The organism is Pseudocolwellia agarivorans, from assembly GCF_002000085.1.
In the GTDB taxonomy this organism is placed as follows: Bacteria; Pseudomonadota; Gammaproteobacteria; order Enterobacterales; family Alteromonadaceae; genus Pseudocolwellia; species Pseudocolwellia agarivorans.
Genome location: NZ_MUZU01000006.1, coordinates 57672 through 115342 on the forward strand (window position 1 = coordinate 57672; position 57671 = coordinate 115342).

Here is a 57671-nt window from a genome sequence, read left to right on the forward strand (position 1 = left end):
AAACTCGATACAAAATCTAATCCAAATCACCGCTACTGATTAAATGCTAATGTCCGCAATGTGGCAATAGTTAACATCATATGATGATAAATCAACAGCCGCTATAAGCTTATTACTACTATTAAGGAATACTTATTTAGAGGGTTTATCCATAATGTTGTGGCCAAATTAACTCAGCCACAACAAACCCTATAACCTCACCTAACTCCCCATCAACGCTTGCACTTTTCCTTTCACCTCTCCGTATTTCAGCGTTTCACACATTGCAAAGCCTGATAGCTTTTTCACTTTTTGTTTCGTAAACATAGGGACGGTTAACCCCACTAAAAATTGGCAATAAATGCTGATAGGTAAATCGACTATGCCAGCAGCTTTTAAGTGCTCAGTTAACTGTACACAAGCATCGTTTATGGTTTTGTCGTCTGGCCACTGTGGTGTTGATGAATATGCTAATTTTGCGACTTTGCCTATACACACAGAGCAATGATTACAGTTTTCAGGGCTTTGTTTGTCGTCAAAATACAGCGATAAATTTTTACTTAAACAACGGTCTAATTCAAAAAATCGAATGAGTGCGGCTATGCGATTAATTTCGCTTTGTTCTTTTTCAGTAAAGTACACAAAAACTTGTTGCGCTAAGTCAGGTGAATTAAGTTGCTGTGGAACTACTTGATACACTTCTGTCATCTTTTTAGTTTGTAGTTCGATTAATTTTTTCTCATGTAAATAATCTAAAGCGGTTACTACGCGAGATCGCTCACATTGATATTGCTGTTGTAGCGAGAGAAAGTCAGGCTCGCCCCATATTTTTTTAAACTGTGTATTAGCAAAAACCGCTTGTAAAAAGGTTTTTCGTTCTCCTTCAAACATGGCTACAATGTCATTTTCTTTCGCTAAAAATTTATATTTAAATTCAGCAAAGTAAGCGTGTTTAGGCGTTATTATTCCCATTAGCTCTAATTGTACAAGTAAGGTTTTTAACGGTAGTTGACGAATATTAGTGTCGTTAGAAAGACCTGTTATTTGCACTTCCCATTGGTTGTGCTGACTTTCTTTTTTAATATTCTCGAGCAGTATCTCAATACTATTTAGCGTTGGTGTGTCGCCATAAACAAAATTTTCAAGAGTATGTAAGCTGTCTAAATTAGCTAGGGTAATACAATTTGATTGTTGTCCGTCTCGCCCTGCTCTTCCTATTTCTTGGCTATAGTTTTCGATAGATTTAGGTAAGTCGTAATGCACTACAAAACGAATATCTGATTTATCAATCCCCATACCAAAAGCAATAGTGGCGACCATTACGGGAATATTACCACTCATAAAACGTTGTTGAATATCTTGTTTTTTATCGTCAGCAAAACCCGCATGATACGCTTGAGCATTAATACCTTGCTGTTGCAGGTATTGCGCAACAACTTCAGTAGTTTGCTGCAAGGTAACATACACAATACCGCAACCACTTTGCTGATTAATGGTATTAAGCAGTTCTTGGTTTTTATGTTGCTGAGCAACCGGTACAACCGATAAATTTAAGTTGGCTCGGTAAAAACCTGTTTGCACTATGTGTTGTGATTGAATGTCAAACTTAGCCGCCATGTCTTTTTTTACTTTTGCGGTGGCGGTTGCCGTAAGTAACAATACTTGCGGTATGTTTAATTCGTTTTTATAAGCAGGTAATTTGAGGTAATCGGGGCGAAAGTTATGACCCCATTCTGAAATACAATGAGCTTCATCAACCACTAGCTGTGAAATAGCTACCGATGAGATAAAACGCCTAAATCTTTCGTTTTTAAAACGCTCTACCGACACCATTAATATTTTAATGTTACCTGCTTTTACGTTTTGAATAACTTGTTGATGCTGTTCAGCACTTAGAGATGAGTCAATGCTAGCAGCAGGAATACCTTTAGCTTCTAAAAAGGTGAGTTGATCTTTAATTAACGCTAATAACGGCGATACCACTAAGGTTAAATGAGGCAAGTGCAAGGCGCTTAGTTGATAACAAAGCGACTTGCCTGAACCTGTAGGAAATATAGCAAGAGACGATTGCCCATCAATTAATTGCCTAATGGTTTGCTCTTGCCCTTCTCGAAAGCCATCAAAACCAAAAACCTGTTTTAAATTAGAAAGTAACTGCAAAAATATGCCTTATTTATAAATAGCGAAAAACACATATTAACGAATAAAGTGACTATTTATTTAGTTGAATAATAGTGACTTTGAATACGTGCGCAATAACCCACTAAGTTATCATATTTTTTAGCTAATAAATTAAAGTCACTTGAATAGTCGACTAATAAAAATTGGCAAAGAATTGAATAAGCCGTTACATCAAAACTTGCTATAGACTCACCAAAGAAATAATCCTTATCACCTAATAGGTTAGATAACGCGGCTAAAGATTGATCTGTGATAGATAACACTTCTGTACGACTGTGGCGTGCAATACCTTGAGAGTCTAATTTTTTAATGGTTTTTTTACGAATAACGCCAGCAGCAATATTGTTGATTGGAAAAGGAATACCCGCAAAAAAAGTCTCTTTGCAAATAGGCCATGTTTTATCATCAGCCCAGCGTGAATACACTAAACACCAATATAGGTTTTCGTCTAACGACTTTGTTAATAAATAAGCCGTTGCTTTTTGCTCAGGGGTTAAAGACTCGTCGATATTTATCGCGTACTTATTATTGAGGTGGTCAATAATAAAAGCTGAATCACCAATGGTTTGGTTATCATCTTCAATAAAAGGGAGTTTACCTTTAGGTGATTTTTTTAAGTTATTTATACCACTTTTAACTTGGTAATCTAGCTTGGCAATTCGTAAATACAAATCAACCTTCACAACAAACGGGCTTGCGTCCATAACACCGAAAGCGGGGCCAAAACTATATAAAGTAATCATGTAAATAAACTCCTTTTGTAACAAATAAAAATAACTGTATATTAAAACAGTTATTTTTACTACACGTTTTACTTAAGTCCTCAATACATTACTTTTTTTGCCACACAGTAAAATGAATGTTGGATACCAGATATTCTCTGCAATTATTTAATAACACTCGAGGAATATCTTTATCGGCAAGTAAAGTAAAATGGGGTGCTAAATGTTCGGCTAAACCATCAAAGCCTGTTACATTTTCGCCATTCACTTTAAGGCCACCAATCCACTTATTTTTAGCCGTAATGTTTTCATTAAAGTTGTAGTTTGACGCGACCATCAAGAAGCCTTTTTCATTCAGGCGTTCATGAATTTTTGATAAGAAAAGCGCGGGGTCGTAACTTTGTTCTAAAACGTTTTGCGCTAAAATCACATCATATTGTGAATACTTAGCTTTTAAATTAGCGGCATCGCCTTGGCTAAAGTGCACATTTTCGGCTGAGGTTTCAAGCGCGAGTTCCGCGAGTGATGTTTCTTTAAATTCAACAATGTCGCCTTCGTTCTTCAAGGTGTAACGCACGCTACGGTTATTTTGTAACTGTACACCATGCTGTATATAACGAGCTGAAAAATCGACACCATCTACCTGTTTAAATACGGCTGAAAGTTCAAAAGACGTTCGACCTACGCTACAACCTAAATCTAAACATTTATTAAGGTTATCTGCTGATTTATTAGTGTATTGAGCAACAGAGTCAATGACTGCATTGGCTAAAGCTTTAGGGTAATTAGTAAAGTTTAAATACGCTTTACCATAATGACTTTCAAGCTGCTGGCAAACTGCTGTATCCGTTTCGTAAATATTAACATCTGACGTTGGAATAGCTTTATGTTCACTTTCTATGTATCTAAAGCCAGCATGTTGAAAAAAGTGCCGTCTAAACGCATAGCGAGATGATTTGATAGCTTCGTTACCTGTTGAGATCCAAGATCCACCTTTAATTAAATTGTGTTTTCCATCAAACGTAGGTGTTGAAAAATCATCGTATAACGGATGCACTTTAAAGCCGTTAAAGCCATCTATTGCTGATTCTGTCCACTGCCACACATTACCAACAATATCGTAAAACTCGCTTTGGTTATTTTCAAAATAATTTACCGGACAAGAAGAAGCAAAAGACGCTAAATTTACATTACCTGATACTTTATCGCTCGTGGTGTCTTCAGGTAAATCTTCTCGTAGACAATACCATTCAGCTTCTGTTGGTAATCGAATATGTTTAGCGGTTTGCTCGCTCTTCCAGTTACAAAATGCTTTTGCTTCTAAATAGTTAACTTCAACAGGCCAATTTAATGGTAAAGGTATAATTGAAGATAAATTACGTTGGAAGTATTCACCGTTTTCAACAAGCCAAAACACAGGCATGGTCGGTTTTTTAAATGACAACCAATGCTGACCTTCTTCAGTCCAATATTGTGTTTTTTGATAACCTTGCGCTTGCACAAATTCAAGAAACTCTTGGTTAGTAACTAAAAATTTAGACGCGCTAAAATCATCTACATCAACAGATAGCTCACCGTATTCGTTATCCCAACCGTAGGTTTTATCTTCATCTTTCTTACCTAAAGTTAGCTGTTTTCCTGCTACGGGTATTAACTGATTGAGAGGAGCTTGATCAAAAACCTCGCAAGGCGACCATTCGGCCGTCTGTGTTAAATCGGCTAGCGGTAGCATTCTCATAATAACGGAAGAGGTTTCAAGATGAATACGCTCGTGCTCACACCCCATTAACACTACCCAAGCTAATGAGTTTTGTTGAATAGGAAGCGTTAGCTCCATGGTATCAATAAGGTTTAGCATTAATGAATAAACCGAAGCACGATAATCCTTAACTTCTTCAACGGTTGGCCATTGATAATTTGCAGTATTTAAATCATCCCAACTCATTTCATCAACACCCACAGCACATACAGACTCGATATGCTGATTCAGTCGTTTATGAATATATTTACCTAAAATAAGCTTGTTAATGAAGAAAGTAGCCGTATGCCCATAATAAAAAATTAAAGGATGCCTAAGACGCTCAGGCTTTGAAAAATAGGCTTCATCGTTATTAATTTGAGAAAACAACGACTCGTAAGTTTGCCAAGTATTTTGGAAATATAGCTTAATTTCTTCGCGCTTACTTTCAATGGAGCTACCATCAAGTAACGGAGTTTTAAATTGCGTTAGAGGTATATTCATAAATTAACTTATGTTTGTTTAAATTTTGATTATTTTTATATCGTTATTTTTCAAGGATAATAGCTTGCTGATAGGTTTGTACTATCGCTAACTTTAATTTATCACCTAATGCTTCTGTTACTTTATACGTATCAGGAAATATTTGGTTCACTTTCAGCTCTATTTTATTTAAAGAAGTATTAAACCAACTACTCTCCATAAATAAGCTAATGGCACCTTGTTTATTCCCTTTGTCGTATAAAGATTCAGGTAATTGCCCTTGAGTATTATTATTTTGCTCTTTAGCGCATGCGTTATGAGTATACTGTTCTAATGCTTCAATTAAATTAAGTAACCCAAAGACAACATTAGTATAAGCATTATAATAAACACTTGAAGCTCCTAAACGGTGTTCTATTCGCGCTGTTTTTTCCCAATCAGAGGTTGAAACCATTACCTTATTGTTATGGTCGTACAATAAAGGTTCTTCACCCATCGGTTGATTATGTTTGCCTACCTTTTTATACAGCGCAATACTGCCTTGATGCCCACCCGATAGATCAATTGGAGAACATAACTCTTGAGCAAGGCCATACTTATCTTTTAATTTTAAACGCTCAAAAGCCTCTTCTTCAGGCATATATAATAAACAACAAGATAAACTTGAATGCAAAAAACACTGCTGTAAATATTCACCAAAGCCATGATAAGGAATAATATTTTTACCTCTATCATCAAGCGCACTAATATTCATTTGAATCGCGTTGGGAATATGTACGGCTCGTTGTTCGTTTGTAAAAATATCTTTGCTGCCTAATGCCAACTTACCTGAATCGCCAGACCATACAACGGGTTTAATTAACGTATGTTTGATCCCTTGCAATGCAAATAACGTCGGAATTTTTTTAATGGCACAAGATAAATTATCAGCTTCTTTCAGAGGAGATTGACCGTTAAACAAAGAAATATATTCCCATTGATTTGACCAATATTCAGGGATCAACTGCCCATCAATATTTAAAGCAGCAAGTTGCTTGTTTAAAGTAGCATAATCTAACGGTTGCGAATGCTTATTTGATGACTGAAAACATCCTTCTAATTCAAAATGAATTAAGGGTTTAAAGCCTAAATGCTCAATATAGATTTGTAGTAGCTTGATCGCTTGTTTAGCGAGTTCGTCAACTACTAACATAAGATAAATAAACTCATGGTATTTATTTTATTTACTTCCATTTTTGTCGTTATTATTAAGTTATTCTCGCTATCAAAAGACCGTTGAAATAACTTAAAAATTTCCACTAATATACAGTACATTACGTATGATTTTATAGAGTAGATCAACTTACACTAATTTTTATTAAAGTTTAACAAATAAAAAAAAGCCTGTAATAACAAGTATTACAGGCTCTTATGCTTTAACTTAATTAATTTAGCACACTGCGTTGTGTTTAGTTACAGGCGTTACCCACAACGTACCCACTTCTGCCTTGATTATTTTGACTTCAGTGTTTGCCTCAATTTCTTGTTCAGATTTCAGCTTCCACATAATGCCTGAAAATTTATAATCAGGATTTTCTCGTAAGCTAACAGCTTGCTCTGCTATAAAACATTCGCCCACAAAATCGCTGTCTACTTCTTTGCTTTCGGTATCGCCTTGCATACGCTTTAAAGGTTTCCACAAACTAAAAGCTAGTATTGCAGTGATCAAAGCGGTAGACATTAATACGCTGTTATAACTATGGGGTAATATATCTAACCAAATTGCGGTACCAGTCAAAACCATGGCTAAGCCCATAAAAAACAGTATAAAAGTAGCAAACCCCAAAATAACCACTTCAATGGTTAATAATAACAGTCCAATAGCAACAATGGTTTCAGCTAAATATTGTGTAAGCCACTCATTCATTGTTATTTACTCCCATTTAGTGCACTTATAATGGTGGTTGCTTGTGCAACGAGTGAGCTTGCTTCAGTTGCGCTGTCGGGTAATAAAACAATGCTCGACTCTTTGGCAATGGCTGCTTTGGCAGCAATGGCTTTAGTGGCTAAGTCGAGTTGAACCGCTTTTTGCCCTTGTTCAGTTGAGGCTGCTTCACCTACCACTTTTAATGCGCCAGCTTGTGCGTCTGCCACGGCAATAATTGCTTTAGCTTCACCTTCTGATTTTAATATTTGCTCTTGTTTTTCAGCTTCAGCAGCCAGTACTTGTGCTTGCTTTTCACCTTCCGCAATATTAATAGCTGCTTGTTTTTCACCTTCCGACTCAAGTATTTTAGCGCGACGCTCTCGTTCAGCTTTCATTTGAGATTCCATCGCATGCATAATAGATTGTGGTGGCGTAATGTCTTTAATTTCGTAACGTAAAACAGCAACACCCCATACAGCTGCGGCTTCGTTAATAGAAGTAACAATGCGGCTATTAAGCATATCTCGCTCTTCAAAGGTTTTATCTAAATCTATTTTACCTATTTCGGAACGCATAGTGGTTTGCGCAATTTGGGTTACGGCAAACACATAATCTTCGACGCCGTAAGTGGCTTTATATGGGTCTAACACACGAAAATATAAAACACCGTCAACATGCAAAGAAATATTATCTTTAGTGATAGCAGATTGCCCTGGAATATCGTAAGCCTGCTCTTTTAATGAACGGTTTGCAGAAATTTGATCGATAAAAGGAATGATAAAGTTTAACCCTGCAACCTTAGTTGATTGATACTTACCAAAACGTTCAATAACCCAAGCTCTATTTTGAGGAACAAATTTTATTGACGACTTTAAGGTAATAATAATAAATATTAATATCGCGAAAGGTACAGTTAAAACATACTCAAAAATTATTTCCATATTTTTATCCTTGTATTTATTAATAACCCCAAATTCGGGTTAATTAACTCTACCCTATCAACTTAAGACATAATATGTCAAGGCGAGCTAACTATAAAAAAACCTCCTTTACTTTATCTATTCTAAGAAAAAGTTGTAATAAATATAAACTTGGCTAGTTACCGCTAGTATAACAATACTCGCTATACTCCATATTCTCATGGCTTTAGTTGGCCTATCTTTTTCAGCTACTTCATCACCATACATAGCTCTATGATTTAACCAAGCAATTAATGGTGCCGTTAAAAAAGAGATGCTAATGGGAAGATCGATAAAGGTTCTGAAAGACTTTAATAAAAATATAATCAGTAATATCGCACCTAAAATTTGTACCAATAATGTCGCATAATAGTATCGATTATCTTCAGCCGAATTAGGCGATATAATTTTTTGCATTGCCTGAAAAGCACGGGGATAACCATCTAAGACTGTCATTAATGACGAGGTCATTACCGCTATTGCCGCAGCTGATATGAGAGGAATAACCCAATCGCCGATTGCACTAGCAAACATAGTAATTAACATTGAAGCAAAGCCAGCCGCGCTAGAGGGCATTTCTGTACCGCTGTTATAAAGTAAGGCTGCACCTAAAAATAAAAAACAAATAGACAGAATACTTGTTAAAAAGTAACCAAAATTAAAGTCAAAACGGGCTTCAGCCATGGTTACTCTTCGACCTAATTCTTTTGACTTTGCATTTACCCATAATGATTGAAAAATAGAGATGCCAACGGCTGTGGGCATCCAACCAATTAACGCAATTAAAAAAAGTACTTGAGTCGTATCAAAACTTAATTCTGGTATATATTGAGCACTTTGCCATACAAAATCAGGTGCGATCATAAAAACAGCAGCAAAAGTAAATACAGTAAATAACACAACAAAAAAAAGTGGCTATACGCTCTAACAAACGATATTTACCCGATATTAATACCGCTGCAATGGTTGCTAATAAGCATACCGAAATAGAAACATAACTATAGTCTAACGAAAATATATTTTTCAATAGGCCTGCTGTAACAACCGATAACGCTGCTGTTATATCAGAGACAATAATAAAAGTATATTTTAGTTGTAAGAGTAGACTAGATTTAGCTGTAAACTTAGAGGTAAATAAACCTATTAATGTATTATTCAAATAGGTTTATTTTTTGTGAAAGAAATTACAATACACTTTCTAGCACTTTCTTTTTCTGATTTTCTCTTATCCTGTAAGAAGGAGCACCGCGCTGACACACAAAAATAGATGAGTGAGTTGCTTGTTTGGCTTGCTTTTTAGCAGCAGTTGCCATTTCAGCGATGTCGTGGTGCGATAAACATAAATCGAGGTTAGGCTCTACAATTCCAACCGCTAAACTCAATAAAGGATAAAACTGTAATTCGCCTGTTCTAGATTGAGATTTAATCCCCCCGGCGAGTAGATGTTCTTGGGTGTAATACTGCTTTATTTGCTGATCAAAATCTTCAAGTATTTTTTCACAGCTGCTTCTCCAGTGTTTTCCTTGAAATACAGCAACAAAGTCGTCACCACCAATATGACCAACAAAATCAGGTCCTTGGCAATGCAGCTGCACAAGATTAGCCACTAACTGAATAATTTGGTCGCCTTTAGCATAACCGTATTGGTCGTTATAAGGCTTGAAATTATTTAGATCAAAATAAGCAAAGTGAAAATTTTGTTTACAAGAAATTAATTTATCTACATGTCTATAAATAGGTACGTTACCTGGTAGTAAACTTAATGGGTTAGCGTACCTAGCATGCTGTAATTGCAACTGCGTAAGTTGTCGCAATAAATCACGAACAGAGCCAATACCTATGTATTTATCTTTTTGCGTTAAAATAAAGTGCCATAGTAATTTCTCATTATGTTCAGAAGTCACCATTTGAGCGACTTCGTCTAACCTTGCATCTACATCAACAATGACTGGATTTTTCAGCATTGTTTCTACAACCGGTTTCTTCTCATTTAACGCTCGACCATAGGGTGTAGAAAACAGTTCTAGAATGTGATCCCGTAGGATCATTCCAATAGGCTTATGATCTTTAACCACAGGAATTGAATTTATTTTTGGATTTTTATGAAGATATTCAACAACATTTTTTGTTAATTCGTTATGAGACAAAGGAGTTAAATTTTGTAATAACGAGCTAGCAACTTGTTCGAAATGAACAGGGTAAAGTTGCGAACGCTGCCTATTTTTCAATATTACCGGTAGCTCTAACGGAGGATATAACGCAGGCCTTGCAAATAAAAAGCCTTGGTAAATAGACAAACCTAACTCTTCTAATTGTTCAAACTCGCCTTGGGTTTCAATACCTTCTGCTACTACTTTAGCGTTAATACTTTGCCCCAAGTTGAGAATGCTTTTTATAAACTCTCTTTTTATTGGGTCTTGATCACACTGATTAATAAAATACCGATCTATTTTTACATAATCGGGTTTAACTTCTGACCAAAGTTTAAGTCCCGCATACCCTGCTCCCAAATCGTCAACCGCTATTTGAAAGCCTAAGTTACGATAATGCAATAGCGCCGTTTGTAGAAGATCTGATGCATCAATCGGGTATTTCTCGCTTAGTTCAATAACCACTTGCTCTGGCGATAAGTTATGTTCTTTTAAATAAGATAAGGTAACAGCCTGTGGATGATCTGACTGTAAAAACACCATAGGACTAACATTTAAAAACAACTTCCCTTTAAGCTGTAACTCTACAAAACGCGCAATAGATATGCGCCTACAAACCAATTCAAGTTCTGATAAAAGTCCATGATTTACGGCTTCATCAAATAAAGCTTGCGGGCTATGTAACGGGCTATCAGACGGTCCTCGAATAAGCGCTTCATATCCATATACAGCTGTTTCTTTAGTGTTATAAATAGGTTGAAATAAAGCCGTTAATTGCTCATTTTCAATAATTGTTTGTAATTGCTTTTTCAAAGTAAGTTTTCAAGGCGAAGGCTTTTGCACACTTTATAAAATATTTATGTCAATTTTATTACAAAGAAACATTCAAACGTTAATAAAATGTAAATACTTACAATGAGTTACAAATTTTAGACTTTTCGAGAATGGTACTCGTTTTTTATAATGTCGATAAAAGCTTTAGCTGCACTTGAAAGAGGATAACGCGTACGGGTAACAATACCGACTCTACGGCTAATGGGTGGTGATGTTAACGGCCTACAAACCACGCCTTGCGCTTGTAAATGTGTTCTACATAAAGACGGCATAGCACTAATACCTAAGTTAATAGATACCATTTGCCCAATAGTGGCAAGCTGATTTGCTTCAAACTCTATATTTAAATCAATATTCTCATCACTTAATGATGTTTCAATTAATTGCCTGATACTCGACGGGCGCTGTAGCGTTATAAAAGGGTATTGCGACACCATTTGCCACGTAATAATATCGTGCTTTAATAACGGGTGTTCTTGTGGAAGTGCAATGATAAAGTTATCGGTAAACAGTGGCTCAAAATGCAAATAATCAGCTTCGTCAGGATCAAAAGTTAACGCTAATTCTACTTGCCCATTGCGTACCATATTTACAGCGTCTTCGGCGATTACGTCATGTACTTTTATATTAATTTTTGGAAAGCTTGCTTTAAATTTTTGTAATTGGGCTGGCAATTCACTGCTGGCAAAAGAAGGCATAGCCGCCAGTGTTAATTTACCTCTATTTAACGAGAACAAATTTCCTAAGTCGCTAAAAGCATCGTCCCAGTTAATTAATAAATTTTTGGCTACCGGAAAAAAATCTTCCCCTTCAGGCGTTAAAGAAACGCTGCGAGTTGATCTAATAAATAAAGGGCCACCAACGGTAGACTCTAAATTTTTAATAGAAATACTTAAAGCGGGTTGAGACAAATGAAGAATTTCACACGCTTCAGCAAAACTACTGCTTTTTGCAACGGTGACGAAAGCTCTAATTTGTTTTAATGTTACGTTCATTTCGGCTTCCGTTGATATGAGGGTCTGCTTATTTTTAAATTTAAGCTTTGTTAGCTTCTTCTGATTCCATGATCACAACTTGCTTGTCTAACTTTTCAAGTATTCTCATTAAATCTCGGTATTCACTAGCATCTAAAACACTAATTAATTGTTTTTCCCAATCTAACGCTTTGGGGGCTATTTTTTTGTACATTTCACGCCCTTCTTCTTTTAAAGAAAGATAATTAGCGCGATTATCGTTAGTGTCTTTTGTTCTTAATATGTAGTCTTTTTCTTCAAGTACCTTTACGGCTCTAGATACTTTTGATTTATCCATAAAGGTAACTTCGCCCACATCTTTTGCATTCAACTTATCGTGTTCAGCTAAACGAGCAAGAATACGCCACTCAGGAATAGTTAAATCAAAATCATTTTTATAAATTTTTGAGCAGGCATTACTAATGTTTGTCGCTAGGTTTACCATACGATATGGCACAAAAAGATTTAACATTACAGCTCTAGGACTTGTTGCCATGCTGTCTCCATCGGTTTTGATTTTCTAATTAAAAATCATTATACGAAAGCTGAAGGGTAATTACATTATCGTTTGTATATAAAGTTGATTTGTTATCATTGTCGCTAGTATCAAATACACAACTAGCCACAGCATATTTATATAATGATGGAAAAAAGTGATTATACCCGTAACCATTCAAGATGCAGGTTTCAGTGCGAACTAAAAACAATTTAAGCACAGATTTTACGTTCCAAACAAAATCTAAGGTCTACATACATGTAGGAACCTGACTAAAGTTAATAAGCCCCATAAATTGTTTTTAAACCCATCGAAGAAGCGCTTTAAAATACACACCTTGATTGGTAACGGGTATATACGCAGCTATATAGCCACGTATAACCAAGGAAGTAAAAACTAATCTTGTAATTTATTCCATACTTCTTGATCACGCTCATCAGTCCAAATGCGAGGCCAATCTATACCGTCACATTCGTCCCATAAACGCTGAACATCAAACGGTAAACAATGTTCAAATATAGGCCACATGCCAAACTTAGGCGCTAATAGATCACGAGTTTCTTCAAACGCTTCTTTAACTGTACCACCACGTTTGTGAACCTCAGTGACTTTTTCAATCATGCCATTTAAAAAGCCACGCGTTTGTTCAATAGCCGCGTCAACATTTTCAATACCACGAGCAACAGCTCCACGACCACCTACAAGTGTTTCAGCACGGTAAGACTTAACTTTATCTAATGTTTCTTTTGCCCAATCAAAATGGAACGCATCGCCAGTGTAAAGTGCAGCGGCAGCTTCAACTAAGTCGCCAGCAAATAAGATTTTATGCTTAGGCAACCAAGCAACAATATCGCCAGCCGTATGACCACGACCACAATATTCTAAAATTAAAGAGCCTCTATCGCCCCCTAATGGAATTTCAATTTTATTATTAAAAGTAATGTCAACTTGCGTTAAACCTGGAATACCTTCTGGTTCTCTGAATAAACGAGGCATTCTACCAAATTCACTCGCCCAATCTTGTTTACCGCGCTCGTCAATTAACACCTTAGTATTATCATGAGCAATGATAGATTCTGCGCCAAATGCTGAAGCACCTAAAACACGAACAGCATGATAATGAGACAATACTAAATACTTAACAGGTTTGTTGGTATGTTTTCTCAACATCTCAAGCCAATCGTTTGCAGCTTTTGGTGTTGCGCGAGCTTCAAAAGCAATAATAAAGTCTTCTGCTTCTATTGCCCCTACATTTGGATCCCCTTCTGCTGTTAAGGCGTAAACCCCATCAGCCAATACTTCAAGAGTTTCAGTTTTAACGCCTAAATCGGCAGATGACGCAAAAGGTTTGCTAGCCATAATAAATACCTCTAATTAATTTAATTCAACGCAACAAAGTTAACACACAATAACTCTTATGTGAAACCATTTATTTATAACCACCTAAGAAAGAGTACTTAAAAACCCATAAAACAACAGTAAAATGACAATAGATTAAAATAAAAAACTGTACAATAGTCTCACTTGAGAATATAGTTGATTAATAAACAGTCTTACTAGAGGCGATTTAAAATGCAAAACACATATACAAATCCTATTTACCCTTATAGGAAAAGTGCGGACCAAAACACAGCAACACCAGCGCACCATCCGGTGGTTATTATTGGTGCTGGACCTGGAGGATTAGCCCTATCAATAGATCTTGCATTGCAAGGTATAAAGAGTGTGGTGCTAGATGATAACAATACGGTAAGTGTCGGTTCTCGTGCGATTTGTTTCGCTAAAAGAACCCTTGAAATTATGAATCGATACGGTTGTGGCAAACGTATGGTTGATAAGGGCATAACGTGGAAAAAAGGGAAAGTATTTTTTCAAAGTGAACAGGTATACGACTTTGATTTATTAGCCGAAGATCATCATCAGCTTCCTGCTTTTATTAACTTACAGCAGTATTATTTTGAGGAATACCTTGTAGATCGCACTCAGGATTTTCCTCAAATTGATTTACGCTGGAAAAACAAAGTACTTGCTATAGAGTCTACTAAAAACCTAAATACCTTAACCGTTGCCACACCCGATGGCGAATACACAATCACAAGTGATTACGTATTATCTGCTGATGGCGCAAACAGTAAAATTAGAACGATGCTTGGGCTAGAAAGTAAAGGCCAAGTTTTTCAAGACAGATTCTTAATTGCTGATGTAGTAATGAAAGCAGACTTTCCTACTGAACGCTGGTTTTGGTTTGATCCTCCTTTTCATAAAAATCAATCAGCTTTACTGCACAGACAAGCAGATGACGTATGGCGCATAGATTTACAATTGGGTTGGGATGCTGATCCTGATGTTGAAAAGCAAGAAGAAGTAGTTAGGCCTCGTATTGAAGCTATGTTAGGTGAAGGTATTGAATTTGATCTTGAGTGGTCCAGCGTTTACACCTTTCAATGCCGTAAAATGGATCATTTTATTCATAACAACGTTATTTTTGTTGGTGATGCAGCGCATCAGGTTTCACCTTTTGGTGCACGTGGAGCAAACGGCTGTATTCAGTCGGTAGACAACTTAAGTTGGAAACTAGCACGCGTTTTACAAGGTAAAGCACCTGTCACCTTACTTGAAACCTACAATACTGAACGTCAGCACGCCGCTAATGAAAACATTATGAACTCTACTCGTTCAACAGATTTTATTACCCCTAAAAATGAAATCAGCCGTATTTTTAGAGATGAAACCTTAAAATTAGCAAAAAATTATAATTTTGCGCGTACCTTAGTCAACAGTGGACGCCTTTCTTTACCTTGCAGTTACAACGACTCACCATTAAATAGTATTGAAGTGGAAACATTTAATACCAATTTAACACTAGGCTCAGCACCAAAAGACGCGCCATTGCTTATTGATAACCGTGAAAGTTGGCTAATCGACTACTTAGGTAATACCTTTACACTGATGGTAAACATTGATGTACAAACACCTGAAAAGTTAATTGCCGAACTTAATTTACTCGCGCATCAAGACGACCTTAAACTATTGTTAGTAACCGGTAATAACGATGAAGCTAAAAACAGTAGAATTCAAACAACAATAGCGCATCAAATTATTATCGATCATAAAAATATCATTTTAGATCGTTACGACTTAACACCAGGTTCAACTTACCTATTTAGACCCGATCAAATTATTACGGGTCGTTGGAAAAGCTTATCAAACGTGCAAGTAAGTAGTGCAATACAAACCGCACTCGGTTTTGAGTTGGAGAAATAAAATGAAACTAAATGTAGAAGCAAACTTTACAGATCCTGATGCGTTTTATGCGTCACTTACAGATTTACATAGAAATTTAGATCGCCAACAAAGCGAAAGCGCAAATGCTCGACTCATTTTATTATTAGCTAATCATATTGGTGATTTAACAATACTGGAAGAAGCTTTAACCATAGCAGGAGAAGTAAAGTGAACCACGCTCATTCTTTTGTTTACATTAACAGGGTATTAACCACATTAAAGGAGACTAATAATGATAGATATTAATTCTCTTAAGTATTCAAACGGCTTTGGCAATGAGCACGAGTCAGAAGCACTTGAGGGCGCTTTGCCTATTGGCCAATTTAATCCTCAAAAATGTCCATATGGATTATACGCTGAACAATTTAGTAGTACCGCATTTACTGCACCACGTAATGAAAACCGTAGAACGTGGATGTACCGAATTCAACCTTCAATCAGTATGGGTGACTTTGCTCCTATTGATAAAGGTTTATTAAGAACAGGGCCGATTACTGAAGTAACATGCCCGCCCAATGTAATGCGTTGGGACGCTTTACCACTACCTACTGAGCCAACTGATTTTATTGATGGTTTAACGACCATGGCTGCTAACGGTAATGCCAAAGGCCAAGCAGGTATTGGTATTCATGTTTATACCGCAAACCAAGGCATGGGTAATCGCTTTTTTTACAGTGCTGATGGCGAAATGTTGTTTGTTCCTCAGCAAGGTGAATTAATTGCCTATACTGAACTAGGTATTTTGCACGTAAAACCCGGTGAAATTTTAGTTATTCCACGTGGTATCACTTTTAAAATAGATCCTGTTGAAGGCCCTATTCGTGGTTACATTTGTGAAAACTACGGCCATGCACTGAGCTTAGCAGAACGTGGCCCTGTAGGCGCAAATGGTTATGCTAACGACCGCGACTTTCAATACCCTACTGCATGGTTTGAAGACGTAGAAGGTGATTACCAACTTATTGCTAAGTTTTGCGGTGAGCTACATCAAGCCGCTTTAGATCATTCACCATTGAATGTAGTTGCTTGGGTCGGTACTAGCGCACCTTATAAATATGATTTATCGCGCTTTAATGTAATGAATACGGTAAGTTTTGATCACCCCGATCCTTCAATATTTACCGTACTTACTTCACCTAGTGGTGAAGAAGGTGTCGCCAACGTAGACTTTGTAATTTTTCCTCCTCGTTGGATGGTGGCAGAAGGCACATTCCGTCCACCTTGGTATCACCGTAATATTATGAGTGAATTTATGGGACTAATTGAAGGTGTTTACGACGCGAAAGAAAAAGGCTTTGTGCCCGGAGGAATGAGTTTACATAACACCATGACACCCCATGGTCCAGAAGCTGATGTATTCGAAAAAGCCAGCAATGCAGAACTTGCTCCGCAACGATACGAAAATACATTAGCCTTTATGTTCGAGTCGCGTTATGTGATTGAACCAACAAAATTTGCCCTAACCACACCCGCTAAACAAGAAAACTATTTAGCCTGCTGGGGCAACATGAAAAAGCATTTTAATGGTAAGAAATAATCTTGCCTTTATACCCAATAATAGGAATAAATAATGACACAAATTAATGAAACTCATGACGTAAACTTAACAAGCTGGGTAAGCTGTGCGAATGAAAACAGCGATTTCCCTATTCAAAACTTACCTTTTGCTATTGTTAAACCTAAAGAGAGTAATGAAGCACCTCGTGGCGCAGTTGCTATAGGTTCAAAAGTTGTAGATTTAGCGGCATTAGCGCAAAAAAACATCTTTACTGGGCTTGCTCAACAAGCGCTAGAAGCTGGTAGCGAAACTACATTAAATACCTTAATGGCTATGGGTAAAGAAGCAAACTCAGCATTACGATTAGCCTTGTCTCAAGCCCTTAGAACTGGTTCAAATTTACAAGATAAAATTGCTGACTGTTTAATTGACCAAGCCAATATTGAATACGGCATGCCTTGTGTTATTGGTGATTACACTGATTTTTACACATCAATTCATCATGCAACCTCAGTAGGTAAATTATTCAGACCCGACAACCCATTATTACCAAACTATAAATGGATCCCTATTGGCTACCACGGTCGTTCCTCAACTATCGATATTTCAGGCCAAGAATTTCATCGCCCTATTGGCCAAACAAAAACACCTGATATGGAAGCACCTATTTTTGCCCCCTGTAAGCGTTTAGATTACGAACTAGAAATGGGCTTATTTATTGGTAAAGAAACACACTTAGGTGAGCAAATCGATATTGACGATGCTGAAGATCACTTATTCGGCTTATGTGTTTTTAACGATTGGTCTGCACGCGATATTCAAGCGTGGGAATACCAACCTTTAGGGCCGTTTTTAGCGAAAAACTTTGCCTCAACTATTTCACCGTGGATTGTAACCATGGAAGCACTTGCTCCGTATCGCGACTCGTTCACACGCCCTGAAGCAGATCCTGCACCTATGCCTTATTTAAGCTCTGACAAAAACTCAGCGCAAGGTAACTTAGACATAGATCTTGAATGCTACATTGAAACACAAAAAATGCGTGATGCTAACCAACCTATGGTTCAACTTTCAACGTCTAACTTTAAACACTCATATTGGACCGCAGCACAACTAGTAACCCACCATGCAAGTAACGGTTGTACTATGCGCGCAGGTGACTTATTAGGTTCAGGTACACAATCGGGCCCAACAGAGCCTGAAGCAGGTTCTTTATTGGAGTTAAGTAAAGGTGGTAAAGAAGCGTTTAGTTTACCAAACGGTGAAAAGCGTACCTTTTTAGAAGACGGTGATACCATTATTATGCGCGCTTCATGTCAACGTGAAGGCGCTGTAAGAATTGGTTTTGGTGAGGTGGTAGGTACGGTACTTCCTGCTGTCGCAAACAAATACGTTAGCTAGTGAACAGGTGTATATATGAAACTTTATAGCTACCATCGTTCTTCTGCGGCTTACCGTGTAAGAATTGCATTAAACTTAAAAGACGCTGCACACACGCTAGTACCGGTAAACTTACTAACTGGTGAGCATACACAAGCCCCATATACTGATAAACAACCTCAGGGCCTAGTGCCCTGTTTAGAAACTGACGACGGTCGGTTTTTAAGCCAGTCTGGCGCTATTATTCAATATATAGAAGCGCTGTATCCGCAGCATCCACTCGTTCCTACTGACGCGTTTGCAGCAGCAGAAGTACGTAGCATGATCGATTTAATTGCCTGCGATATTCACCCACTCGATAACTTACGTGTGCTTAAATATTTAACGCAAACACTAAACGTGAATGAAGATGAAAAAATGCAGTGGTATTTTCATTGGATAAACAAAGGGTTTAACGCGTTAGAAGGTCAACTTAAAGCTGCGCCTTATAGCTTAGGCGACACAGTATCGTTAGTCGATTTATACCTTATTCCGCAAGTGTACAATGCTCTGCGTTTTAAGCTTGATATGACACCCTACCCTAATATTTTAGCTATTTATAACAACTGCAATAAACTACCTGCATTTGATGCCGCTAAGCCTGAAAATCAAATAGATTTTCCTAAAGCAGATTAAAGTAGGACTCGGTAATTTAAAGTCGCTGAAATAACGCAATAGCTGCCAAGCTAGAAGCACAACTAAAGCGCTAGCAGAAAGAGTAATCAATGATTACTCTTTTTTAGTCTTTTAAAACTTAATCAACACACTAAATAAAATTAGATTCTGTGGTAGCCCCAAATACACAATAATCATTATTTTACGAAAAATATAAGCAACACTATGCATGCTTAAATAATACCGTTAAATAATATGATTCAGACATACTATATAAATTACCTAAATTGACTAGGGCTTTGTCCGAAGTGTTTTTTAAAGCATCGTGAGAAATGAGCCCCACTTGAAAAGCCCACATTATAAGCAATGGTTTCAATGCTGTGGCCTGAATAATAGGGATCCTGTAGTAGTTTTAAGCCCCTATTTAAGCGTTTCTCTAGCACTAAACTGTGTACACTTTCAGTTTGTTCTTCAAAAAGTTTATTTAAGTAGCGAATTGAAATGCCTTGAGAGGCTGCTATAGATTGGTTACTAAGATTGGTGTTACACAAGTTAGTTTCAATGTATTGATGAATGCGATTTATTAAAGATTCTTTTACTACTGAGTTACTGCCTACTTGCTCTAACATAACTGACGAGCTAAACGCCATTGCGATCATGTTTATAATATTGTTTGATAATTCGTTTGAGGCTTGATCGAGGTGGCTTAACTCTTTGGTCATCGACAATATAAAGTTGGTCATAACAGCACCTAAGCCTGAGGTGCCAGACATTTGAATGGCGGTATATTGCTCGGGGTTCATTAGGTGGCGGCTTAGTACATCTTTGGGCATCTGTACAATAAATTGATGAAAGTTTTCTTTAAACGAGAGAGAGTATGGCTGTGTACTATCGTACATTGCAAAAGAGCCTGGGGTTAAAATGGCTTCTCTACCACTTTGCCTAACAATGCCTTGCTGAGCCAGTTGAAAGCTAATTAAAAAATCAGCTTCTGATGTTTTACTTATTTGCTGTTTAGAACGTACCACTTGATGAGAGTCTGAAATAACCTCAGCAAAACGTACATCACCAATACCTACACCACCGCGTAATTCACCGTAAAACTGTTGATCCGCATTATCGTCCTTTTTAATACAATCGAGTTTAACAAATTCATTACAGACAATATCGCTCCAGTATTCAAATTGATGTTTTTTATCACCAACATCTTGAGCGTTTTTTCGGTAACCGTCTGAGATGAAAAACCCCATCACTCATACCTCTATTATTTTTGTTTACTTTTATCCCCGTTACCACTCAATAGGTTATTTCAGAGTATCTTGAATGGTTACGGGTATAATACAAAAAGTTGCGTATCACCTAAGATACGCTTTTTTTAAGCGTAGCTCAATAATCCTGTATTTTTGTGGCAATTAATGTATTCAAATTCACAACCTTCTTTAGGAAGAACAACAACTTCATGCCATAACTTTAATTGCAGGTTTTCACCGAAAGTCATCACCATATTCATAAATCGGTCTAAAATAGCTAAATGTGTTGGATGGCTTTTAGCCCAGTTTTCAAAGGCATATATATCCGCCGCATAACCTAAGCCGAAACTTTGAGAGATGGTAGTCCAATTATTGGCTTTAGTGTCGACAAAACGCATTGAATAACATTGTGTGTCTATAGGGTTATCGCGTAAATACTTCATACCTTTTAATAACACGGGATGAACTTGCTTTAAATAAAAAGACGCTTGCTCACCTACGCAATCACCCCAGTTTTGGCCCGAACGAATAACACAGGTGTTTTCAGGAGGAATAACAATAACACGCTGGCCGTTATTCAATTTTTGAGAAGCGACGGTTAACCCCTCGTTAAGTGCGCTAATTTTTTGGTTACTGAGTAACTTGTCGTTTTCAGAAAGCGGAATCCTATCGCGCATACCGCCTGCATAACCATGTTCTTCTATAGGGCCTTCTAATTCATCAGCAACGGCACTTACCCCATGAGGTTGAGTACTTGAGTTTAAGGTTTCAAGTCGATCTAATGGCATGGCGATAATTTCTCGCCAGTAACCAACACCTTCGTTAAGACGTTCATCACTTGCCCACCACACGCTTGTGTTATCGGCTGTTAACCACTGTTGATAAACAGAGCGCCGCCAGTAAGCAATATATAGATAATTTTTTACTTCTGCTTTGTCGACATATGTACCTTGTTCCATTTTATCGGGTGCGTATTTACCGACTAAAGCTGTTTGAGCCCATGCATCTAAAAGCTTTGGCGAGTCTGCCTGTATTCCAAAATAACCAACAACTAAAGGATCTTCGCTGTTATCCCAATTAGCTTGCCATGCGGGAGCGGGTGGTTGCCAATTTTTAGGCATATTATGTTGCGGCATAATGCTTTCCTCTTAATATAGATATGAGCTTTTAAACATGTTTTTTGAACATAAGCTTTCTAACTAAAATCAGTATAGTTTTTAAATCAACCTACGCTATTTTTATTATGTTTAAAAAATAGCGTAGATGTAATATTCAATATTATTTTTCTACATTGTCATCAGTTTCAATAACAACATCTTCCTGAGAAGCCAAATCTGTAGGAGATAAAACATCTACTGGCAATTGTCGTGTTTTATTAAATAATAATCGTGTTACGTCAGGTCTTGAATAATGTCCTACAGGGTCAGCAAAAGACTTAGCAATAGTAATAGCACCTAAATCAATTTCAGCAAAGAGTAGACCCTCTTCATTTTCAGGAAGCGGTTCACATAACGGGCTACCATCAGGGCCATATATTTGTGCAAAACCTCCGCCTACGCCAATTAATTCAGCTTGCTCTTCAGTAGTAACCAGTACATCGTACATTTCTTGAGATAGAACACCGCACGGCGCTAAAACATAACATTGCCCTTCTAATGCATATACTTGAGAAGCGGCATTATTAGCTGTTGCGCCTAAAGCATAAGCTTGCGGGTAAGTACTAAAAGAAGGCCATGCTGCAATATGAACTTGCTCATGCATACTGAACATTGCATATTTACTTAACGGTTGTAAATGTTCCCAGCACGCGAGTTGTCCTATGCGCCCTAGTTCAGTATCAACTACATCAAAATCACTTCCGTCACCATCACCATATACGGTACGTTCCATATGCGTTGGTTTTAATTTTCTTCTACCTTTAAGTAAATTACCTTCGTTATCAAATAAGAATTGAGCAATATAAAGTGAACCATGGTCGCGTTCACTCGCACCAAAAGATAAGAAAATATTGTTATCTTTGGCAGCTTGACCAAGACGCTTAAATTGCGGGCCATCTACAACAAGGCTGTTTTCATGATATTGCTGAAAATATTGCACATTATGTGCTGTTGGCGATAACCAAATCCACCACGGATAGCCCGGAAACCAACATTCTCCAAAGGCGACAATGTCGGCACCTTCTTGAGATGCTCTTTCAATTAAACCTATGGCTTTATCAACACAGCCATCTAAATCCATAAATACAGGTGCTGCTTGAACCACTGATGCTTTAAATTTAATACTCATAATAATTCTCCGAAAATGGTTGCCTGTGTTATGCAGGCAACGCTATACAATATTTAGATATAAATGTTTGATAGATACTTAGAACAATTTATTCGCTATAGAATCTAAAGGTTAAATACCACTCTCTAGGACGAGAATATGTACCATCAATAACGCCAGCGCCTGGCTGTCTAAATCCTGAAACTATATAACGTTCATCTGTTAGGTTTTTAACACCTAAAGAAACATCCCATCGTTCAGACTCAGGCTTAAACGTTAATGAAGCATTAACAGTACTTAAGCTGCCAGTGATCAATTCAGGAGTATTTTCAGCATCATTTGCTTGCTTACTAGTATATGAATAATCTACGAAGTATTTCATTGTGCTGCCTGACTCTAAGTACGAAAAGTACTCAGCAGATAAGCTTGCAGATTGTTCTGGTGTGTTGTTAAACAAAAAGCCTTTTTTAATTGCAGCTGTTTCATCAAGTTCAGTGTATTGCGCATCAATAAAACCAACGGCACCAGTAAAGCTTAAGTTTTCTGTAGCTACCCAAACAAAATCCGCTTCAATACCTTCAATTTTTGATTTACCTGCGTTTTCAATAAAAGGTGTTAATCCACGCTGTACGGTAATTTGTAAATCGTCGTAATCCGTTGAAAAAATTGCGGTATTAAATCTAAAGGTGTCATCTAACCATTGAGACTTCATACCAACTTCGTAAGTAACGGCTGTTTCCTCATTAAAAGCAGGTGCTTCTAATACTGGTACCGTTACACGCGTTGTCCAACCGCCACTTTTAAAACCTTCTGAGTACGATACATAAGTTAATACGTCGTTATTCACTCGGTATTCAAGACCTAACTTTGAGGTTACGTTAGAAAAAGTTTGATTGTTTGTTGTAGTAGGAAAATAGAGTGTTCTATCACTTGGATCTGAATACCCCTGTGCAGGAAAACCGTTTTGACCAGCAAAGTCATTTAAATCACGTTGCCCACCAATAAAGGTTTTATCTTCATAGGTATAACGTAAACCAACTGTGGCACTTAACGCATCTGTAATTTGATAGTTTGTGTGAAAAAACAATGCATAAGCGTCGTTATCAAACTCGTTTGGGCCAAAAACTTGAACTAAACCTTCACCAAAAACAACATGGTCGTCTAATGTGCCTTCTTCATGAAAGTAATAAACACCTGCTACCCATTCAAGGTTGGTATCAAAAGACAAACCTGTTAATTGTAGCTCTTGCGACCACTGTTTTTGCGACATAGCAAAAGAAGTATCGTTAATCGCTAATGGAGAACCATCAACATCTGAACCAAAAAAGCTATCTAGCTCACGATAAGCAGTAATACTTTTTAAATCTAGATTATCTTCTAAGGACCAATCAACAGTCGCCGATGCCCCCCAAGAATCTAATAAAGAATAATTAGCACCACCACCGTAACTTGTATCAATGTTGTCAGTAATAAAACGATCATCATAAGGGATACGATCGTTATTTGGATCGTCATCAGCATTGGTTGGTCCAAATGCGGGTAAGCTGCCACGATTAGTACTACAAAATGGTGCCGGAGCGCCGCTAATACAAGCGTTGTAAGCATCACCTAATGTGCCACCAGGAACCGTAAACGTATCAATTAAAGTATTAGGGGCCGACTCTTCATTTGCATTAGTAAAATCAGCTGAAAGTAAAACACTCACATCTGAGCTAGCGTCCCAATAAAGCTTAGCCCTAACAACATCGTTGTTTTCGCCACCTTGACGACCGTTAAAATTTTCTTCTCCCGTTGATGAAAATAATCCTGTATCTGAATTAATAGCAGCAGGATGACTTAATCGGCGATGATAACCATCACGGTTTTTAGATGAGAAAGAAATTTGAGAATATAAGTTATCGGTGAGTGGAATATCTACCGCACCACGAATATCCATTCGGTCGAATCGACCTAAAGTTACCTCACCTGTATATTGAAATTCGTCTGCAGGTCTACGTGTTACAATGTTTAAAGCACCACCTATGGTATTTCTACCAAATAACGTCCCTTGTGGGCCTTTCAATACTTCAATATGCTCTAAATCAAGCAGATCAACAACAGAGCCAATAGCGCGAGCATAAAAAACGCCGTCAATATACATACCAACACCCGGCTCTAAGTTAAAGGCAAAATCTGATTGCCCTATACCTCGAATAAATGCTCCTAATACTTGTGTTGAACCACTAAAAGCAGACGTGTAATCAAGCTCAACATTTGGAATTGAATCAGCAATATCGGTTACTGTACTTATTCCCTTTGATTTAAGCGTTTCGCTATTAAAAGACTGTATTGCAATAGGTACATGCTGTAAGTTTTGTGAGCGTTTTTGTGCTGTTACCTCAATAACTTCAAGCCCTGGATTTACTTTTACAGCTTCTGGATTTTGTGTTTCTTCAGCATAAGCTGCACCAGATAAATTTAAAGCAATCGCTAGACTCGATAATTGAAAGGTTTTATTTTTTATAATATTCATAGTATCCCCCAGTTAAGTTTTAGTCTCTTATGAAACTAACTTAATTAAAACTTATACAACTAGGTACTATTTAACCATGCACAAATAGGCACTTTATCTTGCATAAAAGTGCACTTTAATATATTTACCATAAATTACAGCGCACTAAAGAGCTCTCACGAGAGAATTCTTTAATACATAAAAAATATATAACTAACAACTCAAGTCTTGTTATGGGAATTGGAATAAGTTCAGCAATTTATCGATATATTATTAACTCTATCATTGTGGTCGATTTTTATAAGCCTGTTTTATTGCATTAACTAGCTATGTATTTTTATCTATATTTACTTCGTAAAATATTTTAGAACGCTTTAACCTTTGTGGTATATTTTTACAATAGCTAGTTTTCTCTTTATGTAAGGCTTTCTTTTGGGTATGTTGTTATTTTGCTCGATAAAACAGTAATGTAGAAGAAATGCCAAACTAGCGTCGCCTCAAAGGTTCGTTAAGCGCAATTTAGAGATAATAGGTCATTAAATATATGATTGAATATACAATAAACATGTGGGAACTTGCTGCTGAAGGAGATAAGCAAGGGGTGCTATATTTTGTAGTAATTTATGCATTAGTTGTTTGCTTATATTCTCTTATTCGGCAAGTGTTAATAAAACAATGGCCAGTTACAAAAGGAGTTTTGCAAAATGCTTCAGTCAAAAAATCGGGAGACGCAGAGTTAATTGTATCCGAGCAAAATTATAAAGTTGATTCATTATATACATATCAGGTGTGTGAAAAGGAATACCAAGGAACAAGAGTATCACCTTGGATAATAGTAGCCTCCCACAATGCTAAATCATTGCTTACAAAACAATTAAGTTATATTCAAAAAAATGAAGATGGCACGGTCAATGTATTTTATAACCCTAAAAAACCGAAAAAGAGTTACTTAGTAAAACCAGGTCTTTTCGGTATGGTTGTTACTTTAGCTCTGGCGGTTCTTCCTTTATTTTTATATTTACATGAATACTTATAAATCACATAAAAAGCAAGTTACCAATCTAACCCTTTTTGCGCTTTAACACCGGCTTTAAAGGCATGTTTTATTGGTTGAACTTCCGATACGGTATCGGCTAATTCAAGTAAGCGTCGATGACAAGCTCTACCCGTAATTAATACATGTTGCATTTTGGGGCGATTATTTAATGTTTCAATAATGTCATCTAAATCTATGTATCCGTACTTCACCATGTAAGTCATTTCATCAAGCAGCACCATGTCTATATTTGGGTTACTTAGCATTGCTTTACTCTTTTCCCAGGCAACTTTAGCGGCAGCTATATCCGTCTCTTTACTTTGAGTTTCCCAAGTAAAGCCGGTTCCCATAACGTGGTGTTCTACAGGAAATTGTTTAAGAATGTTCATTTCGCCACATTCCCACTTTGATCCTTTAATAAACTGTACAACACCTGCTTTCAATCCATGGCCAACTGCACGTAAAACGGTACCGAAACCCGAAGTACTTTTGCCTTTACCATTACCGGTAATAACCACTAAAACGCCGCGTTCTTCGGTAGCTTTTGCTACACGCTCATCTACATTGGCTTTGATTTTTTGTTGGCGAGCTTTATGTTTTTCTTCATCGGTTAAGGTATTACGTGGTTCTGTCATAATTGTCTTCTTTCTAATTTAATGGCTAAGCTCAAAGTCTAGTTTTCTTACTTTGATGTTTACGCCTGATTTTGTGAGTTCTTGGTAAAAATCAACAAGATTACACTCTTCAACTTTCTTACATACAATACCGTATTTTAAAATAGCGGTTTTACTACTTTGTAAAGAAGCCAGCTTTAACCAATGTAGTGCCTTGTTAAAATCTTTATTAACAAACTGCCCATTAATATACATTTGAGCTAAATTAACTTGCCCTTTTGCGTAACCTAATTCTGCTGATTGTTGAAAAAATTTAAAGGCACTTTCTAGCCTTGTTTCATTAAAACGATCATTTAAAAAAGCTTCACCTTTACTATTTTCTTTTTTACCGTAGGTTAATTGATTTGAACGATAATGTTCTTCTGATGGGCTAACGACATTGCCATATAGCTTATTTCGAACTGGCCTATTAGCTAAATATATTGCGCCACTTTCAAACATATTTTTAATTTTATTGTGGGGCATATCGTAGCGCTTAGTTTCAAAGTAGTCTTTAAAGCTTAGCTGCCCATAATAAATAGCATTAATAACGGCATGTTTACGTTGATAGTAAAAACCGCCATACATAAGCGTAACAATGTCGCCTGTTATATCAACGACCTTAGCAATTCTGTACTTTTCATGAGGTCTTAAATCTTTGGTGAGTAACCTAAAATCCATAAAGTAAATATCGTTAATTTTAGGTGTTTCGATAATGGCTGAAGAGTTATCTTTTTCATGCTTGTAGTCCATATACTCTGTAAAACTGAAATACGAAGCAATAAGAGTAAAAAACACAGCTAACACTTTTAGGGGGATTTTCATTTGACGAAAACCTATGGGGCTTGCTGCCATAGTAATTTTTATTCCTGTATTTGCTGTCACCTAACTTCCCTTTAAGTCTATTTTAATTTCACCATACTACCCTGCAGCCATTATTTAGTAAAAAGTTTTACCGTTAATTCTGGATTACTTTGAAAATACCAATGCATGTACGACGCAATAATATTACCGTGCTGATAAACAAACTCCCCTAAGCGTTCACTTGGGTGATGCTTAGTTTGACTAATATGTTCTAACGAGATGTCAGCACTTGAGTAATGAAAACTGTGGCCGCGCATTACATTATTATCTAACGTTTCAGTTCCTTTTAAAGGTAATTCAACCCACTGAGAACCAATAGCCGCTAGCTTTTTTTGCATAACGGCATTACCCGGTAACAAGCCAACCATTGAAAACTTTTTATCTTGTAAGTCAGTTAGCTGCTCAAGTAAATACAACATACCACCACATTCTGCAATCAGTGGTTTATTGGTTTTAGCAAAAGATCGTACGCTCGATATAAAGCTTGTATTTTGAACAAGTTGCTCAGCATATAATTCTGGGTAACCACCGGGAATATATAACACATCACCTGCTGGTAGCTCTGCATCTGTAAGCGCTGAACAATAAACCAGCTCAGCGCCTGTTTCTTGTAAAAAAGCGATATTAGCCGCATAAATAAAACTAAAAGCTTTGTCTTTTACAATAATAATACGAGTGCCTTTTAAAACACCTTCATGTTGATACTCGTGTTCAACCTCTTCACAAGGAAAAAACTCGACACTGGCAGGAAGTTCAGCTAAACCTGTAGCGGCAATATGAGACGCTGCTTGATCAAGTTGTACATCAATATCAGCCAACTCTTGTGCTTGTACTAAACCTAAATGACGTTGAGGTAACGTAATAGTGGCATCTTTAGGCATTCGACCGTAAAAGCGTAAATCGTCAGGCAAGCAATTTTGTAATATTTCGGTATGTCTAGGCGTGTTAACTCTATTCGCTATAACACCTGAAAATGGCAAATTAGGACGGTAGTTAGCTAATCCAAAAGCAACCGCTGCAAAGGTTTGCGCCATGGCAGAAGCGTCGATAATACCTAATACTGGAATATTAAAATACTCAGCTAAATCAGCACTGCTTGGCGTACCATCAAAAAGCCCCATAACCCCTTCAATCAAAATGAGATCTGACTCAAGCGCAGCTTTATATAACAACTGTTTACAGCCTTGTTCACCCACTAACCACAAATCTAATTGATACACTAATTCGCCGCTGGCTTGGCGTAAAATCATAGGATCAATAAAATCAGGTCCTACTTTAAATACGGTAACCTTTTTACCTTGATTACGATGATACCTAGCGATAGCAGCAGTAATCGTTGTTTTTCCGGTGCCTGATGAAGGAGCAGCAACAATTAATGCTGGGCACATAGTGCCTGTGCCCTTTACGTTATCAGGAGTATTTTCAAATGCCAAAGTAAACGCCTTTTATTAATAAGTTGATGTAAGCAACAATTTATGATGAAAGTTGAGCTGTTGTTTTTTCAGTGAAAAAACGATTGATACACCAATGCATTACTATTCCTGTAGCAACATAAAACACAGGATTAGAAACTGATTTAAAAAAGTATTTATTTACTCGTGTTGCATATTCAGCCCACGATAAATCAGGAAATTTCCCCGAGAAGGCATAATAACTACCATTAGAGATGAAAAAGGCAATAGAGCTAGCAATAATTAACGCTACACTCACTTTAACAATATTGGTTATCATATTTTGTTGTGACCAATCAGGACGCACGTAATAACCCGCTGCAAACATAGCAGCATAACTAAAAGCTAAAGCAGGATAAGACGCGGTTAAACAATCACCAAATTGCCCTCGATAAAACGACGATGCTAAATCAATCGTGATAGACAAAATATAAAAAAACCAAAAGTCTTTCACTTTACGCAAGTACATACCTGCTAAAAAGAACACAGCTGTTGAAGCACTTGGCAGGCTATTGAAAGTAGAAAAATGATTACCGCGTGTAGCGATCATTAACAAAGTTAATAAGCCACATATGCTTAAGAACAAAGAAAGAGGTGATTTTACTTCAGTTAATTTCATAACAATCCCGTTAAATAGTTAACGGTGGAGAAATCAAAGTTAGTAAAAAATGAAAACTATAAATAAGAACGTTATAGGCTAATACAAATTTACTAGTCTCTGAAAAGCCGCCCACCGCAGTTGTCGAGTATAAATTAGGCCGGTCTCCGGACTCCTGTTCATCGCTTTGCAATACCTTCCCATGCTTTCATTGAATGAAGAATACCAAACGCATTAATGAATTGAACTATTTTATATGAAGAATAAATGGTCAAATACAAGGCATTTATTTTAATAACTAGTTGTTCTAATTATTAAATAAATAACGATGTAATTGGCCATTTAAACAAGTATAAATGATCAATTGGTTGTTGCGATTGGTATAAACACAGTGGTTTTTATTGCTGCTCACAGTTACCGTTGCGGGGGCAGTACTGGTATTTCACCAGTTTCACGTTTCATCTCTATTAATACTTATTCATTAAATTATAAGCATTAATGTTGACACCTAAATCTGACTGAAATAGTACCTGAAGCAGGTAAGTTATACAATGTGATTAAATGATACTGACTATTAATATTGTGCATTGAACACTGTTGCTGATTTAGTTATGCTGCGCTGCAATTATCAAAAGTACGGTTCTATGATTACAACTTTATATTTAGCTCGCCATGGCGAAACTCAGTGGAATAAAATACAACGTTTTCAAGGACAGCTTGATAGCAACTTAACCGAGTTAGGTAAAATCCAATCAGAGCAAATAGCTCAAAACGTGCTTAAGCATAATATCGACGTTATTTTCTCTTCAAATTTAGGACGTGCCGTAAACAGCGCTCAAATATGTAAACAAACGCTTGGCGTAAACACCCAAGTAAAGTCTAGCCTTACCGAAAGACATTTAGGCTATTGGCAAGGTAAGCAAATAACAACCTTATCGAAAGATCCTAGCTATGTTGAGCTATTGCATAAATTTACCGAGCTAACACCTCAAGGTGGAGAAAGCGCTGTAACTTGTGGTGAACGTATTTACAAAGCACTTGAAGAAATTGCGATAGCCTATAAAACAGCTAATATTTTAGTGATTTTTCATGGTGAGGCTCTGCGTTGTTTTTATGGCTATATTGGTAATAATTCGAATATGAATGCCTACGGCTTATTTAAAAATGGCTCTATTAACAAGCTAACTTATGAACATAACACCTCGAGTTTTCATTTAACGCCATCGACATAAACTAAATAGATCTATAAAAAGGAAAGAAAGTGACATTTAACGAACTTACTTTATGGTTATTTTCTACACTGCCTTTTTATACGCTTACATTAACAATTATTTTAGCTTTATTACTTGATAAGTACTTAGGTGAAGCTCGTCAGTATCATTACTTAGTAGGCTTTGGTTGGCTTGCTCAACAAATCGAAAAGCGTTTAAACACCTTTCAAACCGATAAAAAACCAGACGAAACACAGCCATTACGCTTCAATATAAAAAAGGCATTATTAGGCTCACTCGCATGGGCTATTTTAGTGTTGCCTATTCCGTTACTTTATTTTTTATACCTCAATCATTTAACTTGGTACTGGCAAATATTATTAGACGCTACCGTGCTTTATTTAGCTATTGGCTTAAACAGTTTGCATCAACATGCTATGCAGGTTTACCAACCGCTAAAAGAAAATAATTTAGTACAAGCAAGGCACTTTACTGGTTACCTCGTCAGTAGAGAAACAGCAGAATTAACGCCTACTGAAATGTCGCGAGCAACGGTTGAGTCTATGCTAGAAAATGGTCACGACTCGGTTATCGCATCAATAGCCTATTTTATTATTGGTGGTGCGCCGCTAGTGATTATTCATCGCTTTGCCAATACGTTAGATGCAATGTGGGGCTATCGTACATCACAATTTAGCTCTTTTGGTTTCGCCAGTGCTCGGCTTGATGATGCATTAGGGTTTATTAGTGCAAAAATATGCACCTTGTTATATGCCATTCAAGGTAAATTCCTTACAGCATTAGCAAACGCCTATAAACAAGGTAATACATACAAAAGCCATAATGGCGGCTGGGTTATGGCAGCCGGTGCAACCGTGATGAATAAAAAGCTAGGCGGCACAGCGCAATATAATGGTAAAATAGTTGAATCGGTTACCTTGGGTTGTGGTGAAAATATAACGATTGAAGATATTCCTAAAAGTGTTTCCGTCGTTAATCGAGCGACTTTAATACTCACGTTAATAGTATTGTTATGGCAAGCAATTAGCTTTATCGCGTTTACACACTAACCAAGCATAAATTCAGTGAGATCACTTCATGGCGCTTATCCACGGCGGACAACTTCAGCAAATAGCTAACCAATATAAAATACCTGCAGAACAATGGCTTGACCTATCAACAGGCATTGCACCAACGAGCTACCCTATTCCGCATATTCCATTAAGTATTTGGCAAAACTTACCCCAAAGTAATAGCGAATTATTAGCTGCAGCTAAACATTATTACCAGTGCGAGCACATAACCATAACAAACGGTAGCCAAGCCATAATAAAAGCACTGCCTGAATTATGGCAGCTAAAAAATAATGCTTCTCAACATGTTTATCTACCCAAATATGGCTACAAGGAACATGCTCAAGCATGGCAAAAGGCTGGCTATGAGCTACATTTTTATTTAGATGAGTTACCACCAATAGACGTTATTTATCCTAATAGTGTACTGGTTATTATTAATCCTAATAATCCCACAGGTAAGTTATTTACACGTAAAATAATCATGCAATATCAGGCATTAATGCAAGAGCTTAATGGCTTGTTAGTGGTTGATGAAGCTTTTATGGATGTAATAACAGCTGATCATTCTATTTGCTCGCAAGTTGAAAACAGCAATACATTAGTATTTCGCTCTTTTGGTAAATTTTTTGGTTTAGCGGGTATCCGTATTGGCTTTTTGGTGGCGAATAAAAATTGGTGCGATATATTTAACGAGCATTTAGGGCCTTGGCAAGTGAACGGCCCAGCACAGGTTGTAGCCCAACACGCCCTAAAAGATACCGATTGGCATCAACAGCAAAAACAACAACTAAGCACATTAAGAAAAAAACAAGAAGCCCTATTATGGCAAGCTTTTGGTAGCGAAGTGATAGCAGAAATTAAAGGAACCGATTTATTTTTGACTCTAAGCTTTAACAACGTGGAAAGCGCTGAAAAAATATATGAATTATTATGCCAACAAGCGGTTTACGTTCGCCTAACCGACGAAAAAGATAAATTAAGATTTGGTATCACAACAGAAGATAAATTAGATAAACTTTTTAATGTGTGTCATTCAATAAAGTAAAAAAAGAATAAAAAAAAGGTTATTAACTATTGGGGAATAGTTAATAACCGGAGATAAAAGTTCAACATCATAATTAGGGAGAACCTGAGTTTACGCGTCCTGTAACATAAACTCAGGCTTATCTATATCGGTTAGAAGTAAGTAGTAGTGGACTCATCCCCAACCGACAAATTAATGATAATCATTCTCATTTAGATTGTAAAGTATTTATTTAAAATAAATTAGATTAAATTTACTAGACAAAAAAAATCCTCGATAAACGAGGATTTTAATGAGTTATGTAACCCATTTAATTAATCTTCTTTCTTTTCGTTAAAGCAACTCCAGCTAAAGCCAATCCAAACAAAGCTAAAGTGCCCGTTTCTGGTACTGAAGTAGAACCAACAACTAAACCTTCACCTGAGTCATCATAGGTATATGTTGCTAAAGTCATATCAGTACCATTGTATGTAATAGTCGCATAACCAAAAAAAGCACCAAGTGATGTATCAAATATACCAAGGTAATTATTACCAATAGACATTACAGGATCTTGAAAACCACTAGTCAACCAAGTTAGGCTGTTGTCGATCAATGCTCCTTCAGGAACAAAACCAGCAACCATCTGAGTTGATTGTGGAACACTATCTAAAGTAACCCAAGATTTATCACCACCAGTAAATCTTTCAGCCATGCCAATATCAAAAGTGCCGTCCATATCCAAATCAATATTTTCAGTACCCGATATTGGTAAAAGAATATTATGATCTATAGCAATAATCCCTGCGTTTGCAGTACCTAAAAACAACCCAGCTATCAAACAAATAATTTTTTTCATTTTCTTTACTCTCAATAATTTTATTTATAATAAACTAATAAGAGCACAATACATGCCATCAAATACAATCAACTGTTTTAAAAGAAATTAATAATATATTACGTCTTACAAATAAATCAGTACGTAAAAAATCCTGACATATAAATCGAGTAAATAAACATGTTATTTACTTTAAATAACAATTAGTTAACACAGGTGCAACAAGTAAAATAAGTGAAATAAAGTTCATATTACAAGTTACTAGATAAACATATCTCAAAAGCAACAGACACATATATTAAAGCCCTAAAGAATCAACTTTTAGGGCTTTAGACTTTCTACTTACTGAAAGACAGGATAGGACGTTTTACTCAAAACTTAAAAATTCTGGTAAGTAACACCAATGTACAAAGCTCTGCCTTGCGTAAAGTATGTATTAGCGGTTTGATATTCTTTATCAAGTAAGTTAGTTACTCGAGCATTTAAAACTAAGTTTTTAGACAACGGAGCATTTAAGCCTAAGTTAATTAACTGGTATGCACCTAACTCAACCCTATCGTTTGGATAAACACTATCTTCTCTACTACCTACAAATTTATATTCGGCATATAAGTCAGCAACGTTGATTGATGTAGTAAATTTGTAGTTAAGCTTTTCTCTAGCGCGACGAATTAATTTTTCATCTCGTTCAGTTGGAACCGCAGCTAGCTCTTCAGCAGTAACTTGATCTTTTGCATCAGTATAAGATAAGTTCAAATCGTGTGTGCCACCAGTAGATACAAGGTTAAAGCTTAATTCAGCACCTTTAATAATAACTTCATCAAAGTTAGCTGCGTCACCTGCCGGATTTCTACTAATTAATTCGTCGATTTCTGAATAATAAAAGTTAATACGCGTATCAACAGCACCTAAGCGTGTTTCAAAAAATAGCTCTGTTGTTTCTGAGCGTTCAGAATTTAACGTTGGCGTACCAAAATTAGGATAATACAAATCATTAAACGTTGGTACTTTAAAGCCTGTAGCATGATTAATAACAACACGGCTATCTTTATTAATTTGGTAACCTGCACCTAAATTATACGTATTTTCAGAATCAACGCCGCTCACATTGTCGTGTCTAATCGTCGCTTCAAAAGAGAGTACATCACCATTATATAGTGCGTTTACAAAAGCACCTGTAACATCACGCTTTTCGTCAGCATATCTTTGAACATCTCCAGAAAAGCTTAATATTCTACTGTTTGACACATCATCTTGATAAAAATCAACTCCCATATTTACTTGAAACTCATTAGATAATTGACTGTTATTTACGAATGAAAACTGATCACGGCGTGTTTCAAAAACTCCTCGAGATTGAAGATCAAGAAACCCCTCAGAACTATCTCTATTTTGACCAATGCTCAATACTGTATTATTTTTAATATTGCTAAATTCACTTACATAATTAGCTCGAACTAACCATGCATGACCTGTTAAATCAGAATTATTTTGATAAGAACCGTCAAATTCATTTTCACCTTCACTGTTCGAAAATAACCAATCAATTGAAAGATCTTCACTTATATTTTGCTGACCACGAACGGCAATAGAGGTAAATTTATAACCATCTTCATCTAATTCACCATCATCTTGAACATCAAAACCTTCAGAACGTTCATGACTAACAGTTACGGTAGTTTGTCCGTCGCCATGTTTTAAACCAATACCGGCTTTATATTTGCGATATTCGTCAGTACCAATACTTACGCCAGCAAAGTGTTCACCACCTTCTAATTGGCGAGTAAATATTTGAATAACACCACCAATGGCATCTGCACCCCATAATGCTGCACGAGGACCTTGAACAACTTCAATACGTTCAATCATTTCAGGTGAAATGTTATTAAGGCGAGTACTACCAAGAGTTGCTGAGCTCACACGAACACCATCAACTAAAATTAACGTAGCATCTGAACCATTACCTCGTAAAAAGACAGACGATGTTTGACCTCTGCCACCATTATTTGAAATATCTACACTCGGTAATGTTGATAATAAATCTTGGATTGAAATAGGGTTAATTACATCAATATCTGCACGAGTAATAACAACTTGGCTTGTTAATGCATCGTCAAGATTTAACGCTGAACGCGTAGCCGTAATCGTCATTCGCTCAATTTTTGCTTCTTCAGCTGTATTTTTTTTACTTTCTTCTACCGCTATAACAGGCATAGAAATAGCCGTTGTAATCGCTAATAAAAGAGCAGATTTTTTAAATGTGTTTGTTTGTTTAACTTGTAGTGCTTTCATGTTTTACCTCGTTAATGATGCCCTCCGCATCACTTGGTAGCCGTGTTTACACGACTTTATTAAATAAATTTAAGCGGTCGGACTCATGCATTTATATGCATTTACCGTTGCGGGGGCAGTGAGGAGTTTGCATCCTCTTTCCTTAAATTTATTATGTAATGACAACATATTAAGTTGCTTTATATGCAACTAAATTATTGTCGTGTCTAAGTTTTATCCGTAAATTACTGAACAGGTTTTGTGTTCACACCTTCATCAATAATTTTTTGAATTTGGTCTAACGCTAAATGCTCTTCACATACATCAGCTAAGCGCTCTAATTGCACTTCTCTGTGTTGGTTAATATCAATAACAGGTTGATCTAAGTCAGCTATTCTTAACCAATCTAAAACTTTCTGAGTCGGCTCTGGACAATCAAAAAATCCATGTAGGTAAGTGGCTATAATTTGATTATCTTCAGAAATACAGCCATCTGCGATAGCTTTATCGTTATGCATAATATGCAGTAGCGGATGACTTAATGCTTCGCCAGTCGAAACACCACAATGGATCTCGTAGCCTTTTAATGTGCAAGACTCATCATTTAACTTCATCACGGCAGATACTTGCGTTAAGGTTTTTTCTTGTGTGAGTGTGGTGGTAAAATCAAGTAAACCTAGCCCTGTTATTTCTTCAACATGAGATTCTATATGTAGGGGATCAAATATCGTTTTACCTAGCATTTGAAAGCCGCCACAAATCCCCATCACTTTGCCGCCGTAACGTAAATGTTGATTAATTTCTTGCTGCCAACCTTGTGCTTTTAAAAATTTAAGATCTGAAGTCACATTTTTACTACCCGGAATAATGATCAAATCAGCGCCTTGTAGCGACTGCCCTATTCTTATGTATTGCAGATCAATGTTGGGCTGTAATCTAAGAGGATCAAAATCGGTATGATTACTCATATGAGGCAGTAGCGGAACGAATATCTTAACTTTGGCTTGGCTAACTTTATTGTCTAATGCAACGGCATCTTCAGCGTCTAACGCTAAATCATGTAAGTAAGGCATAACACCTAAAACAGGTTTACCTGTGCGTTCTTCTAACCAGGTTAAGCCTGACTCAAGCAATTTAATATCACCTCTAAAACGGTTGATAATAAAACCTTTAACTCTGTTTTGTTCTGACTCTGACAATAAATCTAGGGTACCAACTAAGTGCGCAAAAACACCGCCTTTATCAATATCTGCCACAATAATTACGGGGCAGTCTACCGCTTCAGCGTATCCCATATTGGCTAAATCATGAGCGCGTAGATTAATTTCTGCTGGGCTGCCTGCGCCTTCTACCACTAAAACATCGTACTCGTTCGCTAGGCGTTGGTGCGATTCAAGCACTGCTTGCATGGCTACTTTTTTATAGTCGTGGTACTTACCCGCTTCCATATTAGAAATTGCTTTGCCGTGCACAATAACTTGGGCGCCCGTGTCGCTATTGGGCTTTAATAATATAGGGTTAAAATCTATACGTGCTTCAACTTTGGCTGCTATTGCTTGTAATGCTTGTGCACGACCAATTTCGCCACCGTCTTTAGTTACTGCACTATTTAACGCCATATTTTGCGGCTTAAATGGTGCTACCTTAATTCCTTGATTCACTAAAGCTCGGCACAATCCCGCCACTAACGTACTTTTACCTGCGTCAGACGTTGTGCCTTGTATCATGATGGTTTTCATTACTTATCTCCCTTTAAGGTTAAAGGAAGACCCGCCATAACAAAGTCGACTTTATCGGCTATTTCAGCAATGGTTTGATGTAACCAGCCCGCTTGATCAACAAACTCACGTGATAAGTTACCCATAGGTACTATGCCGTGCCCTACTTCGTTACTAACTAAAATAATGTGGATATTTTCGTGTTTTTGAGCGTTTACTAAGCTTGCTAATAATTGCTGTTTTTCGTGTTGGAAATACGCTAAATCGTGATTACATAAACAATTGGTAAGCCATAGAGTTAGGCAATCAATTAAAATACATTGACCGTTATTTGAATTGTTCTCAGAAGTATTCTCTATAGATTTTTCAACAAGTGAGTCTATCGCCTTAGCTAATAAGAGTGGCGACTCTAACGTTTGCCATTGCTGCGGACGATCTTGCTGATGTAAAGCAATACGCTTTTGCATTTCTTTATCAAGTGCTTGAGCAGTAGCTATATAGGTAACAGGTAGGTTTAGTTTTTTAGCGCACTGCTCTGCAAGCGAGCTTTTGCCCGATCGCGCACCGCCTAAAATTAAATGTACTTGTCCCATAATAACTCCATATACAAAGTATCAATAAGTTAGTTGTTTAATGATGATTAAACGCAGGTACAAGAGGGGAAGCAGAACACATTCATCTGCTCGTAAAAGCAGATAAAAATATGAAATGTTCGAGTAAACCCGCTCGACCTTATAATTCATGTGTTTTCACCTGATATCCTGACTTACAGCATCTCAACATACACCTTCCCAAGTAAGTTAACTCAGTGGTTTTACCAAATGGTAGGTATGTCGCTCTGTTTACAGTTGCGGGTACAGTTGTGGATTTTCACCACATTCCCAGTTTTATTTCTTCTTTTTAAATCTAAAGTTGAATGAAATAAATATGAAAAATACATGATATATCCTCAAAGCCATTCAATAGATAAATTTAAGAAAAGTTTGAGAATAATGATTGGCGAGATTATCGGTTTCTAGAAAAAAATAGCAAGGTTTATTTTGATGGCGGACTGAAAATAGAGCATAAACTCTATGATTATTATTATCGTATATTGGTTATCTAAATATCAATAAAGAACTATCTCTTTCTTATTATTAAAGATTTAAAGCAAATTAAAACACAACAGGTTTATTTCGCCCCTTAATCATTCATCTTTATTGTTTTATGAAATACCTAACATGAATAATTTACATAGAACATGAACGGGCTTTGATTCCGCCCATATACCCAATAAAAATTCTCATTCCAGTGCACTTAATCGATACAAAGACAACACCTTGTAAAATAATAAGTTTACTTCTGGTAACTTGCTGATATCCCCCATATAAGAGCTCTAATGATTAGACTACTTTCCTTAATTAACGATATGCCGTTTATTTTTTGTACAATATAAATAAAAACGCTCAAATACCTCTTGTGTATTTGAGCGTTTGACTATTCTTTTAAATAGCAATTACTCGCTAAAAAACTAAGACTATTAAAACCTAAAGTTTAAGCGTGCGTAATAAGTCATACCATCAAAGCCATAAGGTAAAGCTCTAACTGGGTATTTAAATGCGCCATTAGTAATAGCATCAAGCACTTCATTTTGACCTAACTCATCAGGTGTTTTATTAAATATATTGTTAATACCAATAGAAGCAGTAAAGGTTTCATTAATTTGACAATCAAGATTCACATCAATCAACACGGCTGACTCAACTGTACTCGTTGGCTTAAAGCCACTTCCTAAGTTAATATGATCATTACCAAAGTAAGTTACATCCGTTTCACCGAAATAATTAGCTCTTACAACGGTTGTCCAAGCATCTTGCGCGTAATCAAATGTTAAGGTTGCGCGTTTTTTAGGTTGTCCGTTGGTTAAAAAGCTACGTTGTAAGTTGTCTAACGCTACCGACTCAGGAATACCCGCTTGCGTGTTAACACTGTCAATTTCAGTTTCGTTAATATTACCTGCAAAAGTCACCCCAAAGTCGCCAGAAAACATATCAGTGTTGTATGAAACAATGACATCAACACCTTCTGTTACTGAGTTAACCGAGTTTGAAAAGTAGTTAGCTTGTACTGCTCCGCTTGCCTCTAATGCCGTAACCGCTGCTGGATTAAACGCTACGTCATCAGCATTAAGTAAACTGCCTAATGTTATTCTGTCGTCGATTTCTACACGATAAGCATCAATCGTTACAGATATATCATCAAGTAAAGTGATAACAGCACCTAAACTATAGTTTTTCGAGGTTTCTAAACCTAAACTATCAACACCTAAAGCGGATGGAAAAGCTGAACCTGCGGTTGCTGTAAACGACGGTAACAATACGCCATCAGCACCTAAATTAGCAGTATAAGCAGTGTACGCGCTTTGTTGAAGTGAAGGCGCTCTAAAGCCTGTTGAAACAGCACTACGTAGAGCAAAGTTTTCAGTGATGTTAAAACGTGTTGATAATTTACCAATTAACTTATCGCCGGCATCTGAAAAGTCTTCATAACGAAGGGCTGCACCTAGATTCCAATCTTCCATTAATTGTATTTCTGCATCTACATAAAATGCATAACTATGTCTATCCGCACCGCTTGCTGCATTAGGTCTTAAACCGGGATAGGCTTGAAAACCACATTCTGCAAACTTTGAAGAGTCTACTACCGAAGGAAAGGCTACATCTTGATTAGCAAATCCACAAGCATACGAAGCTTCTTCGCCAGCAACAATGGCATAATCTTCATCACGGTATTCCGCGCCAAAAGCCATATAAAGTGGTTCAGCTAAGCCTATTCCAATTAAGCCCGTAACATCAGCATTAAGGGTTAATTGTTCATATCTAAAACCACCAGAATAGCCTGAAGTAGGTCCTGCATTAGCCGCTATCTCAGCATCAGTTGCACTAGGATTTAAGCTTAAATATTCTGCAGCGTAAGAAGCATTAATCGTATTTGCAGAATGGAAGTCATAATCGTTTTGACCGTAAGTAGCTGAAACGTCATAGCTCCAATCATCATTCATTTCACCGCGAACACCTATTGCTGTTGAAAGATCTTCAGCTTCGTTGTCTATTCTTGGTAAAAATCCATCCGCATATACTTGAGGTACGTTTTTAACTGCATCACCAAAGTCACGATAAAAGCCATTACCTAAGGCTGTACGATTTGAGAAACCACCAAAAGCATATAGTTCTATATCATTAAGTGGGATCATCGCATTATAAAAAACTGAACCAAATTCAGAAGCTGAGTTACCTTGGATCCAACGAACATCGTCAGATAATGTACCTGCTGGAGTGGTAGAACTACCGCCTGTATCTCGTTGCGCTCGGTTAGTACCATCAGCATCACGATATTCAGCAGAAAGGTTAATAAATCCACCTTCAGTGCCAATATCAAAACCGGTATTTAAACCAAATGATACCGTGTCGCCATCACCCTCACCTGTGGAGCCTGCTTGAACAAAACCTGTGGTTTCATTGGTTGTATTTTTGAGTTCTAAATTGATCACGCCAGCAATCGCGTCTGAACCATATTGAGCTGCAGCACCGTCACGTAAAATTTGTACGTTTTTAAGAGCTGTCATAGGGATAGAGTTCATATCTGTACCCGCCGCACCGGCACCAACAGTACCATTTAAGCCAAAAATAGCTTGGTTATGACGACGCTTGCCATTGATCAATACTAAGGTTTGATCAGGCTGAAGGCCACGTAAAGTAGCAGGTCTGAATAAGTCAGAACCATCAGATACTTGAGTACGGCTAAAGTTAAACGATGGTGCACTGGCTTGTAGGCTTTGCCCTAACTCACTAAAACCGCCTTTAGTTAACGATTCCCCCGTAATAATATCAATAGGAGAAGTAGACTCTGTTGCTGTACGCGTTGACACTCGAGAACCTAATATAGCAATTTTTTCTACGTCTTCATCAGTCTTAACTTCAGCAGCTGTTTCAGCAAATGCAGGTAAACCAACAAATAAAGTACTTAATGCGATAGAAATGGCATGTAAATGGAATTGTTTTTTCATGTTGAATGCTCTTTGTTTTAGAATTTTTTGAGAGATGTTTTTATTGGCGCTATTCTAACCACTGCACTGGAGTGATGCAAAAAGTATGTCTCTCCTGCTTATATAAAAAAGGTCTAGCTAAGGTCGAATATATAAAAGTATTAACTGTAAAAAAATTAAAAAATATTCAAATAAATATTGATTTAAATCAATAAAGGTTTAAACTTTCAGAAAATACTGAAACCTCAGAAAATACATATCATGATAATGACAGATAAAATAGAATCGTTTGTAATGCACTGCGGAGAAATGGGTAGTCGCTGGGGCTTTAACCGTACCGTAGGCCAAATGTATGGCTTATTAGTGATCAGCAAAGAGCCATTAAGCGCAGTACAAATTTCTGAAGCGTTAAATATTTCTCGTGGCAATGTCAGCATGGGTATTAAAGAGTTGCAATCGTGGCGACTTGTTCAAGTTCAACATAAGCCAAAAGATCGCAAAGAGTATTACTCTCCTGCTGGTTCTATTTGGGAAATGGCAATACGTGTATTTGAAGAACGCCGTAAACGTGAAGTTGACCCAACCCTGTCTTTATTACGCGATAATTTATTAAACGAGCCAGCGAATGAAGAAGAGCAATATGCTCAAGTAAAAATGCATGAAATACATGAATTGCTTGAAACCATTACCCACTGGGCAAGTGAACTACAAAGTATGAGTCCTGACAAATTGAACACTTTAATGAAGCTTGGCGCAGGCGTAAGTAAAGTAATTGATATTAAAGATAAATTACTTAAGAGCAATTAATACGTTTTAATTTTATAGCACAACCAACCCGCTCAACCTCCCTTATCGCTATTGGCTGCAAAGCTATAGCGATCTTTTTAAACATGTTTTAACAACAGCCCACAGCGTGCTGCATAGGGCTAATGGAGTAAAAAATGTTAGATACCTTGATTTTATCTCGCATTCAATTTGCGACTAATATCAGTTTTCATATTCTGTTTCCTGTTATTACTATCGCATTAAGTTGGTTCTTACTTTTTTTCAAAGTACGATTTGTCCAAACGAATGATCCTGTATGGATGCGAGCCTATCGCTTTTGGGTAAAGATATTTGCCTTAACTTTCGCTCTTGGTGTAGTAAGTGGCATTACCATGTCTTTCCAGTTTGGTACGAACTGGCCAAAATTTATGGAAACTGTCGGTAATATCGCAGGACCATTATTAGGTTATGAAGTGCTAACCGCTTTCTTTTTAGAAGCTGGATTCTTAGGCATTATGTTATTTGGTATTAATCGCGTATCACCATTAGTTCATACCCTTTCTACCTTTATTGTTGCTTTTGGTACTACGTTATCCGCCTTTTGGATTTTAGCGCTTAACTCTTGGATGCATACACCGCAAGGTTACGAAATGCGTGATGGAGTTGCTTTTCCTATTGATTGGTTGGCCATTATCTTTAATCCATCATTCCCATATCGCTTTACACATATGCTAATTGCATCGGGGTTAACCGCTGCATTTTTAATTGCGGGCATCAGTGCGTATCGTCTATTAAAAGGTGACGACAAACGCGCCCCTAAACTTACCTTAAAAATAGCTTTAACAGTGGCAGCTATTTTAGCGCCAGCACAAGCATTAGTGGGTGACTTTCACGGGTTAAACACCCTAGAACATCAACCACAAAAAGTTGCCGCTATGGAAGGCATTTGGCATACCGAAAAAGGCGCACCTTTGTTACTTTTCGCCTTGCCTGATGCTGCAGCAAAAACTAACCATTTTGAAATAGGCATTCCGAATATGGCAAGCCTGATTTTAACTCATGACTTAAATGGTGAGATAAAAGGTTTAAACGAGTTTGAAGGTAATCATCCTCCTGTTATGCCTGTATTTTTCTCTTTCCGCATTATGGTTGGACTCGGCTTATTAATGTTATTTGTGGCATGGACAGGACGTATTCAACTATGGCGTAAAAATAAGCTATCTCCTTGGGTATTAAAAACCTTACTGTTTATGACATTCTCAGGTTGGGTAGCCACATTAGCTGGCTGGTACGTAACAGAAATAGGACGCCAACCTTGGCTAGTTACTGGCGTATTAAGTGTTAAAGATGCGGCAACAGATATAGCATCTTCAAATGTAGGCTTATCATTAATTGCATATTTAATATTATACACAGTGTTAATGATTGCTTACTTACATACTATTTTCACTATGGCAGGTAGAGCGGTTGAAATTGAAGAAATCAGCGATGATGAGATCACAAAACCCATTATCACTTCAGCAATAGAAGGAATAAAATAATGTTTGAAGCTAACACACTCGCCGTAATATTTGTCGCTTTGATGGGATTTTCAATTCTTCTTTACGCCATATTAGACGGCTACGATTTAGGCGTAGGTATTTTACTCCCCCTAAAACAAGAAGATAACAGCGATACCATGATCGCATCGATAGGACCTTTTTGGGATGCTAATGAAACGTGGTTAGTTTTAGCCATAGGCTTGCTGCTAATCGCTTTTCCTGCGGCTCATAGTTATATATTTAAAGAACTCTATTTACCCACTGCCGTACTGCTAATTAGTTTAGTGCTGCGTGGTGTCGCTTTCGATTTTAGAGCTAAAGCAGCATTTAGCCATAAACCCACATGGAATAAAGTGTTTAAAATAGGTTCACTGCTTGCTTCGATGAGCCAAGGCTACATGTTAGGTATGTACGTAATGGGATTTGAAAGCACATTTGCAGCCTACAGCTTTAGTTTATTAAGTGCTTTAGGAGTTGCTGCTGCTTACAGTTACATTGGTGCTTGTTGGTTAATTATGAAAACCGAAGGTGATTTACAAGTGCAAGCCGTTGCTTGGGCTAAAAAATCAGGTTTAATTTGTTTCATCGGTATATTAGCTGTATCAGTGATCAATCCAATTATTAACCCTAATGTATTTGACCGCTGGTTTGAATCATCTAACATGCTACTACTTTTGCCCTTACCTTTAATCTGTTTTGGTTTATTTGTTTACAGCTTTTTTGTACTTAAAAAACTACCGGCAGAAAATGACAAAGGTTGCTGGATACCTTTCACTGCAGCATCAACAATATTTTTACTTTGTTTTATTGGTTTAGGTTTCAGTTTCTTCCCATACATAGTGCCTAACAAACTCACGATTTGGGAAGCCGCCTCAGCACCAGAATCATTAAGCTTTATTTTATGGGGAGCTATTATTGTTGTACCAGTAATATTTAGCTACACCGCATTTTCATATCGCGTATTTTGGGGAAAAGTACAAGAACTAAGATATCATTAAGTTGTACATAAAAGTTAAGCCTTTCTTTTATAAAAAGAAAGGCTTAACAGTTCCTACAATCCTAGCTCTTTTCTTAACTTCATATCTATATTGTTATGTTTCTGCCAATATTTTGATTTTATTGTATTAATTTTTTCTGCACTTGAAGTTAATACTTTAGCATTCTCATCAAAGCCGCTTTTATAGGTATCTTTCCAACCTTGTATTACATACGGAAATTTATTGTTAAATTCTATTGATAATGTTCTTAGCAGTGTTGGATATTCAAGAGTATACGTTGATGTTTCGCCTGAATTAATTAAACTCGTTTTAACTGAATAGGCTTTTAATGGTTTATGTAATAAACGTAAATATTCAAGCGAGGGAACCATTTGTAAATCACCTAAAGGTAATTCGTTGGGGTTTAACCTAATTTTTGTCCAAATTTCATTTTCTAAATTCTCTTTATCAATACTAAAACGCTGATCAGCTTCGCCTTCAAAGTACGAATATGAGTTCACATCAAATTGTTGTCGGTTATTTATTTGAGTAAAAACATGACCACACCATTCTTGTACAGATAAAGAAGCTTTAACTGCATGTCCTTCATTCGACACAGGTGAAAAGGTGCTAGACATAATTGAATAAGGATAAATACCCGTAAGGAATTTTTTAGTGGAATTGAGCTTTAACACTGGAATATTATCGGCTTGGTGGTTATCAGCCTTAACTTGCTCTTTAGCTAAAAAAGGTTCAGTTACATACACTAAAACGCCTGTACCTTCGTGTAATTCACCATATCGTGCTTGTTTAATGTTATACGACGTTAACTCTGCATCGCCCGCATACCAGTACTGTTTGAATGGTTCGCTAAGTGAAGCAGCATGCAAAGGTAATAAACAAGAAATAAAACCAGATAAAATAGTACCTTTTAATAAAGGGGTCATTAAATTTTTCATAAAATCTCGAATCGGTTGTCTAAAAAATTACAGCTATTGCCTTATTGTTCAAAACAAACTGCGTTATAAATTAGACCGAGTATTTAAGATAAAATTTTACCTGATTGGTTTTTAGTTAAAATCAAACACCTTCATGCACTAATTCTTCTAAGGCAGCCAACGCATTATCAGCATCTTTGGCTGCAACAAAAATATGATCGTGATAATAAGCCGCTACTACATTGGCACTAATATTAGCTTGCGTTAACTTAGTAGAAACCGCAGCAGTTAACCCAACAGCATCAAGGCTAGAATGCACATTCAGTGTTATACATTTAAAAACACCTTCATAACCGATGTTATGTTGATCAGCTTTTTCTTTTGTTAGCATAACCGTTAAGCCTTCCTTTTCTTGGAAAGTTCCTACAGGCTCTAATACGCTCAATTGTTGATAATCTACCTGCTCAAGCATGCCAAAAATATATTCATCGTTCAGTAAAACCGGAGTCATTGAAGCAATCAATTTTGTTAAATTTTTTTCACCCGACATTTCATATCCTCATATTAAGTCAATTTTTTAATCATAACGTTACTTTAAAATTTTAAGCCCTACTACCCCAATAAATATCAGGCCAAAACAAAACAAGTGTGCCAACCTTAATTGCTGTTCGAAAAAGTAATGATTTACAACAGAAATAGATATAACACCTACAGCTAGCCATACTAGATAAGCGTGAGCGATAGGTATATTTTTAATAGCAATAGAAAATAATGCTAGGCTTAGTACCATTGAAACAACGGCGAGGATTACATAAGGAATGTTTGTGAAAGATTCAGACTTTTGAATACCGTATACCCAACCAGCTTCTAAAAGTCCTGCAATAAACAGAATAAACCAAGACATATAACACTCTCTCTAAATATGGGGTCGTCCCCTAAATAAAAATAGAGCGGTGAGGTCGTCCCCACTTCAGAATGAATACGCTTGTATTTTATATTAATGTTCAAAAACTACAATAATTTGTACCTGATAATCATTACAAAAGCCTAATCAAGTTTTTGGTTAGGCTTAATAAAAACTTTAAATTTAAAGGCAACTATACAAACTTAGGTGCGCTCGGCTGATTATTTCGTCTAGTAACATACAAAATACATTCAACATCACCTTTTTGTGCAAACGTACGTATTGAGCCTATTGGCGTAGTAAAGGTATCGCCTTTTCCTAAAGAAAGTGTTTCACCGTCAATAGTAATATCAACCTCACCTTGATGAACAAAAATCACTTCTTCTTCAAAACGAACATGTTGTGGAATAACAGCGTTTGCTTGTAGCTTTAATCCTCTGATCACAAAACCGTGGTTCCAATTTAACTTGCTTGCAGGTAAATCTTCTACGCGGTTTTCAGGTCCAGCTAGTGGCACTTCTTCAACGCCATCAAATTGAGCAAGGCACGAATTTTTAGCCCACTCAAACGTGTCTCTACGCTGCACTATACTTTCCATCGCTTCGCTACCCACAATACGGTGTTCTTGAATTTGTGCGTTTGAGGTTACAGGCATTGGCTTTTTGTCAGCAGGTACTTCTTCACCTAAAGTAGTATCAACTAAGCTACCGTCTTCAAGTAATACCAAACCGTACTTTTTAGCTAAATCGAATACTTGTGGCGCCCATAATACACGCCCCGGATCATCACTGCCTAAAACAGCGTATAAGTAAGCGGTGTCGTTACCTACATTTTCAAAGCCACGGAAAATATCAGTAGGAATTGAAATAATATCGCCTTCAGTGAGTATTATTTTTCCATCGTCGCCATTAACACCACTCATGAAAGCCCAAGTACCGCTATGAATAACAAAAACTTCTTCGGTTAAATGGCTATGTTGCGAATTTAAGCATCCTGCTGGCTGGCGTGCTCCACCAATATTAAAACCATGCGGAATTGAAATATGTATATGTTGGTCTGGATTTTCAGCTACACCAGGACCAATTAAAGTAAAGTTTTCTTTTTTGTCACTACCTGGGCTACGCGTATCAATAAAAGCGTTAGTGCAAGGTTTTAAATCGTCGTATCTAATTAATCTATCTGCTAACTTCATTTTATATCCTAAATTATTTCAGTAAATTGAGCTTTGAACTAACGTGCAGTCCAGCCACCGTCAACTTTAATGCTAGTGCCAGTGATCATTGACGCTAAATCACTTAACAAAAATGTGCAGCTATTGGCGATATCTTCTACCTTGGCCAAACGGCCTAAAGGGATCATGTTAAATACAAAGCTTTTAAAGGCTTCGTCTTCAAACATAGGTTCAGTCATAGGAGTTAAAACAAATGTTGGTGCCACGGTATTAACGCGAATATTATGATCAGCTAATTCTACTGCCATGGCTTTAGTTACACCTTCAACCGCGTGTTTACTCATGCAATACAAGGTGCGTCCTTGCGAACCAACAAAGCCCATTTGTGACGACATATTTACAATAGACGCGGCTTCTGAACGCTTCATAGGAGTAATAGCCGCTTGAGATATTTTATAAAGGGTACGAATATTTAAATCGATAACCGCATCGATATTTTCGCTACTTTGCGCTTCCATTGGGCCAACACGATTAATACCCGCGTTATTTACTAAGCCATCTAAAGTTGGTAATTCACGTAATTTTTGATAAAAATCTTCACTCGTGACATCCATTACCCATGGCGTTATTCTTTCAGGATAGCGGGCAACAAGTTTATCTAAATCACTTTCTGTTCTTGCTACAGCAATAACATCAGCACCATATTCAGCCGCCATCGCCGCACAAGCTAAACCAATACCTTTACCAGCACCTGCGATTAATATTTTTTTATTAGTGAACAAATTTTTATCAAAACTCATCGTTTTACTTCCTAAAATCATTTATTGCATTCGAAGTCATTATTACGTAGGATTTACACAAGTTCAAGTAAAATAATTAAGTAAACCTTAATATACGTCAATAAAACCGGAGATATTGAAATGATTAAATACCTTAAAAAAGGCAAGCAAGAAGAAGAAAAAAAGGATTATTTACAATCAGTTAAAAATACTGTTGAAAACATAATCGAAGACATTGAAACAGATGGCGATAAAGCGGTTGCAAAATATTCAGCGACTTTCGACAAATGGAATCCGAAGTCATTTAGATTGAGCGACGAAGAAATCAAAGCTTGTTACGACGAACTTGATGACAGCATAATTGAAGATATTAAATGGGCACAAACACAAGTACGTAACTTTGCTCAAATTCAACGTGATTCAATGAAAGATGTTGAAGTAGAAACTATACCGGGCGTTATTTTAGGCCATAAACATATTCCTATGGAAAGTGTAGGTTGTTACGTACCCGGCGGTAAGTACCCACTAGTAGCCTCTGCTCACATGAGTGTAGTAACAGCAAAAGTTGCTGGTGTTAAACGTGTTATTGCTGCAGCTCCTCCGTTTGATGGTCGACCTTCTCCAGCTATTGTTGTAGCAATGGATTTAGCCGGTGCTGACGAAATATATTGTTTTGGTGGCGTACAAGCCATTGCAGCAATGGCTATTGGTACAGAAACCATTGCACCCGTAGATATGATTGTAGGCCCCGGTAATGCGTTTGTTGCTGAAGCGAAACGTCAGTTATTTGGCCGTGTGGGTATTGATTTATTTGCTGGCCCAACTGAAACACTTGTTATTGCAGATGAAAGTGTTGATGGTGAATTATGCGCGGCGGACTTATTAGGCCAAGCTGAACATGGTCCTACATCGCCAGCTATTTTATTAACAAACAGTGAAAAACTAGCGCGCGATACAATGGCTGAAGTAGAAAGACAATTAACCATCTTACCTACAGCAGAAGTTGCGGGTGCGGCATGGAAAGATCATGGCGAAGTGATTGTATGTGACACTTACGAAGAAATGATCGAAGTGGCTAACGACTTAGCCTTTGAACATGTACAAATAATGACAGAGAACATTCCTTACTTTAAAGAAAACATGCGTAACTTTGGCGCACTATTCTTAGGTCCTGAAACTAATGTGTCTTACGGCGACAAATGTATTGGTACAAACCATACGCTTCCAACTCGTAAAGCTGCGCGTTATACTGGCGGATTATGGGTAGGTAAATTTATCAAAACCTGTACATTCCAAAGCGCTACAGAAGAAGCATCCGTTGTTGTGGGCGAGTATTGTTCAAGACTTTGTGCTGTTGAAGGGTTTGCTGGTCACAAGGAGCAAGCTGATATTCGCTTGAGAAGATATAAAGGATAAACATTGAGTAAAAATAAAAAAGTAACTTCTTATGATGTCGCGCGTGAAGCTGGTGTATCACAATCAGCCGTATCACGCGTGTTTCGACCAGGGTTAAGTGTTTCGCAAAAAACACGTGAAAAAGTTATGGCAACCGCAAATAAAATGGGTTATCGACCTAATGCTATCGCCAGAATGTTAATTACTAAACAGTCTGGCATGGTTGCTGTAATTGTTTCATCACGTGCAAACGAAAACTATCCTGAAGTACTTTCGCAAGTCAGTAAGCAACTTGCGGCTCGTAACAAACGAGTTTTATTATTTACCTTAGATGACGCCGATGGTGTAGATGATTTATTTGAACAAATCTGGACCTTCCAAGTCGATGGCGTTATCGCACTTGCTGCTCATTTTGAAAGCCAACGCTTAGCCCAATTTGAGCAACATAAAGTACCCGTTGTGCTCTATAACCGTAATGTTCCTGATGCATCAACCAATACAGTTTGCTGTAATCACGAACACGGTATTAAACAACTGCTTGCTGAATTAAAGCTGAATAACCCTCAGTCTTATTTAGTGCTTTCAGGACCAACAGATTCTGATGTAGCCAATGAACGTAGAGAGATCACCCTTGATTTACTAGAAAAAATGGGTGAAAAAAATGTTCATGTTCTTTACGGCGATTACACCTACCAGTCGGGCAGAGATTGCCTTGCTCAATGGTTGAAAAAACACTCTGCTCCCGATGCTGTAGTATGTAGTAATGATACAATGGCGATAGGTGTAATTGACGAAATAAGAGAAAACCATAATATTCATATTCCAAACGATATGTCTGTTGTAGGGTTTGACGGCATCGCTTCTTCGTTTTGGCAGAGTTACCAAATAACCACCATAAAACAACCGGTAGAGCAATTGGTAAAAGCAGCTGTAGACATGCTATTAGAGCATATTGAAAACTCTGATTCGCCGCCAGAAGCTCGTGTATTAACGGGCACCTTAATTAAAGGAAATTCTGTAAAGCGACCTTAACTAGGTTATTTTAGATGCATTCTTTACCTATTTTAATTTTACCCGGCACCTTATGTACAGGTGCCATGTTTACCCACCAAATTAATCAATTAAAAAAGCACTGCAATCAAGTATCTGTGGTGCAATTTACGCAAGAAGCCACTCTCGCTGAAATGGCCGCTCTAGTTATAAAAGCAACAAATGATCAACCCTGCGCTATTATTGGCTTTTCAATGGGTGGTATTGTCGCTGAAGAAGTCGCTAAAACGCATCCTCATCTTATTGCTAAGCTTGCTTTAGTTAATTCAAATTGTCATGCCGACTTACCAGAGCGAAAAGCCGGACGCGCCACACAAATAAAACAAGCGACCGATGGGCAATTAGCCGAATTAATTAACAACACCTTTATGCCTAACTACCTTTATAAGCAAAACGAAAAGCTTCAGAAGTTGATTCTTGATATGGCATTCTCTCTTGGCGAAAAATGCTTTGCTGCACAAGCAATGGCAATAGAAGACAGACCTGACTCACTTAGTGTGCTTCAGCAACTCAATGCCGACATACTTATTATTAGTGGTCTACAAGACAAAATATGCGCCGTTGAACATCAGCACTATATGCATGAATCTCTTCCTAATAGTAAATTATTGTTATTAGATGAATGCGCCCACTTCTCGCCTTTAGAGCAAGCTGAAAAAGTATCTCACGCATTAACACTTTGGTATTTATCAACCGTACCTTTTGCTAACGCAAGCACTAGACAAGATTAGGAATAGTTATGAATTTAAAAGAAAAGTTAGCGCAGAAAAAACCATTATTAGGTACTTTTATAAAAAGCACACATTTTCATAATACCGAAGTATTAGCTCATACTAATTTAGACGTATTATGCTTAGATGCCGAGCATGCGCCTTTTGATCGTGGCGATTTAGACACCTGTATTTTAGCGGCGAGGTCGAAACAAAAGCCAGTGGTAGTTCGTATTCCAGACAGTGAAAATTCAACTCTTTTAAATGCACTAGACACTGGTGCCGACGGCGTCGTTATTCCTCATGTATTAAATGCTGAACATGCTCGCCAAATTGTTAAAAAATGCTTTTTTGGCCCCGAGGGCAGAGGCTATGCTGGCTCAACACGCTTTGCCGGATACACCACGAATAAACTTCCTGAAAACCTATTAGCCAATAAAAACGAAACGTGTGTAATAGCACAAATAGAAGATCTTGAAGCAGTAGATAACATTGACGAAATTTGCCAAGTAGAAGGTATCGACTGCATTTTTATTGGCAGAATGGACTTAACCGTAGCCTTAAAACAAACAGATGCTAGCCATCCAAGTGTTATGGAAGCTGTTGAAAAAATAGTAATAGCATGTAAAAAACACAACAAAAACTGCGGCATGTTTGTTGGCGATTTAATCGAGTTACCTCGTTGGATAAAGGCTGGAGTAAGCTTGTTTTTATTAAGCTCAGATCATGGGTTTATGTTAAGTGGTGCTGCTCAGTTAGAGCAAACATTTAGTCACGCTATTGAGCAGAGTAAAAAATAAAAAATGTACAAACAATAAGCTTTAAAAACAAAAAAGGAACATGGAAATGTTCCTTTTTCGATCATGTCCAAATTGATACTAAGTGTTTATTCCTCTTCCTTACACTGTGCTTTAGCAAGCTTTTTTAAGTGTTTAATGAAATCTTCACCTTCGAAAACAGTACAATTACTCATTCCATTTTCTGAAGAATATCGTTTAGCGCAAGAGCTTTTAACTACCTTTTTATTATCTTCAGTTAAACTTAAATATTCGGTATAAATCCAATCTTCACACTGCTCAGCAGTAAGCGCTACATTAGGAAAGTCCGCACAGTATGCATTGCATGATAATAATAAACTGGCCGATAAAATCATCTTCTTAAACATTTTTAAATCCTTAGGTTAAATAACCACAAATATTGGTAAAACACATAACGTTTTGCCAACCATCTTAGTCCTTTTGAGTAAATTGTAGGTTTATTTGATTGGCTTGGAGCTAATCAATTTGTTTTTGAACAATATTAACTTTATTTGTTCATTAACAACCCCATAAACACTTTCATCTTCTGATATATCTTCTAATTTCATCCCCATCATTTCACTAATAGTGGTACTTATTGATTTGACTATTACCTGATTGTTCTTTGTATCTAAAAAGGCTGATTTTATCTCCTCTTTATATTCAATATTTACATTAGGGTTTTTCATCATAGACATTGTAACTTTAGCCATTTTTAAATAGTTATCATATGAGACTTCTGTTTCCCCTCTATCTAACGCAGGATCAAAATCAATAGTAATCTTAGATTCCGGAGATATATATTTTTCGATAATAGATATATCTCCATCTAATAGTGCTTGATATATCTCCTTATTGATATTCAGAACTTGTTCTTTATCAATCACACTCTCTGCAAATGAAAATCCAGACATAAATATAACTAAAATAAAGATATTTATTTTTTTTAACATAACCACTCCTTAGTTGAAAATTTGTAAACCTAACGTATCATTCAGAGGCAAATAATAGTTGGTTAAATAGCGATGCACAAGCAACGGCCAGTTATTTTTAATCCTGCGGCAATGCCTTGCTATGTTTCATTATTTAAAGAAGTAAGATGTTTTTCAGCGTATTCTTTTCGCAAAGGTTCGTTGGCAATAGTTTATTAAACTCAGATTTAGCTTTACCTTTTTGCTCTAATTTAAAGTACAAAGTTACTCTTATAAAACACTATCAACTATTTGAGGGTATTCCTTCATAAACTTTATAAATTCTTTTTCCATTTCTTTAGTTGCTCCCGCTTCTCCCCTAACCGCTTTAATGTAACTCTCTTGCTGCAGATTAATAGGTTTGAGCATGCCTTTAACTAACATCACAATATATTTACCCGCATAACTAATTAAATGCTGGCTACGAAGGCTGTAATCATTTGTTAATTTAACGTCGAAGCCACCATTAATGAGTATCTTTAAATGTGATTCAGGAAAAATACTCTTAATACCAGACATGCTTTTTAATAGATGTAAGATCATGTCTTTATTTTCTAAAATATCTACATGACCACTGTTAAAGCCAAATTGCCCACGCGATTGCTTTTGTACTTCAGGATGCAACTGACTTGATAGCGGTACAACACCATCACTGTTTTCGCCTAACTTCACCATACCTGAGTTATTAAACGTATAAAAAAGCTGATGATTTACAAGTCTAGATAATGGTTTTCGATAGAGTTCTTTTATAAATTTGCTTGTTGGATTTAAATCTCGCCAAGAGGGTAATACGATAAGTCCGTGCTTTTCACCTGAAGCTGCCGAAGGATGACCACCAAATGGAGTTGATATACTTACAAACAATTCAACTTTATTTTCATTTGCTTTGCCTTCGTATTGATTAAATGCTTCTCGTACTACAAGCCCACCCATACTATGAGCAACTATCACCATAGGCATATCACCCATAGGAATAACATTTCCTGAGAGAAAAATGTTGTAAAAAAAGTCGGCTAATTGATCAAGGTCGCCACCAGAAGGATAATAGAAAAACCACGCTTGATAACGATCTTTATCCATGTGTTCAATAATGGGTTTAAACGATCTTGAACTACCGCCAATACCATGAACAAAAATAACAGGAATTTTATGTGCAACATTTTCTTCTAAGGCATAAAACATAGTTTTTGCATTTTCTAAAAATGAAGCAGGATCGTACATGCCCATAGTGGCAATTTTTTCATCAAACATAGGATCATCTAAGCTGCGAATACTTCCCGCTGGATAATACGCGGATTGCTCTGTCTCAATGACTTTAGGCGTTACAATATTTTCGGCCCAATCTACACTTGAACTTGTTATTAGCTTTATATCTATATGCTTGGCAAGTTTGTCTGGAAAGTTTGTTGTATTTAAAGCTAACGCTTTCTCACCAACTATTTCAGATTGATGAAACAATCCATCTTTATTTATGTCGGCATAAACAAGTAAGGTGTACTCACCTTCTGGAAGGTTTAAGCCATAGTGCGTGTTGGTTCTTTTAAAGAACATTGTATCAACTCGCTCACGCTTTTTGAATTTACTAGAATACGCAGCAATGGCTATAGGTGTATTAGCATAGTTATTTGAATGAGCTATTGATTTACCCCAAACAAAAAAGGTTTCTTGGTCTAACATATGCTTTAGATTAATTTGACTGGGATCTGCATTTTGAAGCTTTGTATATTCAGCCTGAATAGCTGAATATTTTAGATAAGTGCATGATGTCAGCATTAAAGCTAAACAAATCATTATAAGATGAGTTTTTTTAATCAAACCATATTCTCTACATAATTTTTAATTATATACCCGTTAACATTCATGATTATGTTGCATTTTAAAACGAGTATATTCAAGTGGTTTAAATAACCCCTGCATTATTTAAAACTAACTTCTAATAATGTAGGATTTGCTTACCTCACTATTTATATTCACCCTTCAACTCATATTTAGCTCGCATGTTTGTGATTATCTCACGCGCTTCGTAGCTTTCTTGTTGTTCTGGGCGAACACCTTTACCTAGCTTTATATCTACAATGCTTTCAATTTCTTGCCCTTGCTCACCTAAGTTAAAGCCAATACCTAAATGTGTGCTGGGTTGATTGCTACAACCGTAAATACCACAATCACGTCGTGTCCCAATACCTGTATGTATTGAACTTCGTGGCTGGTTTTGTCCGTCAATAATTACATCGCGATTCGTTACAACAAACCAATCGTAGCCTTGTTGTACAGTTAGTTCAGCAGCGCGTAAAAAAGTGTAATCAATCGCTTTTAGCTTATTGTCGGTACGGGTTTTAAAATGCACGCGTATTTTATCTTGATTCAAAATACTCTCTTGATAACCAACACCGTTATTTTTTGCTGCTCGGTATTCAGGGCTTGATGCACAAGCGGCAAGTAAACCGACCATACTGACTAACATGATAATTTTTTTCATTGTTTTTCCCTCGTGTGATTTATACCCGTTACCAATCAAGAGGCTATTTCAGCATCTTGAATGGTAACAGGTATATGTAGTTATTTTTTCCAACGGTTATTAATAACTTGTTGTTCTTGTTGTTTATCTAAAAAATCACCTACTGCCATGCTGTCTATTTGTTCTCGTAACAAACTCGTTGACGTAGCCGTTTGGTAATTTTGAGTTATGTGTTTTTGTTCTATTACCGTTAAGTTTAATTCCCATTGTTGATTAACTCTACAAGCAATATTATGTTCAACATCTTGCTCGTTATTAATGTCGTACTGACGACAAAAATCACCTTGTTGATTTGTAAAAGTAAGTTGTGTTTTTATCGTTTGTCCATTCGCTAATACTTGTTCATTACCACTGGTTTGTTGTTCTAATATTTGAACAACCTCCTGCCAGCTATTACCTGTATTACTTTGAGTAAATACTGTTGCAAATAGCCCTGCAGCAACGGCAACACTTGCCGCAATAGCAAAAGGTTTATTGGTTGATTTTTTAGTACGTTGCCAAAGGCTAACCACATTACTTTCGTTATTTGTATGGTTTGCTTTATTCGCCGTTTGCGTTTTATCTGTAAACTGCTCAGCAGCCTTTATTGACTCTACCGGAGCCGAATCTTCAGGAATTGCCGCAAGTAATTCGTTAATAGCCGCAGGTAATGGTTGCTGATTAATTTTGTCGTATTCATTAGCAATCACCTCGTCAACCATAGCTAAATCAGCTAAGCGGTTAGCTAAGTTATCATCTTCAAGTAATGCGGCTCTGATCCGCTCCATTTGTTGCTCAGGTAATTCAGCATCTAAAAAGGCAGATAAAGTTTCATCGCTAAAGGTATCGTTATTCATGCCATTACTCCTGTGCTGTTATTTAAACATTGGCTAAGACTAATTCGCGCTCGAGATAGTCGGCTCATCACGGTTCCTATGGGTATTTCTAAAGTTTCAGCAACTTCTTTATACGACATGCCCTGAATAGCCACTAAAGACAAAATTGAACGTTGTTCGTCGGGTAAAATGTCCATAGCGTTATTCACTTCTTGTAAGCTAATTTTATCGGTTTGCTGCTTTTCGTCATTCACTATTTGACCGTCGGTTAACTCCGGTGATTCTGCCGCAGTTTGCCTCACTTTACGAGAAC

The 57671-nt window shown here is 37.0% G+C and carries 51 protein-coding genes and 3 riboswitches (1 of these 54 only partly in view); of the genes, 16 read left to right on the plus strand and 35 right to left on the minus strand.

What is annotated here, in order from left to right; genetic code table 11:
* Nucleotides 1-201 precede the first annotated feature (201 nt).
* The 11 genes from B0X80_RS10845 to B0X80_RS10895 form a co-directional block, all read right to left on the minus strand.
* On the minus strand, nucleotides 202-2139 hold the full coding sequence (locus B0X80_RS10845) for a RecQ family ATP-dependent DNA helicase (RefSeq protein ID WP_425439713.1): 1938 nt from the start codon (nucleotides 2137-2139) through the stop codon (nucleotides 202-204).
* Nucleotides 2140-2195: 56 nt separating this feature from the next.
* Nucleotides 2196-2903: a glutathione S-transferase family protein gene (locus tag B0X80_RS10850; protein ID WP_077340213.1), complete on the minus strand. Its 708-nt coding sequence runs from the start codon at nucleotides 2901-2903 to the stop codon at nucleotides 2196-2198.
* Between the two features lie 88 nt (nucleotides 2904-2991).
* A complete protein-coding gene (gene ovoA / locus B0X80_RS10855; RefSeq protein ID WP_077340214.1) occupies nucleotides 2992-5124 on the minus strand; it encodes a 5-histidylcysteine sulfoxide synthase in 2133 nt (710 codons plus the stop codon).
* A gap of 43 nt (nucleotides 5125-5167) precedes the next feature.
* Nucleotides 5168-6295: a hypothetical protein gene (locus B0X80_RS10860; protein WP_077340215.1), complete on the minus strand. Its 1128-nt coding sequence runs from the start codon at nucleotides 6293-6295 to the stop codon at nucleotides 5168-5170.
* Nucleotides 6296-6532: 237 nt separating this feature from the next.
* Nucleotides 6533-7009, minus strand: coding sequence for an NfeD family protein (locus B0X80_RS10865; RefSeq protein WP_077340216.1), 477 nt, complete (start codon nucleotides 7007-7009; stop codon nucleotides 6533-6535).
* A 2-nt stretch (nucleotides 7010-7011) separates the two neighbouring features.
* Complete coding sequence (locus tag B0X80_RS10870; protein WP_077340217.1) at nucleotides 7012-7950, minus strand: SPFH domain-containing protein; 939 nt, start codon at nucleotides 7948-7950, stop codon at nucleotides 7012-7014.
* Between the two features lie 117 nt (nucleotides 7951-8067).
* On the minus strand, nucleotides 8068-8832 hold the full coding sequence (locus tag B0X80_RS10875) for a cation-translocating P-type ATPase (protein WP_139345311.1): 765 nt from the start codon (nucleotides 8830-8832) through the stop codon (nucleotides 8068-8070).
* 320 nt (nucleotides 8833-9152) lie between these two features.
* Nucleotides 9153-10931: a GGDEF domain-containing protein gene (locus B0X80_RS10880; RefSeq protein ID WP_077340219.1), complete on the minus strand. Its 1779-nt coding sequence runs from the start codon at nucleotides 10929-10931 to the stop codon at nucleotides 9153-9155.
* Nucleotides 10932-11047: 116 nt separating this feature from the next.
* The gene (locus B0X80_RS10885) at nucleotides 11048-11947 is read right to left on the minus strand and encodes a LysR family transcriptional regulator (RefSeq protein WP_077340220.1); all 900 of its coding nucleotides are present in this window, start codon (nucleotides 11945-11947) and stop codon (nucleotides 11048-11050) included.
* Nucleotides 11948-11987: 40 nt separating this feature from the next.
* On the minus strand, nucleotides 11988-12461 hold the full coding sequence (locus B0X80_RS10890; protein ID WP_077340221.1) for a MarR family winged helix-turn-helix transcriptional regulator: 474 nt from the start codon (nucleotides 12459-12461) through the stop codon (nucleotides 11988-11990).
* A gap of 396 nt (nucleotides 12462-12857) precedes the next feature.
* Nucleotides 12858-13820 carry an MBL fold metallo-hydrolase gene (locus tag B0X80_RS10895; RefSeq protein WP_077340222.1) on the minus strand — a complete coding sequence of 321 codons (963 nt, stop codon included), beginning with the start codon at nucleotides 13818-13820 and terminating at the stop codon, nucleotides 12858-12860.
* 213 nt (nucleotides 13821-14033) lie between these two features.
* Between B0X80_RS10895 and B0X80_RS10900 the strand changes: the two genes are divergently transcribed.
* From B0X80_RS10900 to maiA, 5 genes are read left to right on the plus strand one after another with little or no spacing between them, the layout of a single operon-like run.
* Nucleotides 14034-15725: an FAD-dependent oxidoreductase gene (locus B0X80_RS10900; protein WP_077340224.1), complete on the plus strand. Its 1692-nt coding sequence runs from the start codon at nucleotides 14034-14036 to the stop codon at nucleotides 15723-15725.
* A gap of 1 nt (nucleotide 15726) precedes the next feature.
* Nucleotides 15727-15918, plus strand: a complete 192-nt coding sequence (locus B0X80_RS10905) for a DUF2783 domain-containing protein (RefSeq protein ID WP_077340226.1) — start codon at nucleotides 15727-15729, stop codon at nucleotides 15916-15918.
* A 60-nt stretch (nucleotides 15919-15978) separates the two neighbouring features.
* Nucleotides 15979-17283, plus strand: coding sequence for a homogentisate 1,2-dioxygenase (gene hmgA, locus B0X80_RS10910; RefSeq protein WP_077340228.1), 1305 nt, complete (start codon nucleotides 15979-15981; stop codon nucleotides 17281-17283).
* Nucleotides 17284-17316: 33 nt separating this feature from the next.
* The gene (fahA, locus tag B0X80_RS10915) at nucleotides 17317-18645 is read left to right on the plus strand and encodes a fumarylacetoacetase (RefSeq protein WP_077340230.1); all 1329 of its coding nucleotides are present in this window, start codon (nucleotides 17317-17319) and stop codon (nucleotides 18643-18645) included.
* A 15-nt stretch (nucleotides 18646-18660) separates the two neighbouring features.
* Nucleotides 18661-19299 (plus strand): maleylacetoacetate isomerase, encoded by a 639-nt coding sequence (gene maiA / locus B0X80_RS10920; RefSeq protein WP_077340232.1) that lies wholly within the window; start codon nucleotides 18661-18663, stop codon nucleotides 19297-19299.
* Between the two features lie 257 nt (nucleotides 19300-19556).
* Here the strand turns inward: maiA and B0X80_RS10925 are convergent, their stop codons facing one another.
* The 4 genes from B0X80_RS10925 to B0X80_RS10940 all read right to left on the minus strand — a co-directional run bounded on the left by B0X80_RS10925 (nucleotide 19557) and on the right by B0X80_RS10940 (nucleotide 25305).
* Complete coding sequence (locus B0X80_RS10925; RefSeq protein WP_077340234.1) at nucleotides 19557-20528, minus strand: AraC-like ligand-binding domain-containing protein; 972 nt, start codon at nucleotides 20526-20528, stop codon at nucleotides 19557-19559.
* A 125-nt stretch (nucleotides 20529-20653) separates the two neighbouring features.
* Entirely contained in the window at nucleotides 20654-21664 is a 1011-nt protein-coding gene (locus B0X80_RS10930) for a phenylacetaldoxime dehydratase family protein (protein WP_077340236.1), read from the minus strand.
* Nucleotides 21665-21806: 142 nt separating this feature from the next.
* A complete protein-coding gene (locus B0X80_RS10935) occupies nucleotides 21807-22814 on the minus strand; it encodes a carbon-nitrogen hydrolase family protein (protein ID WP_077340238.1) in 1008 nt (335 codons plus the stop codon).
* Nucleotides 22815-22902: 88 nt separating this feature from the next.
* Nucleotides 22903-25305, minus strand: a complete 2403-nt coding sequence (locus tag B0X80_RS10940) for a TonB-dependent receptor (RefSeq protein WP_077340240.1) — start codon at nucleotides 25303-25305, stop codon at nucleotides 22903-22905.
* A gap of 523 nt (nucleotides 25306-25828) precedes the next feature.
* Here B0X80_RS10940 and B0X80_RS10945 point away from each other — a divergent pair.
* A complete protein-coding gene (locus tag B0X80_RS10945; RefSeq protein ID WP_077340242.1) occupies nucleotides 25829-26320 on the plus strand; it encodes a DUF3592 domain-containing protein in 492 nt (163 codons plus the stop codon).
* A 17-nt stretch (nucleotides 26321-26337) separates the two neighbouring features.
* Here the strand turns inward: B0X80_RS10945 and cobO are convergent, their stop codons facing one another.
* The 4 genes from cobO to B0X80_RS10965 are packed head-to-tail and all read right to left on the minus strand — an operon-like array spanning nucleotide 26338 to nucleotide 29907.
* A complete protein-coding gene (cobO, locus tag B0X80_RS10950) occupies nucleotides 26338-26955 on the minus strand; it encodes a cob(I)yrinic acid a,c-diamide adenosyltransferase (RefSeq protein WP_077340244.1) in 618 nt (205 codons plus the stop codon).
* Between the two features lie 18 nt (nucleotides 26956-26973).
* Complete coding sequence (locus B0X80_RS10955) at nucleotides 26974-27858, minus strand: tetratricopeptide repeat protein (RefSeq protein ID WP_077340246.1); 885 nt, start codon at nucleotides 27856-27858, stop codon at nucleotides 26974-26976.
* Nucleotides 27859-27908: 50 nt separating this feature from the next.
* Entirely contained in the window at nucleotides 27909-29270 is a 1362-nt protein-coding gene (locus tag B0X80_RS10960) for a cobyrinic acid a,c-diamide synthase CobB (RefSeq protein WP_245825440.1), read from the minus strand.
* Between the two features lie 40 nt (nucleotides 29271-29310).
* Nucleotides 29311-29907, minus strand: coding sequence for a hypothetical protein (locus B0X80_RS10965; protein WP_077340248.1), 597 nt, complete (start codon nucleotides 29905-29907; stop codon nucleotides 29311-29313).
* Nucleotides 29908-30027: 120 nt separating this feature from the next.
* Nucleotides 30028-30413: riboswitch (cobalamin riboswitch) on the minus strand.
* Nucleotides 30414-30530: 117 nt separating this feature from the next.
* Here B0X80_RS10965 and B0X80_RS10970 point away from each other — a divergent pair.
* Genes B0X80_RS10970 through cobD form a run of 3 tightly spaced genes read left to right on the plus strand, consistent with a single transcriptional unit; the run spans nucleotide 30531 to nucleotide 33218 of the window.
* On the plus strand, nucleotides 30531-31118 hold the full coding sequence (locus B0X80_RS10970) for a histidine phosphatase family protein (RefSeq protein WP_175623928.1): 588 nt from the start codon (nucleotides 30531-30533) through the stop codon (nucleotides 31116-31118).
* Between the two features lie 29 nt (nucleotides 31119-31147).
* Complete coding sequence (locus tag B0X80_RS10975) at nucleotides 31148-32167, plus strand: cobalamin biosynthesis protein CobD/CbiB (RefSeq protein WP_245825441.1); 1020 nt, start codon at nucleotides 31148-31150, stop codon at nucleotides 32165-32167.
* 28 nt (nucleotides 32168-32195) lie between these two features.
* Nucleotides 32196-33218 carry a threonine-phosphate decarboxylase CobD gene (gene cobD, locus B0X80_RS10980; protein ID WP_077340252.1) on the plus strand — a complete coding sequence of 341 codons (1023 nt, stop codon included), beginning with the start codon at nucleotides 32196-32198 and terminating at the stop codon, nucleotides 33216-33218.
* A gap of 289 nt (nucleotides 33219-33507) precedes the next feature.
* Here the strand turns inward: cobD and B0X80_RS10985 are convergent, their stop codons facing one another.
* The 5 genes from B0X80_RS10985 to B0X80_RS11005 all read right to left on the minus strand — a co-directional run bounded on the left by B0X80_RS10985 (nucleotide 33508) and on the right by B0X80_RS11005 (nucleotide 42048).
* A complete protein-coding gene (locus B0X80_RS10985; RefSeq protein WP_077340254.1) occupies nucleotides 33508-34035 on the minus strand; it encodes a PEP-CTERM sorting domain-containing protein in 528 nt (175 codons plus the stop codon).
* A gap of 357 nt (nucleotides 34036-34392) precedes the next feature.
* Nucleotides 34393-36306, minus strand: a complete 1914-nt coding sequence (locus tag B0X80_RS10990; RefSeq protein ID WP_077340256.1) for a TonB-dependent receptor domain-containing protein — start codon at nucleotides 36304-36306, stop codon at nucleotides 34393-34395.
* Between the two features lie 63 nt (nucleotides 36307-36369).
* Nucleotides 36370-36465, minus strand: a riboswitch (adenosylcobalamin-variant (AdoCbl-variant) riboswitch).
* Nucleotides 36466-36530: 65 nt separating this feature from the next.
* Entirely contained in the window at nucleotides 36531-38024 is a 1494-nt protein-coding gene (locus B0X80_RS10995; RefSeq protein ID WP_077340258.1) for a cobyric acid synthase, read from the minus strand.
* A complete protein-coding gene (gene cobU, locus B0X80_RS11000) occupies nucleotides 38024-38596 on the minus strand; it encodes a bifunctional adenosylcobinamide kinase/adenosylcobinamide-phosphate guanylyltransferase (protein ID WP_077340260.1) in 573 nt (190 codons plus the stop codon). Before cobU ends, B0X80_RS10995 begins: the two co-directional genes overlap by 1 nt.
* A 141-nt stretch (nucleotides 38597-38737) precedes the next feature.
* Nucleotides 38738-38934, minus strand: a riboswitch (cobalamin riboswitch).
* A 588-nt stretch (nucleotides 38935-39522) separates the two neighbouring features.
* A complete protein-coding gene (locus B0X80_RS11005; RefSeq protein WP_077340262.1) occupies nucleotides 39523-42048 on the minus strand; it encodes a TonB-dependent receptor plug domain-containing protein in 2526 nt (841 codons plus the stop codon).
* Nucleotides 42049-42288: 240 nt separating this feature from the next.
* Here B0X80_RS11005 and B0X80_RS11010 point away from each other — a divergent pair, with 240 nt between their 5' ends.
* The 3 genes from B0X80_RS11010 to cydB all read left to right on the plus strand — a co-directional run bounded on the left by B0X80_RS11010 (nucleotide 42289) and on the right by cydB (nucleotide 45331).
* Nucleotides 42289-42834 carry a GbsR/MarR family transcriptional regulator gene (locus B0X80_RS11010; RefSeq protein WP_077340264.1) on the plus strand — a complete coding sequence of 182 codons (546 nt, stop codon included), beginning with the start codon at nucleotides 42289-42291 and terminating at the stop codon, nucleotides 42832-42834.
* Between the two features lie 134 nt (nucleotides 42835-42968).
* Nucleotides 42969-44333, plus strand: coding sequence for a cytochrome ubiquinol oxidase subunit I (locus B0X80_RS11015; protein ID WP_077340266.1), 1365 nt, complete (start codon nucleotides 42969-42971; stop codon nucleotides 44331-44333).
* Entirely contained in the window at nucleotides 44333-45331 is a 999-nt protein-coding gene (gene cydB / locus B0X80_RS11020) for a cytochrome d ubiquinol oxidase subunit II (protein WP_175623929.1), read from the plus strand. Before B0X80_RS11015 ends, cydB begins: the two co-directional genes overlap by 1 nt.
* A gap of 53 nt (nucleotides 45332-45384) precedes the next feature.
* Here the strand turns inward: cydB and B0X80_RS11025 are convergent, their stop codons facing one another.
* From B0X80_RS11025 to B0X80_RS11045, 5 genes are all read right to left on the minus strand, one after another.
* Nucleotides 45385-46269 carry a septum formation inhibitor Maf gene (locus B0X80_RS11025; protein WP_077340270.1) on the minus strand — a complete coding sequence of 295 codons (885 nt, stop codon included), beginning with the start codon at nucleotides 46267-46269 and terminating at the stop codon, nucleotides 45385-45387.
* A 121-nt stretch (nucleotides 46270-46390) separates the two neighbouring features.
* Nucleotides 46391-46798: an ACT domain-containing protein gene (locus B0X80_RS11030; protein ID WP_077340272.1), complete on the minus strand. Its 408-nt coding sequence runs from the start codon at nucleotides 46796-46798 to the stop codon at nucleotides 46391-46393.
* A gap of 39 nt (nucleotides 46799-46837) precedes the next feature.
* Nucleotides 46838-47152 carry a DMT family transporter gene (locus B0X80_RS11035; RefSeq protein ID WP_077340274.1) on the minus strand — a complete coding sequence of 105 codons (315 nt, stop codon included), beginning with the start codon at nucleotides 47150-47152 and terminating at the stop codon, nucleotides 46838-46840.
* Nucleotides 47153-47345: 193 nt separating this feature from the next.
* Nucleotides 47346-48344 carry a cupin domain-containing protein gene (locus tag B0X80_RS11040; RefSeq protein WP_077340276.1) on the minus strand — a complete coding sequence of 333 codons (999 nt, stop codon included), beginning with the start codon at nucleotides 48342-48344 and terminating at the stop codon, nucleotides 47346-47348.
* Nucleotides 48345-48382: 38 nt separating this feature from the next.
* Complete coding sequence (locus B0X80_RS11045; protein WP_077340278.1) at nucleotides 48383-49123, minus strand: SDR family NAD(P)-dependent oxidoreductase; 741 nt, start codon at nucleotides 49121-49123, stop codon at nucleotides 48383-48385.
* Between the two features lie 120 nt (nucleotides 49124-49243).
* Between B0X80_RS11045 and hisD the strand changes: the two genes are divergently transcribed.
* Genes hisD through B0X80_RS11065 form a run of 4 tightly spaced genes read left to right on the plus strand, consistent with a single transcriptional unit; the run spans nucleotide 49244 to nucleotide 53057 of the window.
* Nucleotides 49244-50518: a histidinol dehydrogenase gene (gene hisD, locus B0X80_RS11050; protein WP_077340280.1), complete on the plus strand. Its 1275-nt coding sequence runs from the start codon at nucleotides 49244-49246 to the stop codon at nucleotides 50516-50518.
* A gap of 3 nt (nucleotides 50519-50521) precedes the next feature.
* Nucleotides 50522-51529, plus strand: coding sequence for a LacI family DNA-binding transcriptional regulator (locus B0X80_RS11055; RefSeq protein ID WP_077340282.1), 1008 nt, complete (start codon nucleotides 50522-50524; stop codon nucleotides 51527-51529).
* 14 nt (nucleotides 51530-51543) lie between these two features.
* Nucleotides 51544-52278: an alpha/beta fold hydrolase gene (locus tag B0X80_RS11060; protein ID WP_077340284.1), complete on the plus strand. Its 735-nt coding sequence runs from the start codon at nucleotides 51544-51546 to the stop codon at nucleotides 52276-52278.
* 8 nt (nucleotides 52279-52286) lie between these two features.
* Nucleotides 52287-53057 (plus strand): HpcH/HpaI aldolase family protein, encoded by a 771-nt coding sequence (locus tag B0X80_RS11065; RefSeq protein WP_077340286.1) that lies wholly within the window; start codon nucleotides 52287-52289, stop codon nucleotides 53055-53057.
* 86 nt (nucleotides 53058-53143) lie between these two features.
* Here B0X80_RS11065 and B0X80_RS11070 read toward each other — a convergent pair whose 3' ends face one another.
* The 6 genes from B0X80_RS11070 to B0X80_RS11095 form a co-directional block, all read right to left on the minus strand.
* The gene (locus B0X80_RS11070) at nucleotides 53144-53422 is read right to left on the minus strand and encodes a hypothetical protein (protein WP_077340288.1); all 279 of its coding nucleotides are present in this window, start codon (nucleotides 53420-53422) and stop codon (nucleotides 53144-53146) included.
* 90 nt (nucleotides 53423-53512) lie between these two features.
* Entirely contained in the window at nucleotides 53513-54007 is a 495-nt protein-coding gene (locus B0X80_RS11075) for a hypothetical protein (RefSeq protein ID WP_077340290.1), read from the minus strand.
* Nucleotides 54008-54256: 249 nt separating this feature from the next.
* Nucleotides 54257-55798, minus strand: a complete 1542-nt coding sequence (locus B0X80_RS11080; protein WP_139345312.1) for an esterase/lipase family protein — start codon at nucleotides 55796-55798, stop codon at nucleotides 54257-54259.
* A 187-nt stretch (nucleotides 55799-55985) separates the two neighbouring features.
* Nucleotides 55986-56504 carry a CC0125/CC1285 family lipoprotein gene (locus B0X80_RS11085; RefSeq protein ID WP_077340295.1) on the minus strand — a complete coding sequence of 173 codons (519 nt, stop codon included), beginning with the start codon at nucleotides 56502-56504 and terminating at the stop codon, nucleotides 55986-55988.
* A gap of 80 nt (nucleotides 56505-56584) precedes the next feature.
* Nucleotides 56585-57379 (minus strand): anti-sigma factor family protein, encoded by a 795-nt coding sequence (locus B0X80_RS11090; RefSeq protein WP_077340297.1) that lies wholly within the window; start codon nucleotides 57377-57379, stop codon nucleotides 56585-56587.
* On the minus strand, nucleotides 57376-57671 hold the 3' portion of the coding sequence (locus tag B0X80_RS11095; RefSeq protein WP_077340299.1) for an RNA polymerase sigma factor. Its footprint extends 193 nt past the window's final position; 296 of the gene's 489 nt are visible here — the last part of the coding sequence; its start codon lies beyond the right edge, outside the window — the gene reads right to left on this strand; the stop codon is at nucleotides 57376-57378. The genes B0X80_RS11090 and B0X80_RS11095 overlap by 4 nt, the downstream gene beginning before the upstream one ends.

Excerpts from the sequence above, each read along its gene's own strand:
- B0X80_RS11075 (WP_077340290.1), bottom strand. The coding sequence starts at position 54,007 with ATGTTAAAAAAAATAAATATCTTTATTTTAGTTATATTTATGTCTGGA.
- hmgA (WP_077340228.1), top strand. The coding sequence starts at position 15,979 with ATGATAGATATTAATTCTCTTAAGTATTCAAACGGCTTTGGCAATGAG.
- B0X80_RS10935 (WP_077340238.1), bottom strand. The coding sequence starts at position 22,814 with ATGAGTATTAAATTTAAAGCATCAGTGGTTCAAGCAGCACCTGTATTT.
- B0X80_RS10965 (WP_077340248.1), bottom strand. The coding sequence starts at position 29,907 with ATGAAATTAACTGAAGTAAAATCACCTCTTTCTTTGTTCTTAAGCATA.
- B0X80_RS10945 (WP_077340242.1), top strand. The coding sequence starts at position 25,829 with ATGATTGAATATACAATAAACATGTGGGAACTTGCTGCTGAAGGAGAT.
- B0X80_RS11025 (WP_077340270.1), bottom strand. The coding sequence starts at position 46,269 with ATGAAAAATTTAATGACCCCTTTATTAAAAGGTACTATTTTATCTGGT.
- B0X80_RS10895 (WP_077340222.1), bottom strand. The coding sequence starts at position 13,820 with ATGGCTAGCAAACCTTTTGCGTCATCTGCCGATTTAGGCGTTAAAACT.
- B0X80_RS11065 (WP_077340286.1), top strand. The coding sequence starts at position 52,287 with ATGAATTTAAAAGAAAAGTTAGCGCAGAAAAAACCATTATTAGGTACT.
- fahA (WP_077340230.1), top strand. The coding sequence starts at position 17,317 with ATGACACAAATTAATGAAACTCATGACGTAAACTTAACAAGCTGGGTA.
- B0X80_RS10925 (WP_077340234.1), bottom strand. The coding sequence starts at position 20,528 with ATGGGGTTTTTCATCTCAGACGGTTACCGAAAAAACGCTCAAGATGTT.
- B0X80_RS10930 (WP_077340236.1), bottom strand. The coding sequence starts at position 21,664 with ATGCCGCAACATAATATGCCTAAAAATTGGCAACCACCCGCTCCCGCA.
- B0X80_RS10865 (WP_077340216.1), bottom strand. The coding sequence starts at position 7,009 with ATGAATGAGTGGCTTACACAATATTTAGCTGAAACCATTGTTGCTATT.
- B0X80_RS10860 (WP_077340215.1), bottom strand. The coding sequence starts at position 6,295 with ATGTTAGTAGTTGACGAACTCGCTAAACAAGCGATCAAGCTACTACAA.
- B0X80_RS10890 (WP_077340221.1), bottom strand. The coding sequence starts at position 12,461 with ATGGCAACAAGTCCTAGAGCTGTAATGTTAAATCTTTTTGTGCCATAT.
- B0X80_RS11085 (WP_077340295.1), bottom strand. The coding sequence starts at position 56,504 with ATGAAAAAAATTATCATGTTAGTCAGTATGGTCGGTTTACTTGCCGCT.
- cobO (WP_077340244.1), bottom strand. The coding sequence starts at position 26,955 with ATGACAGAACCACGTAATACCTTAACCGATGAAGAAAAACATAAAGCT.
- cobU (WP_077340260.1), bottom strand. The coding sequence starts at position 38,596 with ATGGGACAAGTACATTTAATTTTAGGCGGTGCGCGATCGGGCAAAAGC.
- B0X80_RS11070 (WP_077340288.1), bottom strand. The coding sequence starts at position 53,422 with ATGTTTAAGAAGATGATTTTATCGGCCAGTTTATTATTATCATGCAAT.
- B0X80_RS11015 (WP_077340266.1), top strand. The coding sequence starts at position 42,969 with ATGTTAGATACCTTGATTTTATCTCGCATTCAATTTGCGACTAATATC.
- B0X80_RS10905 (WP_077340226.1), top strand. The coding sequence starts at position 15,727 with ATGAAACTAAATGTAGAAGCAAACTTTACAGATCCTGATGCGTTTTAT.
- B0X80_RS11090 (WP_077340297.1), bottom strand. The coding sequence starts at position 57,379 with ATGAATAACGATACCTTTAGCGATGAAACTTTATCTGCCTTTTTAGAT.
- B0X80_RS11080 (WP_139345312.1), bottom strand. The coding sequence starts at position 55,798 with ATGCTGACATCATGCACTTATCTAAAATATTCAGCTATTCAGGCTGAA.
- B0X80_RS11040 (WP_077340276.1), bottom strand. The coding sequence starts at position 48,344 with ATGAAGTTAGCAGATAGATTAATTAGATACGACGATTTAAAACCTTGC.
- B0X80_RS11005 (WP_077340262.1), bottom strand. The coding sequence starts at position 42,048 with ATGAAAAAACAATTCCATTTACATGCCATTTCTATCGCATTAAGTACT.
- B0X80_RS10875 (WP_139345311.1), bottom strand. The coding sequence starts at position 8,832 with ATGATCGCACCTGATTTTGTATGGCAAAGTGCTCAATATATACCAGAA.
- B0X80_RS11030 (WP_077340272.1), bottom strand. The coding sequence starts at position 46,798 with ATGTCGGGTGAAAAAAATTTAACAAAATTGATTGCTTCAATGACTCCG.
- B0X80_RS11045 (WP_077340278.1), bottom strand. The coding sequence starts at position 49,123 with ATGAGTTTTGATAAAAATTTGTTCACTAATAAAAAAATATTAATCGCA.
- B0X80_RS10970 (WP_175623928.1), top strand. The coding sequence starts at position 30,531 with ATGATTACAACTTTATATTTAGCTCGCCATGGCGAAACTCAGTGGAAT.
- B0X80_RS11010 (WP_077340264.1), top strand. The coding sequence starts at position 42,289 with ATGATAATGACAGATAAAATAGAATCGTTTGTAATGCACTGCGGAGAA.
- B0X80_RS10870 (WP_077340217.1), bottom strand. The coding sequence starts at position 7,950 with ATGGAAATAATTTTTGAGTATGTTTTAACTGTACCTTTCGCGATATTA.
- B0X80_RS11060 (WP_077340284.1), top strand. The coding sequence starts at position 51,544 with ATGCATTCTTTACCTATTTTAATTTTACCCGGCACCTTATGTACAGGT.
- B0X80_RS10990 (WP_077340256.1), bottom strand. The coding sequence starts at position 36,306 with ATGAAAGCACTACAAGTTAAACAAACAAACACATTTAAAAAATCTGCT.
- B0X80_RS10900 (WP_077340224.1), top strand. The coding sequence starts at position 14,034 with ATGCAAAACACATATACAAATCCTATTTACCCTTATAGGAAAAGTGCG.
- cydB (WP_175623929.1), top strand. The coding sequence starts at position 44,333 with ATGTTTGAAGCTAACACACTCGCCGTAATATTTGTCGCTTTGATGGGA.
- ovoA (WP_077340214.1), bottom strand. The coding sequence starts at position 5,124 with ATGAATATACCTCTAACGCAATTTAAAACTCCGTTACTTGATGGTAGC.
- hisD (WP_077340280.1), top strand. The coding sequence starts at position 49,244 with ATGATTAAATACCTTAAAAAAGGCAAGCAAGAAGAAGAAAAAAAGGAT.
- maiA (WP_077340232.1), top strand. The coding sequence starts at position 18,661 with ATGAAACTTTATAGCTACCATCGTTCTTCTGCGGCTTACCGTGTAAGA.
- cobD (WP_077340252.1), top strand. The coding sequence starts at position 32,196 with ATGGCGCTTATCCACGGCGGACAACTTCAGCAAATAGCTAACCAATAT.
- B0X80_RS10995 (WP_077340258.1), bottom strand. The coding sequence starts at position 38,024 with ATGAAAACCATCATGATACAAGGCACAACGTCTGACGCAGGTAAAAGT.
- B0X80_RS10940 (WP_077340240.1), bottom strand. The coding sequence starts at position 25,305 with ATGAATATTATAAAAAATAAAACCTTTCAATTATCGAGTCTAGCGATT.
- B0X80_RS11035 (WP_077340274.1), bottom strand. The coding sequence starts at position 47,152 with ATGTCTTGGTTTATTCTGTTTATTGCAGGACTTTTAGAAGCTGGTTGG.
- B0X80_RS10850 (WP_077340213.1), bottom strand. The coding sequence starts at position 2,903 with ATGATTACTTTATATAGTTTTGGCCCCGCTTTCGGTGTTATGGACGCA.
- B0X80_RS10985 (WP_077340254.1), bottom strand. The coding sequence starts at position 34,035 with ATGAAAAAAATTATTTGTTTGATAGCTGGGTTGTTTTTAGGTACTGCA.
- B0X80_RS10885 (WP_077340220.1), bottom strand. The coding sequence starts at position 11,947 with ATGAACGTAACATTAAAACAAATTAGAGCTTTCGTCACCGTTGCAAAA.